51 protein-coding genes, 1 tRNA gene, 2 pseudogenes and 1 riboswitch are annotated in these 56,013 nt (G+C 73.2%); of the genes and pseudogenes, 15 read left to right on the top strand and 39 right to left on the bottom strand.

The genetic code is table 11. From position 1 onward, the window contains the following. Nucleotides 1-96: 96 nt before the first annotated feature. Genes A4V12_RS22510 through A4V12_RS37640 form a run of 4 tightly spaced genes read left to right on the top strand, consistent with a single transcriptional unit; the run spans nt 97 to nt 2,579 of the window. Nucleotides 97-882, top strand: coding sequence for an SDR family NAD(P)-dependent oxidoreductase (locus tag A4V12_RS22510; RefSeq protein ID WP_064071225.1), 786 nt, complete (start codon nt 97-99; stop codon nt 880-882). 51 nt (nt 883-933) lie between these two features. After that, the gene (locus A4V12_RS22505) at nt 934-1,467 is read left to right on the top strand and encodes a flavin reductase family protein (protein WP_079137258.1); all 534 of its coding nucleotides are present in this window, start codon (nt 934-936) and stop codon (nt 1,465-1,467) included. Continuing rightward, on the top strand, nt 1,464-2,393 hold the full coding sequence (locus A4V12_RS22500; protein WP_234372291.1) for an MBL fold metallo-hydrolase: 930 nt from the start codon (nt 1,464-1,466) through the stop codon (nt 2,391-2,393). The genes A4V12_RS22505 and A4V12_RS22500 overlap by 4 nt, the downstream gene beginning before the upstream one ends. Nucleotides 2,394-2,414: 21 nt before the next feature. Further along, nucleotides 2,415-2,579 carry a hypothetical protein gene (locus tag A4V12_RS37640; protein WP_159028910.1) on the top strand — a complete coding sequence of 55 codons (165 nt, stop codon included), beginning with the start codon at nt 2,415-2,417 and terminating at the stop codon, nt 2,577-2,579. Between the two features lie 58 nt (nt 2,580-2,637). Here A4V12_RS37640 and A4V12_RS22495 read toward each other — a convergent pair whose 3' ends face one another. The 3 genes and pseudogenes from A4V12_RS22495 to A4V12_RS40010 form a co-directional block, all read right to left on the bottom strand. Further along, nucleotides 2,638-3,096 carry a nuclear transport factor 2 family protein gene (locus A4V12_RS22495; protein WP_064071223.1) on the bottom strand — a complete coding sequence of 153 codons (459 nt, stop codon included), beginning with the start codon at nt 3,094-3,096 and terminating at the stop codon, nt 2,638-2,640. Between the two features lie 151 nt (nt 3,097-3,247). Beyond that, a complete protein-coding gene (locus A4V12_RS22490; RefSeq protein ID WP_064071269.1) occupies nt 3,248-4,132 on the bottom strand; it encodes a ketopantoate reductase family protein in 885 nt (294 codons plus the stop codon). A gap of 300 nt (nt 4,133-4,432) precedes the next feature. Beyond that, nucleotides 4,433-4,666, bottom strand: a pseudogene (locus A4V12_RS40010) (DUF6817 domain-containing protein); the annotation flags it as partial. Between the two features lie 220 nt (nt 4,667-4,886). On the opposite strand from A4V12_RS40010, the gene A4V12_RS22485 reads away from it, so the two are divergent. Then, on the top strand, nt 4,887-5,783 hold the full coding sequence (locus A4V12_RS22485; protein ID WP_064071222.1) for a LysR family transcriptional regulator: 897 nt from the start codon (nt 4,887-4,889) through the stop codon (nt 5,781-5,783). Nucleotides 5,784-5,840: 57 nt separating this feature from the next. Here the strand turns inward: A4V12_RS22485 and A4V12_RS22480 are convergent, their stop codons facing one another. The 10 genes from A4V12_RS22480 to A4V12_RS22435 all read right to left on the bottom strand — a co-directional run bounded on the left by A4V12_RS22480 (nt 5,841) and on the right by A4V12_RS22435 (nt 17,209). Beyond that, nucleotides 5,841-6,794 (bottom strand): aldo/keto reductase, encoded by a 954-nt coding sequence (locus A4V12_RS22480; RefSeq protein ID WP_064071221.1) that lies wholly within the window; start codon nt 6,792-6,794, stop codon nt 5,841-5,843. A gap of 134 nt (nt 6,795-6,928) precedes the next feature. Continuing rightward, nucleotides 6,929-8,071, bottom strand: a complete 1,143-nt coding sequence (locus A4V12_RS22475) for a DegT/DnrJ/EryC1/StrS family aminotransferase (RefSeq protein WP_064071220.1) — start codon at nt 8,069-8,071, stop codon at nt 6,929-6,931. Between the two features lie 150 nt (nt 8,072-8,221). Beyond that, nucleotides 8,222-9,598 carry an alkaline phosphatase gene (locus A4V12_RS22470; protein WP_064071219.1) on the bottom strand — a complete coding sequence of 459 codons (1,377 nt, stop codon included), beginning with the start codon at nt 9,596-9,598 and terminating at the stop codon, nt 8,222-8,224. Then, on the bottom strand, nt 9,595-10,686 hold the full coding sequence (locus A4V12_RS22465; RefSeq protein ID WP_064071218.1) for a Gfo/Idh/MocA family protein: 1,092 nt from the start codon (nt 10,684-10,686) through the stop codon (nt 9,595-9,597). Before A4V12_RS22465 ends, A4V12_RS22470 begins: the two co-directional genes overlap by 4 nt. A gap of 56 nt (nt 10,687-10,742) precedes the next feature. Beyond that, nucleotides 10,743-11,930 (bottom strand): dTDP-dihydrostreptose--streptidine-6-phosphate dihydrostreptosyltransferase, encoded by a 1,188-nt coding sequence (locus A4V12_RS22460; protein ID WP_234372290.1) that lies wholly within the window; start codon nt 11,928-11,930, stop codon nt 10,743-10,745. A 128-nt stretch (nt 11,931-12,058) separates the two neighbouring features. Further along, a complete protein-coding gene (locus A4V12_RS22455) occupies nt 12,059-12,658 on the bottom strand; it encodes a hypothetical protein (protein WP_064071217.1) in 600 nt (199 codons plus the stop codon). 9 nt (nt 12,659-12,667) lie between these two features. Further along, a complete protein-coding gene (locus A4V12_RS22450; RefSeq protein ID WP_064071216.1) occupies nt 12,668-13,513 on the bottom strand; it encodes a glycosyltransferase in 846 nt (281 codons plus the stop codon). Nucleotides 13,514-13,592: 79 nt separating this feature from the next. Beyond that, nucleotides 13,593-14,639, bottom strand: a complete 1,047-nt coding sequence (locus A4V12_RS22445; protein WP_064071215.1) for a hypothetical protein — start codon at nt 14,637-14,639, stop codon at nt 13,593-13,595. Between the two features lie 476 nt (nt 14,640-15,115). Continuing rightward, complete coding sequence (locus A4V12_RS22440; RefSeq protein WP_064071214.1) at nt 15,116-16,039, bottom strand: aminoglycoside phosphotransferase family protein; 924 nt, start codon at nt 16,037-16,039, stop codon at nt 15,116-15,118. 165 nt (nt 16,040-16,204) lie between these two features. Continuing rightward, a complete protein-coding gene (locus A4V12_RS22435; protein WP_234372297.1) occupies nt 16,205-17,209 on the bottom strand; it encodes a ParB N-terminal domain-containing protein in 1,005 nt (334 codons plus the stop codon). A 512-nt stretch (nt 17,210-17,721) separates the two neighbouring features. On the opposite strand from A4V12_RS22435, the gene A4V12_RS22430 reads away from it, so the two are divergent. The 3 genes from A4V12_RS22430 to rfbD are packed head-to-tail and all read left to right on the top strand — an operon-like array spanning nt 17,722 to nt 20,798. After that, on the top strand, nt 17,722-18,789 hold the full coding sequence (locus tag A4V12_RS22430) for a glucose-1-phosphate thymidylyltransferase (protein ID WP_064071212.1): 1,068 nt from the start codon (nt 17,722-17,724) through the stop codon (nt 18,787-18,789). Nucleotides 18,790-18,839: 50 nt separating this feature from the next. After that, nucleotides 18,840-19,829, top strand: coding sequence for a dTDP-glucose 4,6-dehydratase (gene rfbB / locus A4V12_RS22425; RefSeq protein WP_064071211.1), 990 nt, complete (start codon nt 18,840-18,842; stop codon nt 19,827-19,829). A 54-nt stretch (nt 19,830-19,883) separates the two neighbouring features. Then, nucleotides 19,884-20,798: a dTDP-4-dehydrorhamnose reductase gene (gene rfbD, locus A4V12_RS22420; protein ID WP_064071210.1), complete on the top strand. Its 915-nt coding sequence runs from the start codon at nt 19,884-19,886 to the stop codon at nt 20,796-20,798. Nucleotides 20,799-20,883: 85 nt separating this feature from the next. Here the strand turns inward: rfbD and A4V12_RS22415 are convergent, their stop codons facing one another. The 3 genes from A4V12_RS22415 to A4V12_RS22405 form a co-directional block, all read right to left on the bottom strand. Continuing rightward, nucleotides 20,884-21,486, bottom strand: a complete 603-nt coding sequence (locus A4V12_RS22415) for a dTDP-4-dehydrorhamnose 3,5-epimerase family protein (protein ID WP_064071209.1) — start codon at nt 21,484-21,486, stop codon at nt 20,884-20,886. Nucleotides 21,487-21,545: 59 nt separating this feature from the next. Next, entirely contained in the window at nt 21,546-22,652 is a 1,107-nt protein-coding gene (locus tag A4V12_RS22410; protein WP_064071208.1) for a hypothetical protein, read from the bottom strand. Nucleotides 22,653-22,718: 66 nt separating this feature from the next. Then, nucleotides 22,719-23,654 carry a phosphotransferase gene (locus A4V12_RS22405; RefSeq protein WP_064071207.1) on the bottom strand — a complete coding sequence of 312 codons (936 nt, stop codon included), beginning with the start codon at nt 23,652-23,654 and terminating at the stop codon, nt 22,719-22,721. A 130-nt stretch (nt 23,655-23,784) separates the two neighbouring features. On the opposite strand from A4V12_RS22405, the gene A4V12_RS22400 reads away from it, so the two are divergent. Continuing rightward, a complete protein-coding gene (locus tag A4V12_RS22400) occupies nt 23,785-24,558 on the top strand; it encodes an inositol monophosphatase family protein (RefSeq protein ID WP_234372289.1) in 774 nt (257 codons plus the stop codon). Nucleotides 24,559-24,615: 57 nt separating this feature from the next. On the opposite strand, the gene A4V12_RS22395 is transcribed toward A4V12_RS22400, so the two are convergent. Together A4V12_RS22395 and A4V12_RS22390 are read right to left on the bottom strand one after the other, a co-directional pair. After that, entirely contained in the window at nt 24,616-25,851 is a 1,236-nt protein-coding gene (locus A4V12_RS22395) for a DegT/DnrJ/EryC1/StrS family aminotransferase (RefSeq protein ID WP_064071206.1), read from the bottom strand. Between the two features lie 91 nt (nt 25,852-25,942). Further along, a complete protein-coding gene (locus A4V12_RS22390; RefSeq protein ID WP_079137256.1) occupies nt 25,943-27,484 on the bottom strand; it encodes a GMC family oxidoreductase in 1,542 nt (513 codons plus the stop codon). 234 nt (nt 27,485-27,718) lie between these two features. Between A4V12_RS22390 and A4V12_RS22385 the strand changes: the two genes are divergently transcribed. Beyond that, nucleotides 27,719-28,993: a DegT/DnrJ/EryC1/StrS family aminotransferase gene (locus A4V12_RS22385; RefSeq protein WP_064071205.1), complete on the top strand. Its 1,275-nt coding sequence runs from the start codon at nt 27,719-27,721 to the stop codon at nt 28,991-28,993. Nucleotides 28,994-28,999: 6 nt separating this feature from the next. On the opposite strand, the gene A4V12_RS22380 is transcribed toward A4V12_RS22385, so the two are convergent. From A4V12_RS22380 to A4V12_RS22355, 6 genes are all read right to left on the bottom strand, one after another. Beyond that, nucleotides 29,000-29,644, bottom strand: coding sequence for an HAD family hydrolase (locus A4V12_RS22380; RefSeq protein WP_064071204.1), 645 nt, complete (start codon nt 29,642-29,644; stop codon nt 29,000-29,002). Nucleotides 29,645-29,687: 43 nt separating this feature from the next. Then, nucleotides 29,688-30,680 carry a phosphotransferase family protein gene (locus A4V12_RS22375; protein ID WP_064071203.1) on the bottom strand — a complete coding sequence of 331 codons (993 nt, stop codon included), beginning with the start codon at nt 30,678-30,680 and terminating at the stop codon, nt 29,688-29,690. Beyond that, nucleotides 30,677-31,384, bottom strand: coding sequence for a hypothetical protein (locus tag A4V12_RS22370; RefSeq protein WP_064071202.1), 708 nt, complete (start codon nt 31,382-31,384; stop codon nt 30,677-30,679). Before A4V12_RS22370 ends, A4V12_RS22375 begins: the two co-directional genes overlap by 4 nt. Before the next feature lie 59 nt (nt 31,385-31,443). Next, nucleotides 31,444-32,205 carry an SAM-dependent methyltransferase gene (locus A4V12_RS22365; protein WP_064071201.1) on the bottom strand — a complete coding sequence of 254 codons (762 nt, stop codon included), beginning with the start codon at nt 32,203-32,205 and terminating at the stop codon, nt 31,444-31,446. 67 nt (nt 32,206-32,272) lie between these two features. Then, entirely contained in the window at nt 32,273-34,015 is a 1,743-nt protein-coding gene (locus tag A4V12_RS22360) for an ABC transporter ATP-binding protein (RefSeq protein ID WP_064071200.1), read from the bottom strand. Further along, complete coding sequence (locus tag A4V12_RS22355; protein WP_234372287.1) at nt 34,012-35,760, bottom strand: ABC transporter ATP-binding protein; 1,749 nt, start codon at nt 35,758-35,760, stop codon at nt 34,012-34,014. The genes A4V12_RS22360 and A4V12_RS22355 overlap by 4 nt, the downstream gene beginning before the upstream one ends. A 443-nt stretch (nt 35,761-36,203) precedes the next feature. On the opposite strand from A4V12_RS22355, the gene A4V12_RS22350 reads away from it, so the two are divergent. Further along, complete coding sequence (locus A4V12_RS22350; RefSeq protein WP_234372286.1) at nt 36,204-37,550, top strand: NAD(P)H-dependent oxidoreductase; 1,347 nt, start codon at nt 36,204-36,206, stop codon at nt 37,548-37,550. 246 nt (nt 37,551-37,796) lie between these two features. Here the strand turns inward: A4V12_RS22350 and A4V12_RS22345 are convergent. Next, nucleotides 37,797-37,870 (bottom strand) — tRNA-Pro (locus A4V12_RS22345). Nucleotides 37,871-37,998: 128 nt separating this feature from the next. Between A4V12_RS22345 and A4V12_RS22340 the strand changes: the two genes are divergently transcribed. Both A4V12_RS22340 and A4V12_RS22335 read left to right on the top strand, forming a co-directional pair. Beyond that, nucleotides 37,999-38,733 carry a transketolase gene (locus A4V12_RS22340; RefSeq protein WP_064071198.1) on the top strand — a complete coding sequence of 245 codons (735 nt, stop codon included), beginning with the start codon at nt 37,999-38,001 and terminating at the stop codon, nt 38,731-38,733. Nucleotides 38,734-38,746: 13 nt separating this feature from the next. Beyond that, complete coding sequence (locus A4V12_RS22335; RefSeq protein WP_064071197.1) at nt 38,747-39,646, top strand: transketolase family protein; 900 nt, start codon at nt 38,747-38,749, stop codon at nt 39,644-39,646. Between the two features lie 487 nt (nt 39,647-40,133). On the opposite strand, the gene A4V12_RS22330 is transcribed toward A4V12_RS22335, so the two are convergent. The 8 genes from A4V12_RS22330 to A4V12_RS22295 all read right to left on the bottom strand — a co-directional run bounded on the left by A4V12_RS22330 (nt 40,134) and on the right by A4V12_RS22295 (nt 47,230). Next, entirely contained in the window at nt 40,134-40,592 is a 459-nt protein-coding gene (locus A4V12_RS22330; RefSeq protein WP_064071196.1) for a carboxymuconolactone decarboxylase family protein, read from the bottom strand. A 156-nt stretch (nt 40,593-40,748) separates the two neighbouring features. Beyond that, nucleotides 40,749-41,615, bottom strand: coding sequence for an alpha/beta fold hydrolase (locus A4V12_RS22325; protein ID WP_064071195.1), 867 nt, complete (start codon nt 41,613-41,615; stop codon nt 40,749-40,751). A 42-nt stretch (nt 41,616-41,657) separates the two neighbouring features. Then, complete coding sequence (locus tag A4V12_RS22320) at nt 41,658-42,233, bottom strand: GAF domain-containing protein (protein ID WP_064071194.1); 576 nt, start codon at nt 42,231-42,233, stop codon at nt 41,658-41,660. Continuing rightward, nucleotides 42,230-42,850: a GTP-binding protein gene (locus A4V12_RS22315; RefSeq protein WP_064071265.1), complete on the bottom strand. Its 621-nt coding sequence runs from the start codon at nt 42,848-42,850 to the stop codon at nt 42,230-42,232. The genes A4V12_RS22320 and A4V12_RS22315 overlap by 4 nt, the downstream gene beginning before the upstream one ends. 145 nt (nt 42,851-42,995) lie before the next feature. Further along, nucleotides 42,996-43,367: a DUF742 domain-containing protein gene (locus A4V12_RS22310; RefSeq protein ID WP_064071193.1), complete on the bottom strand. Its 372-nt coding sequence runs from the start codon at nt 43,365-43,367 to the stop codon at nt 42,996-42,998. Between the two features lie 3 nt (nt 43,368-43,370). Then, on the bottom strand, nt 43,371-43,802 hold the full coding sequence (locus A4V12_RS22305) for a roadblock/LC7 domain-containing protein (RefSeq protein ID WP_064071192.1): 432 nt from the start codon (nt 43,800-43,802) through the stop codon (nt 43,371-43,373). 7 nt (nt 43,803-43,809) lie between these two features. Then, nucleotides 43,810-45,651: a sensor histidine kinase gene (locus A4V12_RS22300; protein WP_079137254.1), complete on the bottom strand. Its 1,842-nt coding sequence runs from the start codon at nt 45,649-45,651 to the stop codon at nt 43,810-43,812. 382 nt (nt 45,652-46,033) lie between these two features. Further along, nucleotides 46,034-47,230, bottom strand: a complete 1,197-nt coding sequence (locus A4V12_RS22295) for an MBL fold metallo-hydrolase (protein WP_064071190.1) — start codon at nt 47,228-47,230, stop codon at nt 46,034-46,036. A 144-nt stretch (nt 47,231-47,374) separates the two neighbouring features. Between A4V12_RS22295 and A4V12_RS22290 the strand changes: the two are divergent. Further along, nucleotides 47,375-47,959, top strand: a pseudogene (locus A4V12_RS22290) (TetR/AcrR family transcriptional regulator); the annotation flags it as partial. 235 nt (nt 47,960-48,194) lie between these two features. On the opposite strand, the gene A4V12_RS22285 reads toward A4V12_RS22290, so the two are convergent. Both A4V12_RS22285 and A4V12_RS22280 read right to left on the bottom strand, forming a co-directional pair. Beyond that, nucleotides 48,195-48,989: an SGNH/GDSL hydrolase family protein gene (locus A4V12_RS22285; RefSeq protein WP_064071189.1), complete on the bottom strand. Its 795-nt coding sequence runs from the start codon at nt 48,987-48,989 to the stop codon at nt 48,195-48,197. Between the two features lie 157 nt (nt 48,990-49,146). Continuing rightward, a complete protein-coding gene (locus A4V12_RS22280; RefSeq protein WP_064071188.1) occupies nt 49,147-50,055 on the bottom strand; it encodes a M23 family metallopeptidase in 909 nt (302 codons plus the stop codon). Nucleotides 50,056-50,057: 2 nt separating this feature from the next. After that, a riboswitch (cyclic di-AMP (ydaO/yuaA leader) is annotated at nt 50,058-50,214 on the bottom strand. A gap of 788 nt (nt 50,215-51,002) precedes the next feature. Here A4V12_RS22280 and A4V12_RS22275 point away from each other — a divergent pair. Next, the gene (locus tag A4V12_RS22275) at nt 51,003-51,815 is read left to right on the top strand and encodes a tyrosine-protein phosphatase (RefSeq protein WP_064071187.1); all 813 of its coding nucleotides are present in this window, start codon (nt 51,003-51,005) and stop codon (nt 51,813-51,815) included. 4 nt (nt 51,816-51,819) lie between these two features. Here the strand turns inward: A4V12_RS22275 and A4V12_RS22270 are convergent, their stop codons facing one another. Genes A4V12_RS22270 through dxs form a run of 4 tightly spaced genes read right to left on the bottom strand, consistent with a single transcriptional unit; the run spans nt 51,820 to nt 55,932 of the window. Then, complete coding sequence (locus tag A4V12_RS22270) at nt 51,820-51,936, bottom strand: DUF6126 family protein (protein ID WP_064071186.1); 117 nt, start codon at nt 51,934-51,936, stop codon at nt 51,820-51,822. 21 nt (nt 51,937-51,957) lie between these two features. Next, nucleotides 51,958-52,608, bottom strand: a complete 651-nt coding sequence (locus A4V12_RS22265; RefSeq protein ID WP_064071185.1) for an XRE family transcriptional regulator — start codon at nt 52,606-52,608, stop codon at nt 51,958-51,960. A 58-nt stretch (nt 52,609-52,666) separates the two neighbouring features. Further along, on the bottom strand, nt 52,667-54,052 hold the full coding sequence (locus A4V12_RS22260; protein ID WP_064071184.1) for an aspartate aminotransferase family protein: 1,386 nt from the start codon (nt 54,050-54,052) through the stop codon (nt 52,667-52,669). Continuing rightward, a complete protein-coding gene (gene dxs / locus A4V12_RS22255) occupies nt 54,049-55,932 on the bottom strand; it encodes a 1-deoxy-D-xylulose-5-phosphate synthase (protein WP_064071183.1) in 1,884 nt (627 codons plus the stop codon). Before dxs ends, A4V12_RS22260 begins: the two co-directional genes overlap by 4 nt. Nucleotides 55,933-56,013 lie beyond the last annotated feature (81 nt).

The following is a 56,013-nucleotide window of genomic DNA, read 5'->3' as shown; positions in this document are numbered from 1 at the left end:
GCCTCCACCCGTCGTCGAGAGGCGCGCGAGGCGGCACGGTCACGGTCGTCCCCACCCAGAGCAGCACCACACGACCTAGGGGAACGGGAGAGCACCATGACACAGGCGGGACGACGGGTGGCGTTCGTCACCGGCGCGACCAGTGGGATCGGCCTCGCCGTCACCGAGCTGCTGGCCCGGCAGGGCATGGCGGTGTTCGGGGTGGCCCGCGGCGAGGAGAGCGTCCGCACCATGGTCAAGCGGCTGCGGGAGGAGGGCCTGGAGGTCGACGGCACGGTGTGCGACGTGACCTCGCTCGACCAGATCCGCACCGCCGTCCGGTCCGCGGTGGAGGCGTACGGGCGCATCGACGTCCTCGTCAACAACGCCGGCCGGGGCGGCGGCGGTGTCACGGCGGAACTGGCGGACTCCGTGTGGGACGACGTCATCGAGACGAACCTCAACGGCACCTTCCGTGTCACCCGTGAGGTGCTGAGCACCGGCCGGATGCGGGACGGCGACTGGGGCCGGATCATCAACATCGCCTCCACCGGGGGGAAGCAGGGCGTGGAGCTCGCCGCGCCGTACTCGGCGTCGAAGCACGGTGTGGTCGGCTTCACCAAGGCGGTGGGCAAGGAGCTGGCCAAGAGCGGCATCACCGTGAACGCCGTCTGCCCGGGCTACGTCGAGACGCCGATGGCCCAGCGCGTACGCCAGGGGTACGCGGGCCACTACGGCGTGAGCGAGGAGGCGATCCAGGAGAAGTTCAACGCCAAGATCCCGCTCGGCCGCTACTCCACCCCCGAGGAGGTCGCGGGACTGGTCGGCTACCTCGCCTCCGACCTGGCCGCCTCGATCACCGCCCAGGCGCTGAACGTCTGCGGCGGACTCGGCAACTACTGATCTCCCCCGATCCCCCACCCATGCCGCGCCGACAGAGACGGAGCACCGAACATGACAGCTGCAGGCGCAATGCTCGCAGAGCCCGATCTGGCTGTATTCCGGTCCGTGATGGGCCGGTTTCCCACCGGTGTCACCCTGCTCACCCAGGGCAGCGCCGACGACACGGCGGTGATCACCCTCAATAGCCTGACCTCGGTGTCCCTCGACCCGCTGCTCATCCTGGTGTCGGTCAAGGCCGACGGCCGGATGCGCCCCCGGGTGCTGCGGTCGGGGAGCTTCGCGGTGAACGTGCTGACCGAGGAGCAGCGCGACCTCGCCCAGGAGTTCTGCCGCCCGGACCGGTCGGAGGGGCAGGCCGCGATGCTGCGGCTGGCCGCGGTCGAGGGGGTCACCGGCAACGCCGTGATCCCGTCCGCCGAGGCGTACTTCGAGTGCGTGCTCGACGCCCAGTACCAGGCCGGCGACCACACGCTGCTGATCGGCCGTGTGGTGGCACTGGCCGGCGGGCCGGGCGAGCCGGACCCGCTGGTGTTCCACCGGGGCCGCTTCACCCGGCTGCCGGCGGCCCGGGCGGAGGCCGCGTGAGCACCGCGGCCGGGGGCACGGTGGCCGGTCCGGGGGCGCTGCGGGAGGTGGCGGACGGGGTGTACGCGTTCGTCCAGCCGGACGGAGGGTGGTGCCTGAACAACGCGGGCCTCGTCGTCGGTGAGGGGCGGACCGTCCTGGTCGACACCGCCGCGACCGAGGCCCGCGCCCGGCGGCTGCGCGCGGAGGTCGAGCGCGTGGCCCCGGGCGGGGCGGACTTCGTCGTCAACACCCACTTCCACGGCGACCACACCTTCGGCAACGGGCAGTTCACGCCGCGCGCCGTGGTGGTCGCCCACGAGGGCACCCGGGCCGACTCCGCCGAGGCGGGGCTGGGCCTGCGGCAGCTGTGGCCCGGCGTGGAGTGGGGTGAGACGCCCCTGGTGCTGCCCACGCTCACGTTCCGCGGCTCGCTCACCCTGTACGCGGGCGACGTGCGCACCGAGCTGCTCCACGTGGGGCCCGCGCACACGGCCAACGACGTGGTGGCGTGGGTGCCGGAGCGGTCGGTGCTGTTCACCGGGGACGTCGTCTGGTCGGGCGTCACGCCGTTCGTGCTCTTCGGCTCCATCAGCGGGTCCCTGCGGGCGCTGGACCGCATGCGCGCCCTGGGCGCCCGTACGGTCGTACCGGGCCACGGTCCGGTGGGCGGCCCCGAGCTGCTGGACGAGACGGAGGACTACCTGCGGTGGCTCGGGCGGCTGGCCGAGGAGGGGGTGCGCGACGGACTGACGCCCCTCCAGGCGGCGCACCGCGCCGACCTCGGGCGGTTCAAGGAGCTGGTCGACTCCGAGCGACTGGTGGGGAACCTGCACCGGGCGTACGCCGAGCTGGACGGCCTGCCGCCGGGCGCGCGGATCGACGTGCTGACCTCGTTCCAGGAGATGGTCGCGTTCCACGGAGCGCTCCCCACGTGCCACGCCTGACACACCCGAGAGGAGACGGAGATGGTCACGACCCTGCTGGAACGCCGGGAGAGAACACCGTACGAGCAGGTCCCGGTCCCGGTCCCGGTCGCACTCGCCGATGACGCTTACCCGGTACCGCTGCCACTGCTGGCCGGCGAGGCGGACGACGACGTGGAGCCGCACATCTGCCGGGGGATCGACTGACCGCCCGGTTCCATGGGAATGGGGCCCCTCCCCGGGGGCCCCATTCCCATGGGCGCGTTCAGGCGGCGGGCGGCGCGGCCGGGCTGTCGCGGTGGATGACGCGGGACCGGGTCAGCAGCCGGCCGTCGCGCCGGACGAGTTCGTCCTCGACGGTGAAGGTCGGCTGGAAGTTCACCTTGCCCTCGCGGTCGGTCTGGGTGACGAGGGTGTAGTACGAGACGCGCAGGCGGTCGGGGTCGGCCGCGTCGGGCTCGATGATCAGGTGGCCGAACCAGTGGCGTACGGCGATGTCCTGGTAGCGGGGCAGGCTGGCCCGCATGCCCGCGATCATCTCGTCCCGGCCCCGCTGCCGGTGGCCCCCCGCGTGCACCACTTCGCCGTCCTCGGTGAAGGTGTCGGCGAACCCCTCGATGTCGAGGGCGTCCACCCGCCGCATCTGCTGGGCGTAGAAGGTCTGCACCTCGGCGTAGAGGTCCCCGGTGACCTGGCTGGGAAGGGTCCCGACCGGCTGAGACATGGATACTCCCTTCGAGACGGCCGGCCCGGTGGCCGCGCCGATCGCGTCCAGCCTGCCGCCCGGCCCTGCAGCGGCGCTGGAGACCGGCTCGGAACCCCGGCGGCCCACCGGGCGGGTCGCCCGGCGGTCACCGTTCGGGTCGCCCGGCGGGTCACCGGGCGGTCAGCTCGGCCACCAGACGGGCCGTCACCGGCACGGCCACCGCGTGGCGTCCGGCCGCCCGCAGCACGGCCCCGCCGATCGCGTCCAGCTCCAGGGGACGCCCCGCCTCGGCGTCGCGCTGCATGGACGACCTGGTCCCGGGCGGGAAGGCGTCGTACCGGGCCAGGACCGCCGCCGGGTCGGCGGGCGCCCCGCAGGCACGGCTCACCGCGGCGGCCTCCTCGACGAGCGCGACCAGTTCCGCGCGCCGAGCGGTGCGCACGTCCCCGACGGGGACCCCGTACCGCGTGGTGAGCAGCGCGAAGGGGGCGAGGAACGTGAGCTTGGCCCAGAGCGCCGCGGTCTCCTCCCGGTCGACGCGGGTCCGCACGCCCGCCGCCTCCAGCATCGCGGTGACGGTTCCCAGCCGCTCGGGCGCCCCGGCCAGGTCCACCTCCGTGAACGGGCTGCCGTGCTCGACGACGCCGGGCGCCACCCGGGTCGACTCCACCCGGATCACCCCGGGCACGACCCGCCGGTCGCCGTACCGCTCGCGCAGGGCGGGCGGGTGCTCGACGCCGTTGAGGAGCGGCACCACCGGCGCGTCGCCCAGCACGGCGGGCGGTACCCGGTCCAGGGCCGCGGCGAGGGACGTGTGCTTGACGGTGATCAGGCACAGGTCCACCGGCTCGCGCAGTGCCGTGTCCGCCTCCACCGCCGCGGTGAAGTCGCCGAACTGCGCGCTGCGCACGCGTATGCCGTCCCGGCGCAGCGTCCGGGCGGTGTCCTCGCCGGCCACGCAGATCACCCGGTGTCCGGCGCGGGCCAGCAGGGCGGCCAGCAGACCTCCGACCCCTCCGGGGCCGAGCACGGCGACGGTCGCGGGTGCGAGCACGGTACGGCAGTCCTTCCAGGCGGCCCGGCTCAGCAGTGGCCGGAAGCGGGTGAGGAGGGCGAGGAGCGCGGGCCCGTGCTCCCCGCGGAACGCGGGGTCGGTGCGGGCGAGGTCGAGTTCGTTGGCGGCGGTCAGCTCGGCGAAGTCCCGCCGCATCCCGTGATCCGGCGTGGACGTCCGGCCGGTGAACCGGTCGCGGAAGGGCGCGCCGTCCGTGGTGAGCGCCGGGTAGGAGGCGGCCCGGTCGCAACTGGCGTACAGGTACACGCGGGCCTCTGCCTCCGGGCCGATCGCCGCCACGAGTTCGGCGCGCCGCTCCGGTGGCAGGAGCGCCCGGCCGAACCCGTCGGTGCCGTACACCGCGTGGCACAGCCCCGCCAGGCGCAGGGCCGGTGAGGCGTCCCACGCCGCCAGGCGGTCGCGTACGCGCGTCAGGTGGGGCAGGAGGCTGCCGCCCGGGTGGGCGACGCGGTCGGCACCCAGCCGCCGCAGCAGCGCGAGCGCCCGGTCGGTGGCTCCGGGGGGAACGGTCACGGCGGGTCTCCTCCCGGTTCGGGGGGGGCACGGGGGGCCGGGCGGGGGGGGGGGGGGGGGTGGGTCGGGTGGGTCGGCACCCGTCCGCCCCTTCGCCAGGGCCCGCGGGGTGCGAAGGGTGGACGGGTTGCCGCCCGGGCCCTGGAATGATCCTCCGGCGCCCCAACCACCCAGTCAATCCTCGGATTTGCTGCGCAGACCCAAGCGATACCTTGGGTCGGTGACTCTCGACGATCTCCGTGTCTTCGTGACCGTCTGCCGGGCCGGCAGTCTCAGCGCCGTCGCCCGCGATCTCGGCCGTACGCAGTCCGCGGTCAGCCAGCACGTGAAGCGGCTGGAGCGGGAGACCGGCGTCGCCCTGCTGGAGCGCCACACGCGCGGTGTCGTCCCCACCCAGGCCGGACGGGTGCTGCGGGCGGCCGCGGCACACGGCATAGCCGGGCTCGACATGGCCGTACGCAGCATCCAGGAGTCCGCACGCGGTGACGTCGGCTCGGTACGGGTGACCACGGGCGCCACGACGCTGCGGCACTTCATGGCGGAGGCCGTCGTCGCCTTCCACCGGCGCCATCCGCGGGCGAGTCTGGAGTTCCAGACGGAGAGCTCCAGCCGCAGGTGCTTCGACGCGCTCCTCGCCGACGATCTGGACCTCGCGTGGGTCACCATCGGCGAGCGGGTGCGCGGCATCGAGCAGCACCCGGTCGTGGACCTGCCCTGGGTGCTGGCCGTACGCGCCGACGACCCGCTCGCGGCGCGCCCGCGGATCGGGGCGGACGACCTCGCGGGAATCCGGCACATCCGGCTCCCGGCGAGGTCCACGTCACGGGCGCACCTGGACGCCGCCCTCGCCGGCCTGGGCGTCCCCGACCGGCCGGGCACGAGCGTCGCCGACTGGGACACCGCGATCCTGCTGGCCGAACTGGGCCTGGGCCACGCCCTGGTGCCGGCCCTCCCCCGCCGGTCCACCGCGGCCGGTGACGCCCTCCGGTTCGTGCCCGTCCCGGTGCTGCCGCCGCTGTCGGTGGGCTGGGCCGTCCGCAGCTGGGACGCCCTCACCCCGCTGGCCCGCTCCTTCGCGGACACGGTGAGCCGGACGTGCCGGAACGACCGCGGGTGAACGGAGGGTCGCGGGCCGTACCGGCTCACCTCCGGTCCGGCGGGTCCACCCGTCGGCCTACCGGGCCGGCGGCTCCCCCTCCCCGTTCTCCAGCCAGTCGCGTTCGGCGTCGGTGAGCCGGTGCGCCGCGGCGGCCAGGGAGTCGCGGACCTCCTCGGGCACGCGGGGTCCGATGAGTGCGACGACGGGGAAGGGCTGCGAGAGGGTCCAGGCCAGGGCAACGCCCGTGGCGGACATCCCGGTGCGCTCCGCCAGCAGACGCGCACGACGGACGCGAGCGGCGTTGTTCTCGCTGTACCAGCTCTCCGCGAGCGGACCGGTGCGCAGTTCGTCGGGGTCGGCCAGGGCGTGTGCGCCGCGGCCCTGGCTCGCCCACGGGTAGAGCCGGACGCCGTTCTTTCCGAGCCAGTCGCGCCACGCGGGGTCGTTGGAGGTCTCGGTGCCCGGGTAGATGGGGTGCACCATGTTGATCAGGCTGTACTGGTTGCTGATCCCTGCGGGCACCGGCAGCCCGTGGGCGCGGGCGTAGTCGACGGCCTCGGCGACCCGGGGCAGCGTCCAGTTGGACATGCCGTACGCGCCGACGAGACCGCGGTCCACGAGGTCGGCGAGGACCGTGACGAACTCCCCGACCGGGACGTCCGGGTTGTCGCGGTGCAGCATGTACAGCGCGGCGTCGTCGCGGCCCATGCGCTCGAAGCTCTCGGTGAGCTGGCTCTCGACTCGGTCGGGCAGGCACTCGGGGGTGTGCGCGCCCTTCGCCAGGACCCAGACGTCCTTCTCGACACCGCGTGAGCGGGCCCAGGAGCCGAAGGTGCGTTCGCAGCAGCCGGGCCCGTAGGCGTGACCGTAGAGCCAGGCGGTGTCGAAGGCGCGACCGCCGCCTTCCCAGTAGGCGTCGTACACGGGGAAGCCGCGCTCGTCCTGGCCGAAGGCGGAAGTACCGAGGAGCAGCGGCGGACCGTCGGGGCCGGGCGGGGCCGCTGACGCGGGCTGCGGAACGGGGGGCATGGCGTCTCCTGGTGTTGTCGCGGTGGTCGGGAGGTGCGGGCGCCGCGCTCCGGCGGTGTCCGGCCGGCGCGCGGCGCCCGTGGATTTGGGCGGGCCCGTGGCCCATGACCCGTGCGAGGCACGAAGGGCCGGCGTCACGCGGTGACGGCGACGGCCTTGCGCACCTCGTCGGCGATGTGGTCCAGGTGGCCCTCGGTGAGCGCCGGGTGCGACGGCAGCGCCAGCAGCTCCTGCGACAGCCGCTCGGCGACCGGCAGGGACACCCCTTGGTGCTCGGCGAACGCGGGTTGCTTGTGCAGGGGGAACGGGTACCGCAGCAGCACCGGGACCCCGCGCGAGCGCAGGTCGGCAGCGATGTCCCCGGCAGACCGGCGGCCGTCGCCGGGCGCCACGCGCACAACGTACTTCCAGAACGCGTGGGTGGTGCCCTCCGGCTCCACCGGCAGTTCCAGCCCTTCGACGCCGGCCAGCCGCTCCGACAGGTACGCGGCGTTGCGCCGGCGCGCCCGCACCATGTCCCCGAGGCGCTTGTGCTGGGCCAGCCCCACGGCCGCCTGGACGGACGTGAGGCGGTAGTTGTAGCCGACCTCGTGGGCCCAGATCATCCCGGGGCGACCTTCGACGGGGCCCTCACCATGGCTGCGGGCGCGGCGCACCCGCTCCGCGTACACCGGGTTGTCGGTGAGGACGGCGCCGCCCTCGCCCGCCGATGTGATGACCTTCTGCTCGAAGAGGCTGACGCAGGCCAGGTCTCCGAAGCCGCCTATGGGACGGCCGCCGATCTCGGTGCCCAGCGCCTGGGCCGCGTCCTCGACGACGGGTACGCAGGCCTCGGCGGCGACCGCGGTCAGCGCTGCCATGTCGGCGGCGATGCCGTTGATGTGGACCACCACGATGGCCTTGGTCCGGTCGGTGATCAACGACTTCACCGAGACGGGGTCCAGGCAGTGGGTGTCCGGGGTGACATCGGCGAACACCGGGCGCGCACCCAGGTACACGACGGGGCTCGCCGAACCGATGAACGTGTGGGCGGGCACGATGACCTCGTCGCCGGGGCCGACGTCGAGGGCGTGCAGCGCCAGGTGCACCGCGGCAGTGCCGGTGGACACCGCGACTGCGTGCTCCACGCCCTGACCGGCGGCGAGAGCCGCCTCGAACTCTTCGACGGTGCGGTTGCCCAGCCCCACCAGGCGGTTGGAGCGCAGGGCCGCCACCGCCGCTTCGATGTCGTCGTCCGTCAGCTGGGGCCACCGCGGCAGATCCTGGAAGGAGCTCAACGTCTGACACCTTTCGATTGGGTCGTTGCTGGTTGATGGGACTGATCGCCGGTCGCCGTCACCCGGCCCGGAGCGGGGTACGGGGAACGATGGACCGGCACTCGGCGGGTCCGGGCCCGCGCACGGCAAGGCGCCGTGCGGGGCGGCCGTTCACCGCAGGCCGAGGGCCGCGACGATCGTGCCGAACAGCTCGGTGTTCTCCCGCAGGCCCAGCACGCGGTGGGCGAGCGGCCCCCGGGCGGCGACCGGTACGGGCCCGCCGGTGTGCTCCTGCATCTCGCCGGGACCCGCGGTGGCGTACCCGAGCTGCATCCGGCCGCCCTCCTCGGTGAGCAGCGTCGTGGACAGCCCGGCCGGGCGGGCGTCGTCGGGCAGTATCTGGGTGGCGTGCCCGTGGTCGGCGGTGACGATCACCAATGTGCGGGGGTGCCGTTCGGCATGGGCGAGGGCCACGGCCACGGCCCGGTCGAAGGCCAGGGTCTCGCCGATCTGGCCGCAGGGGTCGGCGTCGTGGGCCCGGTCGTCGATGGAAGCGCCCTCGATCTGCAGGAAGAATCCTTTGCCGGTGGTCTTCCCGGTCCGATCGCCACGGGCCGTCAGCAGGTGGAGTGCCGCCCGGGTCGACTCGGCGAGGGTGGGTGTGCCGGGGGGCCGGGCGGGGTTTTCGGGCTTACAGCGCTGCGGTGGGGTGCCGCCGGGCGCGGCCGGCGCGCCGGTCCACTCAACCGGCAGCCGGTCGGGGGCGAACAGCCCGAGCACGGGTCGGCCCGGTCGGGCCGCGGCCAGTTCCGCCCGGTCGCGGACCACCTGGTAACCGGCCGCTCGGGCCTGTTGCAGCACGGTACGGCCGCGGTGCGGGCCGTCCGTGACGGTCTGTGCGAAGTGGTCGTGTCCCCCGCCGAGGAGCACGTCGGGCCGGGTGGCGACCGTCTGTTCCACCACGGAGCCGGGGCCTCCCGCTGCTCGGGTGTCGGCCGGGCAGGCGGCCATGTCAGCGGGCCCCTTGCAGGAGCGGTCCGTGACGTGCGCCGTCAGTGCCGCAGGGGTCGCGTCGGCGACCGAGGCGGTGGTGACGCTGCCGGTGGTGAGGCCCTGCCGGCGGGCTTTCTCCAGGAGGGTGGGCAGCGGCCGGTCGGTGCCGGGCGTCTTGGACACCCGTCCATTGACCGTGCGGCGGCCGGTGGCCCAGGCGGTGGCGCCGGCCGCTGAGTCGGTGACGTAGACCGGGCGGCCCCGTTCGTCCACCGAGAAGGTGGTGCGCCGCCCGCTCGTGTCCAGGCCGTCCATGGCGAGCCGACCGCCGGCGCCGACGGAGTGGTTGCGCGCCGCGGTGATCTCCGCGTCGCCCATCCCGTCGCCGATCAGGAGGATGACGTTGTCGGCCGGTGGCCTGCCCCGCCCGGTCCCGTCCGTCCCGCCTGACGCGCCCGCCACGTCCGCCTCGTCCTGCCCGGTGGCGGCGGAGGGTGCGGCCGGTGCGGTGAGCAGCGCCAGCAGGGTGACCATGAGGAGGGCGCCGCGCCTCATCGTGACCCGCCCGCCGCGGAGGCGACGGCATCGGCAGCCGGGCCGGGCGCCGGTGCCCGGGCCGGCTCCCGGACGGCCCCGGGAGGGGCGGGGTCGAGAACGACGCGGGTGCCGGTGGCGGCGGCACGGCCCGCGGCGGCGGCCACCTCCTGGGCGCGCAGCGCTTCCTCGGCGGTGCAGGGGCTGGAGGCGCCGTGCGCCACCATGCGGACGAAGTCGTGGATCTCCTCCCGGTAGGCGGCGGCGAAGCGGTCGGTGAAGTCCCGGTACGGTGTGAGGCCGGAGGGGCCGGGCGGACAGCCCGTGCGGTCCCGACCGTGCATCCGCAGCGGGGTCCGCGCGTCCAGGCCCACCGACACCGCACCCCTGGTGCCGAGGACCTCCACTCGGTGGTCGTACCCGTGCGGGTCGAGCCGGGAGGCGGAGAGCACGGCTCGGGCGCCATCGGCGAGGGTCAGGACGGCGGTGGCCACATCGAAGCCCGGGCCGCCGAGCAGTCGTGCCCCCTCGGCCTGCACCGCGACCGTGCGCTGCCCGGTGAGCCAGTGCACGGCGTCGATGTCGTGGATGAGGCAGTCGGTGAAGATGTCGCCCGCCGTGCGCGCGTACACCCCGGTCGGTGGTTCGTGGTCGAAGGCGGTGCACCGCACCAGCAGGATTCGGCCCAGCGCCCCGGAGGCGATCCGTTCGCGCAGCGCCCGGTAGTCGGGGTCGCAGCGCCGCTGGAAGCCGATGTGCGCGGGGGTGCGGCCGAGTCCTTCGGCCAGTTCGCGCGCCTCCGCGGGGTCGGCGGTCAGTGGCTTCTCGCAGAACACCGGGAGTCCCACCCGGGCGGCGGCCAGCAGCGGGGCGCGCCGTGCGGTCGCCGGTGTGGTGACCACGAGCGCGTCCGCCTCGGCGACGACCTCGGCGAGCGTCGAGCGTACGGCCACCTCGGCACCGGTCTCCTCCGCGAGGGCGACGGCCAGGCGCCGGGCACCATCGGTGTCGACGTCGTGCACCACCAGGGCCGGCGGATCGGGCAGCTGCAGCAGTGTGCGCGCGTGGAGCCGGCCCATGCGGCCGGCGCCGACGATTCCCACTCTCATCGTGTGTCTCCGTTGTCCTGTGGCGCTCGGCGGTCGGTGCTCGGTGCGTCGTGCCGTCAGTCCAGGACGGCGGCCCACCGCGGGTCGGTCACGTCCGCACCCGAGGTGGCGAGTTTGGTGCGCAGCTCGACGCGCAGGCGGTCCACATCGGTCCGGGACTGGCGCAGGGCGGCGGCGAGCCGGGTGCTGCGCACGCGGTAGCCGGCGGGGGCGTCCGGCCGCTGGTTGAAGTCCTCCAGCAGCAGCGCGTCGATGTGGGCCGACCAGGGCAGTTCGTGGATGCCCGCGGCGATCTCGCTGGGCCGCAGCCGGTGCCAGTAGGAGATGCCGCCGGCGTGGACGAGCTGCGGGGCGAAGACCTTGGTGCCGGGGAACGTGTGGAAGTGGGCGATGCGCAGCCCCGCCGCGAGCGCCATCAGCTGGTAGAGCATCAGGCCGTCGAAGACGACGCGGATGACCTCGTTGCCGTTGTGCAGGTGGTGGTACCGCTCATGACTGCGGACCTCGCGCCCGTCGTCGAGGACGTCCACCACACCACCCTGGGGGAAGGGCAGGCGGGGGGCCTCCAGTGTCAGGACCCTGGTCAGTGCCCGCTCGTGGTGCGGTTCGATGAGCCGCACCGTGGCCCCGTCGATCTCCTTCTCCGGCCCGGGCGGCACGTAGGCGTACGCGGCGGGGGTGACGGGGCCGCCGATGGCGCGTTCGATCTCGGGACGCACCCGCGGGTCGAGGGCGAGGAACGGTGGTGCGGCGAGCGGTATGGGACCGTAGCTGAGCGGGCCGCTGACGGCCACGCCGGGTTCCAGGCCCTCGATGCACCGGTCGAACCAGTCGGTGTCGGTGACGAAGCAGTCGACGTCGACGATGCCGAACGGCCGGTCGGTGTTGCGGAGCAGGAACTCGAAGATCTCGTGGCTGCCGACCCGTTCGGCCAGGTCATAGGCGGGGATGCCGCCGCTCATGCGGTCCCGCAGCGCCGCCTCCTCCACGTCGAGCGCGGAGGAGATGAAGACGCAGTTGAGCTCCGGGGGAACGAAGCGCAGGAAGTGGTGGACGACGTGGAGCAGTCCGGTGGAGAAGAAGCAGAACCACGTGGGGCGGTCGGTGGGGAGGCCGGCGAGGAACCTTCGGAAGTCCGCGTCCAGGTGGAGCAGGGCTTCGTCGGGTCGTGCGTCGCGCGCGGCTCCCGTCGTTCGCGGATCTGAGGGGTCCGTCGAGTGATTCGTCGTCGGTTCGGGGGTCATCACCATGATCGAGGCCGTTTCCGTGCGTGCCGCCGTGTGCCGGGAGATGGGGTGTTCTGGGTGCGGGCGGGGCGGCGCGGCGGGGTCCCACCGGGCCGCCCGTCACCGTGCGGGGGTGACCGCCGGGTTCAGACGACGTCCCAGTACTCCCCGAGCAGGAAGGGCAGCCCGAAAGAGACCGACTTCCTGCTGTTGGGCCGGTAGGCGGCCCTCGGAATGGTGCGGAAGTCGATGCTCACCCGGCTGATGTCGGTGTCGTTGACGACGTTCCCGTGCCAGGAGTTGGCGCCGTCGAACACGATGACCTCGCCGTACTCGGCGTGCACCGGCTCGTTGTCGATCCACAGCGTGTTGTTGCCGAACGCCCGCGTGAGCGGCACCCAGTAGTTGACCTCGGCGGGGTCGTGTCCGAAGTCGCGGTCACGGTGCCAGGAACCCACGGCGACGGAGTTGCGCAGGTGCACCCGGAAGGTGGGTACCCGCTGGAGGTAGACGTGGTCGACGACGTCGCCGAGCAGGTGCCGCGCCAGGGTGCGGTATACGGGCGAGACGGCGTCGAAGCTGTCGTAGAACTGCTTGTGGTACGGCGTGCTCTGGTCGGTCTCCCTGGTCGCGAGCCACTCGCTGGCCGCCAGGCCCTCGAGATCGTCCACGTCCAGCACCTCGCGCACGAGGTCGGCGAGGGGGACCGTGGCCACGTCGTAGCGCAGCCGTGTGTACTTCGCCATCTGCTCTCCTCACACCAGCATGCGGCCGCGCAGGCGCTTGCACCGTCGGTACCAGCCGCCGACCAGCTCGTCGATCACCGGGTCGCCCGTCTCCCCGTCGCTGACCCGGTGGATGTCACCGGTCGCGCGCATCACCAGCCGCCGGGCGGCAAGCTGCAGGGGGATGGTGGGTACGGTGAGGCCTTCCAGGTGGTTGCCCAGTCGCTCCAGCGGGCTCAGGTCGAAGAACTCGCGCTGCCAACGCAGTTCGTTGTGGCGCCAGTCCTTCAGGCCGTTGAATCCGCGCCCGTCGTTGTGGTGCATGACGTCCTGCAGATCCTGCACCATGACCCGCTTGCCGGCGGCGCGCACCAGCGTGGCGAGGATGACGCCCAGCCCTTCGAAGCCGCGGTAGTGCCCCTCGGGGAAGCGGATGTTCTCGATGGTCCAGCGGTTCACGCACAGGATGACGTCGTCGACGGCGTGCACCTCGTAGCGGTCGGAGCCGTAGTCGTGGACCTTGTCGTAGTCGGTGACCCGGCCGCGCCGGGTGCTCCTCTCGTTCCACCACGCCAATGACACGGTGTCCGACCCGCCGACCGAGCCGAGCATGCCCACGGAGTCGTCCTCGAACACCGACTGTGCGACCTCGGCCGGGTCCTTCCGCAGCTCGACGTCGTCGTGGAGCATCACCAGTCCGTCGATGTCCGAGTTCGCCGCCGCCTGGTCGAACATGGCGTTGTAGGCGGCGAAGAGCGAACGCTGGCCGCGCATCGTGAACACCGGGCTGCCCGGTGCGCGGACACGCTCGATGCCCGGCAGGCAGATGCGCTGGAACAGGTTGCCCGGGCCGACGCAGACGCCGTAGCCGATCACGTTGGTACCTCCCGTAGCGGTCGTGGAGTGGGACGGGGCGCGCGGACGGGTGACCGTTCCCGCGCGCGAGTGGCGCCCGTCAGAACTGGTAGGTCTCCAGCGATCCGGTGCGCCGGACGTCGAGCGTGGCGCAGTGGAAGCCGCCGCCCAGGGTGCGTGAGTGGGTGAGCTGGAGCGGGAGCACGTCCGTACCGTGCTTCTCCAGCAGCTTGATCAGCCCGGTCTGCCTGCGGTCCACCACGGCGAGGTCGGGCCGTACGACCAGCAGGTTCATGCCGATCCACACCGAGCAGTGCGGCTTGTCCCCGGTGAAGCCGATGTCCACCAGCTCCGGGCAGGTGATGGTCTCCCACGAGCGCAGGAAGTCCGGCATGTTGTCGTCGTTGACGCGAGCGGGGTTGATCAGTACGAGTCCGGGTCGCAGCGGGACTATGGTGGAGTCCACGTGGGTGGACGCGTAGAGCTTGCGGCAGGGGTGCACCGTGTAGGTGTCGCCGACCGCCGACTGCAGCCACTTGGCGCCCAGTTCGTTGCCGCTGTCGGAGACCAGGTACAGCAGGTCGGTGCCGAAGCGCAGCACGTTCGCGGCGTCGAACACCGGCTCCACGTCGGTCAGCCGCTCACCGGCCGGCGCCTGCGGGTCGTAGGACGCGTCGGTCAGCCGGGGCTTCGGCGCCGACAGCCACCGGGCGCCGCTGGCGAAGTACTCGAGCAGGATGTCCTTGTAGGCCAGTGACTCCAGGAAGCGGGCGCGCAGCGCCATCGGCGTCTCGATGACGGTGTCACCGATGGTCAGCAGGCCGTCGCGCGGGCAGTAGTCGTGGAAGCCGTCGGTCTCCCAGTCGGGGGTCCTGATCAGGGCCGCGTTGTCACGAGCCTGCGGCCGGCGGACCGTGACGCCCAGTTTGGCCAACTCCTCCGCCAGGATCTGGAGTTCCTCCTCGGTCTCCTTCAGCACCCGGTCGGGGTAGGCGCCGGAGGGGATGCTGTCCTGGCTGTCGTAATCCCCCGCGTACTCCACGGCGAAGACGCTCCGGTCGGCGCGGGGGACCCGGGCGCCCACCGCCGTGCCGACGATGATCTCCTCCAGCGGGTCCCATTCGTTGTGCACGTCGACAAGGCTCATAGCACTCCTCAGGTGGGTGGGACGTGACGTCGGCGACCGGCGGCGCGGGCCGTGACCCGCCGCGGGCGCCCGCTCGGGGCACGCGGTGGATGCGATGGGCCCTGGGGGGGCGCGTCCCGCGGCTCGGCGGGCACGGCGGTGGCGGTACGGGAACCCGGCGGCCGTCTGGCACCCGGCCGGCACGGGAGGCGGGGAGGGAGAAGGGGGGCGGACGGGTCCGCGGGTGGCGCTGCCCTGCCCCGAAGCCGGTGCTCCGGACCCGGGCGGGTCCCGGGGTTCCGGACGACTGAAGGCTAACACCGCGGCCCCGATCGGCGAATGCGTCCATGGCGGGGCGCAGGCCCCTCGGACGCCGCCCGGGAGCGCGGTGGGCGGGGAGGTGCGGCGGGCCGGTACGGGGCGGGGCGGCGCGGTACACGACGCGGGCGCGGCACACGGCCCGGGTGGGGTGTGTGCCGCGCCCGGTGGTGGCGCGCTCAGTGACGGGGCAGTGCCTCGGCCACGGTCGTCTGGGAGGGGTCGATGGCGGTCCGCCCGTCCTCGATGTCCCACAGGGTGTTCTGCAGCAGCCGGGCGAGCGTCCAGCCGGCCGCGCGCTCGCGGTCCAGCCCGAGGGCCTCGGTCAGCAGGTCGAAGCGGCGCCGCACCACCCGGGGGGCATCCTCGGTGGCCTGCAGCTTCTCCCAGCCTGTGTCCAGCGCCGGCCACAGGTCGAATCCCGGGTCCCCGATGAGGGGTTCGGGGTCGATGGCGAGCCAAGGCTCGCGTTCGGCGGCGAGCACGTTGTCGTAGTGGAGGTCCCAGTGCAGCATCCGGTCACCGGGGTCGCCGGCCAGTTCGGTGACGACCGATGCCCAGCCCTTCAGCCGCCTTCGGTCCGCGGGGTCCCGCAGGGCGGCGGCGGCCTCCGGCACGGACGCCAGCATGTCGCGCGCCACGTCGCCGAGGCCCCGCAGGCCCTCGGGCGCCGGAACGGAGTGGAGCCGGGCCATCAGGCCCGCCAGGGTGCGCGTCGCCTCGTCGTCGTCCGGGACGGACGCGAGGGTGCGCGAGCCGTCCAGGCATTCCAGCAGCATGGCGCTGCTTTCGGGGTCGTGGTCGAGCAGTCGCACGATGCCGTTGCCGTTCCATGCCCGCAGCCCGATCAGGGCGGCGGTCGTCTCCTCGCGGGGCATCTGGAGTTTGAGCGCGGCACGGGTGCCGTCCGCGCGACGCACCGGCACCACCAGGGATGCCTCACCGGACCCGAGGGCGCCGTCACGCTCCAGTTCCCACCGGTCGAGCAGCTCCGCGACCAGCACTGGCAGACGGGTGATCCAGGTCCGTTCCTCTTCACCACCGCTCCTCGTGTACGACGCGACCAGCGCGTCGGGGAGGTCGATTGCTTGCGGCGAACTCATGGGGGGTTGTCCTTCGGGGAGTGGGTGTACCGCCGGTGACCGGCCGCCGGACCCGTGCGGGCCCGCCGGCGATGCCGGGGCGGTCTTGCCTTGGCCGCGCGAGGTCGCGCGGCCGCGCGGCGGGCCGGACGGCCACCGCGCACGGGGGTCGGGAGACGAAACGGCTCAGGCACCCGACCGCAGACCGGCCCGCAGGTGTCCGCGGGGGCCGGCTTCGGTGGCGTGCGGTGCAGGGCCGTTCGCGGCGTCGGCTTCGGCGCGCTCCAGTTGCTCGGCCACCTGTTGCCAGATCTCGGCGCAGCCGCGGGCGAGTTCGGCGATGACTTCGATCCGGTGCGGCGGCACGTTGCCGAGCAGCCGGGCCCAGTCCTGGCTGCGGACGGCCACCACGTTGAGCCAGCGCAGCAGCACCCGGCCGTCCTCGGTGAGCCGTATGGACGGGTCACGGCTGAGGTGGCGCAGCAGCAGTGCCCGCGACGGCCGGCTCTCCTCGGCCCGGTCGGCCCGCGCCGGCGGCTGTTCGCCGCCCGCCGGCCCGCCCCGCTCACGGTCGCGGCCGGGGAGCGGGCTTTCGCCGCGTCGCAGCCGCCTGCGCACGTCGGAGGCAGTGCCCAGCGACACCCCGGCCTGGGCCGCGATCTGCCGCAGGGGCGCCGTGGGGTTCTCCTGGATCAGCCGGCCGGCCAGCCTCCGTCCCTCGGTGGGGTCCAGCGGCCGGGAGCGGCCGTCCCTGCCGATCCGCACGTTCGACTGTGGAAGGCCCTCAGTCGAACAGGACCGCAGGGTTCCCACGGTTTTCGCGGAAAGGCCCGTCGCGCGCCCTATGGCCCGGTCGGACCAGAGCGGATGGGTGTGCAGGATGCGGACAGCCGCCGCCTTGCGGTCGTCGAGCGACAGCGGCAGGCCATGGGCGATATTGCATTTCACCGCGAGGACGAATGCCTCCTCCTCCTCGCCCTGGAAGTACCGGACGGCGATCTCGGTGGCGCCCCGCAGTTCGGTGGCCCGCAGGCGGTGCATACCGTCGATGACCTTCATCGTGGAGGACATCACGACGATGGGCGGCAGCACCGCTCCGGATTCCGCGAGAGTACGAATGTGTTCGGCATCCTCGCCGGCACTCCGGGGAGAGTCGGAGTCCTGGAGGGAATCGATCGGCACCATCACCACGTCGGACAATTGCGGGTTGTAGTCGTCCGATACTCCCGTGCCCCCCATCGGCTGGTCACGGGCTTGAACAGGGTTGTTACCTAAATTAGGCTCCATTACCTATCCTTCGGTCGCCAGTCATTCGCGGCAGCACGGAGCAGCGCCTTCGATCTTTCACGCGGCATATGCTTAGCATCGATGAACGTTTGAGTAAAGTTAGGCAAAGCGGCCGAGATCCGCCCCCCGCGCGGGCAGTTCACGAAGGGCCCGCGCCCCGTCATCGTGGGGTGGGCAGAGCCGACGAACGCGAGCCGGCCGGGCAACGAAGGCGACGGCGTACGCCCCCCGCCCTCCTTTTCGGCCACCCCCGACGATCCAACGTCCGTACAGGTCAACGCAGTCTTCACGCCGAAGGATGACCACGCGGCGAAAATGCGCCAGACCACCCGAATGATTTCCGCCGCCGTTCGGCGGCGTGCGCCCTCCACCGGCGGCCCGCAGCCGTGTTCCCACGACCTCGCAGGGAGAACGACATGAAAGCGCTCGTACTGGCCGGCGGATCGGGCACTCGCCTCAGGCCCATCACTCACACCTCCGCCAAACAATTGGTACCGGTCGCCAACAAACCGGTCCTCTTCTACGGGCTCGAGGCGATCGCCGCAGCCGGCATCACCGAAGTCGGTATTGTCGTCGGTGACACGTTCGGCGAAATCAGTGATGCAGTGGGGGACGGTTCGAAATTCGGCCTCGAAGTGAGTTATATTCCACAGCCCAAACCTCTGGGACTCGCACACGCCGTGCTGGTCGCCCGCGATTACCTCGGCGACGACGACTTCGTCATGTACCTCGGGGACAACTTCGTGGTGGGCGGGATAGACGGCCCGATCCGGGACTTCCGGGCCGTCCGCCCGGACGCCCACCTCCTGCTCACCCACGTCTCCGACCCGAGGTCGTTCGGGGTCGCCGAGCTGGACGCCTCGGGACGGGTGCGAGGGCTGGAGGAGAAGCCCGCGCAGCCCCGGAGCGACCTCGCGCTCGTCGGGGTGTACCTCTTCTCCTCCGCCATTCACGAGGCCGTCCGGGCGGTCAAGCCGTCCTGGCGCGGGGAGCTCGAGATCACCGACGCGGTGCAGTGGCTGATCGACGCCGGCCGGGACGTGCGTTCCACGCAGATCACCGGCTACTGGAAGGACACCGGAAACGTGGCAGACATGCTGGAGGTGAACCGGCTGGTCCTGGAGGAGACCGAGTCCCGCCGCGACGGGCTGGTGGACGAGCACAGCGACCTCATCGGCCGCGTCCGGGTCGAGGGGGGCGCCGAAGTGCGCAACTCCCGTGTGGTCGGCCCCGCGGTGATCGGTGCGGGAGCGGTCGTCTCCGGATCGTACGTGGGCCCGTTCACCTCCATCGCCGAGGACTGCCTGGTCGAGGACAGCGAGGTGGAGTTCTCCATCGTGCTGCGCGGGGCCTCGATCTCCGGGGTGCGGCGCATCGAGGCGTCACTCATCGGCCGGCACGTCCGGGTGACGTCAGCGCCGCCGGTGCCGCACGCCCACCGGCTCGTCCTGGGCGACCACAGCAGGGCACAGATCTCCTCGTGAGCCCCTCACCCGATGCGTGACCGTTCCGACCGGAAACCGGAGCCCTTGCGATGACCACACACCTGCTCGTCACCGGAGGAGCCGGCTTCATCGGCTCCCACTACGTCCGCACCCTGCTCGGTCCCGACGGACCGCCCGACATGGTGGTCACCGTCCTGGACGTGCTGACCTACGCCGGCAACCCGGCCAACCTGACCGCCGTACGCGGGCATCCCCGCTTCCGGTTCGTGCGCGGCGACATCTGCGACGCGCCCCTGGTCGACCGGGTGATGGCGGGCCAGGACCAGGTCGTGCACTTCGCCGCCGAGTCGCACGTCGACCGCTCACTGCTGGACGCCTCCGCATTCGTACGGACCAATGTTCACGGCACCCAGACGCTGCTCGACGCGGCGCGACGGCACGGGGTGGCGCCCTTCGTCCAGGTGTCCACGGACGAGGTCTACGGCTCCATCGAGCACGGCTCGTGGACGGAGGACGAGCCCCTGCGCCCCAACAGCCCCTACTCCGCCTCCAAGGCGTCGGCCGACCTGCTGGCCCTGGCCCACCACGTCAGCCACGGCCTGGACGTGCGGGTGACCCGCTGCTCCAACAACTACGGTCCCCACCAGTTCCCCGAGAAGCTCGTCCCCCGGTTCATCACCCTGCTCATGGACGGCCACCGGGTGCCGCTGTACGGGGACGGACTGCACGTGAGGGAGTGGCTGCACGTGGACGACCACGTACGGGGCATCGAGGCGGTGCGTACCCGCGGCCGGGCAGGCCGGGTCTACAACATCGGCGGGGGCACCACGCTGAGCAACCGGGAGCTGGTGGGGCTGCTGCTGGAGGCGTGCGGGGCCGACTGGAGCAGGGTGGAGCACGTCGAGGACCGCAAGGGCCACGACCGGCGCTACTCCGTCGACTCGACCCGGGTGCGGCAGGAGTTGGACTTCCGTCCGACCACCGACCTGCTCGGCGGACTGGCCGCCACGGTCGCCTGGTACCGGACGCACCGCTCCTGGTGGGAGCCACTGCTCCCGGCCGGTTCGCTGCCCGCCTAGCCGGCCCGCCCGCCTCGCCCCGGCGCCCGGCACGCATCCCCGGAGACCGACACCATGTCCCCGTACCCCCGCCCGCGGTGGCTCGTCACCGGTGCGTCCGGCATGCTGGGGCGCGACCTCACCGCGCTGCTGGTCCGCCGGGGTGCCGCGGTGACCGCGCTCGGCCGCGGTGCCCTGGACATCACCGACGAGCGGGCCGTGCGGTCCGTGCTGGCCCGGCACCGTCCCGCGGTGGTGGTCAACTGCGCGGCCTGGACCGCGGTGGACGCCGCGGAGGCCGAGCCGTCGCGGGCGATGGCGGTGAACGGCGACGGCCCGCGCCACCTGGCACGGGCCTGCGGCGCCCTGGGCGCCGTGCTGCTCCAGCTGTCCACCGATTACGTGTTCGCCGGTACGGCCGAGCGGCCGTACCGGGAGGACGACCCCACCGGTCCCACCACGGTGTACGGCGCCACCAAGCGGGCCGGGGAGCGCGCGGTGCTGGAAGCCCTCCCGGAAGCCGGTTACGTGGTCCGCACGGCGTGGCTCTACGGGGCGGGCGGCCCCAACTTCGTGGCCACCATGATGCGGCTGGAGGCCGAGCAGGACACCGTGGCGGTGGTGGACGACCAGCACGGCCAGCCGACGTGGACCGTGGACGTCGCGAGCCGGCTGGCGGCGCTGGGGTCGGCTGCACTGGCGGGTTCGGCACCGGCCGGCGTCTACCACGCGACCAACGCGGGCGGCACCACCTGGTACGCCCTGGCTCGGGAGACGTTCCGGCTGCTGGGCGCCGACCCTGGCCGGGTACGGCCCACCAGCACACGGATGCTGGCCCGCCCGGCCACCCGCCCGGGGTACAGCGTCCTGGACCACTCCCGCTGGCGGGAGGCGGGGATGGAGCCGCTGCGGGACTGGCGCCTCGCACTGGCGGAGGCGTTCCCCGCGCTGTGCGGGGCGGTGGGCCGCTCGGCCCTGCCCCGGCACTGAGACGCCCCCGTGCCGCTGCGCGGCCACGCACCGTGGCCCACCGGTGCGGGCGCACCGGTGGGTCTTCGGCCGCCGCCGGCCCGGTTCAGGCCGCGGTCTGCCCGCGCAGGGTGCGGTGGAAGGCGACACAGTCGTCGTACACCGGCAGCAGCCCGCGCCGTTCCGCCTCCGCGAGCGTCGGAGCCGTGCGGTCCTTCTCCGAGAGCACCGGCCGGACGTCGTCCGGCCACACGATGCCGAGGCCCGGGTCGAGCGGGTGGACCCCGTGCTCCCGCCCCGGGGTGTACGCCCGTGAGGTCAGGTAGACCACGACGGCGTCGTCCGTCAGGGCCATGAAGGCGTGGCCGAGCCCGGCCTCGATGTACAGGCTGTGGTGCGGGTCGTCGAGCCGGACGGCCTCCCACGCGCGGTAGGTGGGCGAGCCGACGCGGACGTCCACCACGACGTCCAGCACGGCGCCACTGAGGCAGGTGACGTACTTCGCCTGGCTCGGTGGCATCTGCGCGAAGTGCACTCCGCGCAGCACGCCTCGCCGGGACACCGAGCGGTTGACCTGTGCGACTCCCGGTTCATAGCCGAGCGCGCCGCTCAGCCCGGGGCCGCTGTAGAGCTCGTGGAACTCGCCCCGGTCGTCGGTGAACGCACGGGTCTCCGACAGCCAGGCGCCTTGCACACGGAGCGGACGCATCCGCGCCTCCTTGCGGTTCGATGGGGGTCGAGGGGCCGACGGATGTCGCGGCCGCCGTGTCAGAAGCGGTACGTCTCCAGGACGCCGGTCCTGCGGACGTCGAGGGTGACACCGTGGAAGCCGCCGCCCAGCATGCGGGCATGGGTCAGCCGCAGCGGCAGCACGTCCACCCCGTGCCGCTCCAGCACCCGCATCAGCTCCCGCTGCCGGCCGTCCGCGACGACCAGCCCCGGCCGGACCACCAGCAGGCTCATCCCGGTCCAGGGCGAGCTGTGGAGCGCCTCCCCGGGGTGGCCGAGTCCCACCGGCTCGGGGCACTCGATCCGCTCCCAGGAACGCAGCACGGCGGGCAGAGTGTCGTCGGAGACCCGGGACGGGTCCACCAGGACCAGGCCCGGCCGCAACGGGACCAGCGTGGAGTCGAGGTGGGGCGAGGCGGACAGGCCGTGGCACGGATGCACGGTGTACGCCCCGCCGAGGGCCGACTGGAGCCAGCGGGCGCCCAGTGCGTTGCCGCTGTCCGATACCAGGTAGAGCAGGTCGGTGCCCAGCCGCAGCACGTTGGCCGCGTCGAACACCGGCTCCAGCTCGCGCAGCCGCTCGCCGGGGGGCGCGCCGGGATCGTACATCGCGTCGGCCAGCCGGGGCTTGGGCGCGGAGATCCACCTGCTGCCGCTGGTGAGGTACTCCGTCAGCAGCTCGCGGTACGCGAACGGTTCCAGGAAGCGGGCCCGCAGGGCCATCGGGGTCTCGATGACCGTGTCGCCGACAGTGAGCAGACCGTCCCGGGGGCAGAGATCGTGGTAGCCGTCGCTTGCGCAGTCGGAGGTGCGCCCGGGTGCCGCCCGGTCCCGGGCCCGCGGGCGGCGGACCGTGACGCCGAGGCCGCGCAACTCCTCGCACAGTTCCTCGAGTTCCGCCTCCGTTTCCTTGAGCACCCGGTCCGGGTACGGCCCCGGGAGGACGCCCGGCCGACCGCGGGCGACGGCGGGCCCCGGCCGCCCGGAGCACCGCGGTTCGCCCGCGTGCCCGGGCGACGCGGTGTGCGCGGTGTACTCGACGGTGAGCAGGCTGCGGTCGGCGACCGGCACGCGCGCGCCGAGGGCGGTGCCGATGACGACCTCTTCCAGCGGGTCCCATTCGTTGTGGACACTGACCAGGCTCACGGCGGTCCTTCGGTACGAGGCGGGTCACGGTGGCGGGTGGCAGCGGCCGGGGGAATAGCCGCGCGGTCAGGCCGGAGGAAGGTAGCGGGTCAGCCGGCCCCACATGGCGTCGTCGTCGGCGTCCCCTGCGTGCGGTCCGGTGAAGCGGCTCGCGTACTCGGCTATCTCGGCGAGCGTCCAGCGCAGTTCGTAGAACCGCAGGAACAGGGCGCGACCTTCGGGAGCGGTACCGAACACCCGGGTCAGGGCAGCCCAGTCGCGCTCCGGCGGCGCCCACATCGCCCCGCCCCAGTCGATGATGTCCACGCCGTCCCCGTCGAACAGGACATTGGCGAGGCTGGGGTCGCCGTGGGTGAGCGCGGGGCGCTCGCCGCGCCACCGGGACGTGCACCGCTCGGCGACGGAGGCGGCCTCCTCGCGCAGCGCGGTGACATGATCCCAGCGCCGGACCACCAGGCGGGTCAGCCGGCCGCCGTAGGGCCCGTACTCGGCGGCCCCACCGTTCCGGGCGGCCTGCAGCGCCTTGTCCAGGTCGTTCTCGAAGGGGAACCGGAAGTCCTCGGTGGGCACCTCGACCGCCCGGGAAGCGGGCGGGTCGAAGGCGTGCACGTCCCGCAGCCGGCGCACCAGGAGGTCGAGCTGCGCCGGGGTGGGGAGCCGGGAGGTGGCGGTGGCACGCTCCAGGTAGGGGAACACCACGACGGGAAGGTCCGCGATCCGGTGGACGACCCGGCCGTCCCGTCCGGGCAGCGGGGCCAGAACGTAGTCCTTGCCGCTCTCCCGCAGCAGGAGTGACATTTCGTACGCTCCCGGGAAATGACCGTCCAGATCCCGGCGGACGCTGATCCACAGGGGGCCGCAGCGGTACGACCAACTGTCCTCGCCCAGCGGGAAGAACTCCGGATCAGGCAATATCTGATTCCCGGGGAAGTATTCTCGGAAGTTGTCCTCGACAAGCCGGATGATGCTCCGGCGTTCCACGAGCGTGTTCTCCAAGAGCATGCCACAAACTAACACCGCGGACCGTCGATCCGCCTTTGTCCGCCGGGCGTTCAACTGTCCACGTCCAGGCTGCCGTCAACGGTCTCGCGCGGCAGGGCGCGGTATTCGACGGGGTGGTTATGGTGGGCTGATGGAGATGGAAAGCGACCTGCTGCTGGCGCACCGGCTCGCCGATCTGGCGGACGAATTGGCCCTCGGATTCTTCGGACGGCGCCCGGCCGCGCGGCGCAAGGACGACGGGAGCCCGGTGAGCGAGGCCGACCTCGCCGTGGAGCGGGCGGTGCTCGCGGTGCTGGTGGCGGAGCGGCCCGGGGACGCGGTGCTGAGCGAGGAGAGCGGCTCGACGGGGGCGGGGGCGCGGCGCCGCTGGATCCTGGACCCCATCGACGGCACGATCCCCTTCCTGGCCGGACGGCGGGACTGGGGCACCCATGTGGCCCTCGAGGTCGACGGGGAGTTACGGGTGGCCGTGCTCAGCCGACCCACCGAGGGCACCACGTGGTGGGCGGTGAAGGGGCGGGGGGCTCACGCCCGCACTCGTGGCGAGGCCCTCTCCGCGTCGCGTCCGCTGCGCGTGCCGGCGGTCGCCGTGCCGCTCGCGGCGGCGCGGGTGGGCGGGTTCCTCATGCCGGGCTCCCCCGTCGAGCCCCTCCGCGATCGGATGCGGTGGATCGACTCCTCGGTGTGCCTGGTCGCGGATCTGCTGGAGGGCCGGGCCGATGGAGTGGTGGACGAGGGCGGTCATGTCTGGGACCGCGCGCCGGCCGCCCTGCTGGTGCGGGAGGCCGGTGGTCACGTCGACGACCTGCGGGGCGGCAGCCGGCTGGACGCGCGCTGGCTGGTGTACGCGGCGGACGGCATCGCCGGTGCGCTGACCGCGCTGGTGCGCGACGCGGCCGCCTGACCCGGCCTCCCGGCCGCCGGGCCCGGGAAGGGGGGCGGCCCGGTCGCCGGGGGCGGGTCAGGCCGCGCTCTCGCCCTTTACGGCCCGGCGGAACGCGTCGGCGGCGCGCTCGATCTCGGCCTGCGAGGAACCGGGATGGACCCCGAACCCCGGCCCGAGGTAGCTGTCGGAGACCCCTGCGGCAAGGGCCACCGACCGGGCCAGCACGCCGTCGGTACGGGGCAGCGCGCCGGGCGCGAAGGAGTACGCGGCCGGCCTGCCGCCCGGCGCACGCGACGGCACGACCGAATGGTCGCCGCGGCTGAACGCGGTGAGCGCGGGCAGCCCGCCGTAGTAGTGCGTCGGCGAGTCCAGCAGGGTGCGGGAGCCGAGCCGGCGGGCGGCGTCCCGGGCGTGTGCGGGGTCGTCGAAGACGTACACGGCGGTCGTACCGCACTCGCCCGCGGGGTCGTGCACGGTCCTCGGGCGCACTCCGGGCAGGTCCCCGATCGCCTCCACCAGACGGTGCTTGACGTCCCGGACCCGGCCGAGAATCCGGTCGAGCTTGCCCAACTGGGCGAGCGCCACCGCGGCGTGCAGTTCGCCGAGGCCCAGGTTCATGCCCAGCAGCGGGTCGCCGTCGCCCCGGTCCCGGCGGTAAGGGAACCAGCCCTGGTCGTGGAAGGAGTACGCGCGCTGGAATACCAGCGGGTCGTCGGTGAGCACGAAGCCGCCCTGGAGGGAGGTGATCACCTTGTAGTGGTTGAGGGAGAACGTGCCGGCGCTGCCCAGGGTGCCGAGCGGCCGGCCGTGGTAACTGCCGCCAGCGCTCTGCGCACAGTCCTCCAACAGGTGCAGGCCGTGTTCGTCCGCGAGCGCGCCCAGCGCGGCCATGTCCGAGGGTGCGCCCAGCATGTGCACCGCCATGATCGCCCGGGTACGGGGGGTGATCCTGGCCCGTACGTCGGCCGGGTCCAGGGTCAGGGACTCGTCGACCTCGGCGAGTACCACGTCCGCCCCGCAGTGCAGGACGGCGGCGATCGAGGCGACGAACATGTAGCCGGGCACGACGACTTCGTCACCCGGGCCGATACCGAGGCCGACGAGGGCTGCGACCAGGGCGGAGGTCCCGCTGTTGACGCCGAGGCAGTGAGCGGCTCCGAAGCGTTCGGCCGCGGCCCGTTCGAAGCGACGCACCCACTCGCCCTCGCCGGGGTCGTCGAACGCTTCACGGTTCGCGTACCAGCGGTCGAGGACGGCCATGACATTGGCGCGCTCCTCGTCGCCGAAGAATCGGTATCCGGGTCCCGGCACGGTGTTCCTCCTGGGGTCGCGCGGTGGTCTCGGTGAGGTGCCGCGGCGCACGGCCGTGGCACGGGTCCGCTGGGGGTCGCGGGCCCGGATGTCAGGCGCCGGCGAGGAATCCGGCGAGGCGGCGGGAGAGCGCGATGGTGGTCAGCGACGGATTCGCCGCGCCGAGGCGCGGGAAGACGGCCGGTCCGGCGGCGTACAGACCGGGCAGCGCCCTGAAGGCGTGCCGGGTGTCCAGGAGCCGGCCGAGCGGCAGGCTGCCACCCTCGTGGTCCTCGGTGCCGAGCAGGCTCGTCCAGGTCTCCGGGAGGCCCGCCGACTGACCGCGGGTACGGTCGGGCAGCACCCGGGTGTTGTCGCGGTCGGCGTCGCCGAAGCCGGTGAACTCCAGTGGAACGGCGGGCACGCCCACGTCGGCGGCGGCCCTCGCCCAGAAGTCGCCCAGCAGGTCGCGCTGGGCGCCGATCATCTTGTGGTCCTCGGGCAGCAGACCGGTGCGCACCCGCGCCCGCCAGGGTGGTTCGTCACGGGGCGGGCACTCCACGACGCTGTGGTCATTGGGCAGCTGCTCCCCCGTGACGCGGACGTCCAGCAAAGCTCGGCCGGGCCCGTCGGGATGGACGTCCATGCGCAGGTAGGATCGGAGCACCGGGTCGGTGGGCAGATGGTAGGAGCCGGGACCGGGCAGCCGGTCGGCGGGGAGCCGGACCACGAAGCCCTGCACGATGTGGTCGGCCAGCCCGCCGAGCCGAGGGAAGCGCAGGGCCCCGGCAACGGTCAGTGCGTGCGCGGCCAGCCGGGTGCTCTCCACGGTTCCCGCGCACAGCACCACGGTGTCGGCGCCGACCGTGGTGACGGCCCCGTCGGCCGTGCGCAGCAGGACGCCGCGTGCCCGCCCGGCGCGCACGTCCACGGCGAGCACCTCGGTGCCGCAGCGGACGGTGACCCCGGGCGGCGGGACGGGGCGCCCTTCGACCGTGCGCCAGGCGTCGAGCGCCGTGTACGCCTCCCAGCGGCCGGTTCCGGGCCTGCGGCGGCAGGCCCGGGGCAGGGGGCGGAACTCCTCGCCGCCGAACGTGGTCCGGGCCGGTTGCGCGGGGTCCCACAGGACGCCACCGCTCCAGGCGGTCAGGTCCGCGCCGACCTGGTCGTACCAGGAGGGGGCGGTGGCGGTGCCGGTGGTCAGGGCGGCGGTGACGTCGGCGGGCCACTGCGGTGCGCGCAGGGCCCAGTCCTCCAGCGGCAGCACCACTCCGTGCCAGTACAGCGACCGGCCGCCCAGCCGGCGGCGGAGCCCGGAGATGCCGGTGTAGTGCGGGGGCGCCGAGGATCGCCACGGCCGGTGGAAGTGCGGGTCGCGCTCCGGGGCGAAGACCAGCTCAGTGGCGGCTTCCCGGGTGTGCGTCAGGTGGATGTGGGCCAGGTCCTCGCCGGGGCCCGCCTCCAGCAGGAGGATGTCGCCGACGCCGTGGCCGGCCAGCGCGTTGGCGAGTTCGGTGCCCGCGAGTCCGCCGCCGACGATGACGGTCCCGGCGTGCCGGGGAAGGGAGCCGGAAGACGGGAGATGCCCGTCGGTGTGGTGACTGCGGCGGGCGCTGCCGGCCGTGTCGTGGTGTGTGTGGGGATTGCCGGACATCTCTGACTCCCTCGCCTGATGCTTTCCCCGCCTTCGGCCGCGCTGGGTGACCGTTCATTCGGCGCGGGCCGGTTCGCCGCAGCGTACCGATACGTTCGACTGCGTGTGTTCCTCACTCGAACGCCGCGGGTGTTCGCAGCCGTTGGGGCACATCGTCGGCGCTGTGGCGTACGGCTGGCTCGGGTGCGTAAATTCCTCACCCCATCCGTCGCATTCTCGAAAGCGAGGGCAATCATGGGAAATGCACTGGCAATCGCCGGTGGACCGCGCCTCACGAACCGGGAGTGGCCACGATGGCCACAGCCGGGCGAACGTGCGCTGAAAAGCCTCGAAGACGTTTTGACGAGCGGGCGCTGGACGATCAGCTGTGCTTATCAGGGGCGCGAGTCCTACGAGCGGCAATTCGCGGCCGCATTCGCCGACTACTGCCGTTCGGCGCTCTGCGTCCCGATGGCCACCGGTACCGCCTCGCTGGCCGTCGCGCTGGAGGCGTGCGGGGTCGGCGCCGGCGACGAGGTGATCGTGCCCGGGCTCACGTGGGTGGCGTCCGCATCGGCGGTCCTGGGCATCAACGCCGTTCCGGTGCTGGTGGACGTCGATCCGCGCTCGTACTGCCTGGACCCGGCGGCCGTTGAGGCCGCGATCACCGAACGGACCCGTGCCATCACCGTGGTGCACGCCTACTCGGCCGTGGCAGACCTGGATTCGCTGCTGGACATCGCACAGCGGCACGGCCTGCCGCTGATCGAGGACTGCGCCCACGCCCACGGTGCGAGTTACGGCAACTGGCCGGTGGGGGCGTTCGGCACCGCGGGGGTGTTCAGCATGCAGGGCAGCAAGCTGCTGACCTGCGGCGAGGGCGGCGCACTGGTGACCGACGACGCGGATGTGGCGAACCGGGCCGAGCATCTGCGGGCCGACGGGCGGGTGCTGCGGCGCGGGTCGGTGGACGTGGGTGAGATGGAACTGGAGGAGACCGGCCGCCTGATGGGCAGCAACGCCTGTCTGTCGGAGTTCCACGCGGCGGTGCTGCTCGACCAGCTGGCGCTTCTCGACGGGCAGAACGCCCGCCGGACCCGGGCGGCCGAACACCTCGCGGGCCGGCTGGGCGAGCTGGGCCTGGCGGTCCAGGAGACGTCCCCGGGGACCACGGACCGCAGCTACTACCGGTTCCTGGTCCGCGTGCCCGACGAGGTGCTGGCCGTGGCGCCGGTCGACCGGCTGGCCCGGGCGCTCACCGCCGAACTGGGTTTCGCCGTGACGCAGACCCACCGGCCGCTGAACGACAACCCGCTCAACCGGCCGGCCACCCGGCGCCGCTTCGCCACCGACGCGCGCTACCTGGAGCGGGTGGACCCGGCCCGCTTCGACCTCCCGGTCGCGACGCGCGTCCACAACAGTGTGGTGAGCTTCGGCCACGAGGTGCTCCTGGCGCCACTGGACGCCATCGACGACATATCCCGGGCCTTCCGCAAGGTGCTGGACAACGTCAGGGAGATCGGCGGCTGAGGTGTCTCACCGGGCGGACGGCTGCACACCGCCCCGCACCGCGGCCCCGAGCCGGTCGGCGAGGACCTCCGGTGCGGAGACGTGCAGGGTGCGCATCCCCAGCCCGGCCCCCACCCGCAGCACCGTGGCGCGGTCGTCGACGAGCAGGGTCTCGGCGGCCGTCGCACGGCACCCGCGCAGCGCCTCGGCGAAGAAGGCCGGCGCGGGTTTCACCAAGCCCGTGCGCCAGGACGAACACAGGACGTCGAAAAGCGCGAAGTGCCCGTGCACCTCGTCCTTCAACCGGTCCCAGTGCTCGGCCTCGTTGTTGGTGAGGACCAGGGTCAGCTCCGGCCGTGTGGCCCGCAGCTCGCTCAGCGCCCGGAAGCTGTTCCCGTACGCCCGGACGGAGTCGAGGTACGCGCGGTCCAGCCAGTGCGCCTCGGCGGGCGTTCCGACCGGCGGTCTGCGCTCCTCCGCAACGAGCCGGGCGATCACCTCGTACACGGTGTGCGCGCCGCTCTCGTACTGCGGCGCGGACGCCTGGACGCGCCGGGCGAGCCGTCGGCGGTCCACGCCGTAGCGATCGGCGACCCGGTCCAGGAAGTCCGTCTCCTCGTTGATGTTGTTGTAGAGCACACCGCCGGCGTCCACGAACAGCGTTCGGATCATCAATCCACCTCTCCCCCCGCACGGCCGGTCACGGCCCGCGGGCTCAGCGCCCCAGCACGGGGGCGTAGTAACCGCTGTCGGCGTGCGCCCAGGCGACGAGCATCCGGTACGGCTCCCACTCCTGGTACGCCTTCCTGCCGGGCTTGGCGAGCTCACGCTCCAGGCCCCACGCCTCCAGCTGGACCGAATGGCCGACCAGCAGGTCCACCTCGGCGTCGGTGCGCAGGAAGGGGCGGGCCAGTTCGGCCACCGCCTCCTGCAGCAGTGCCCGGTCGGCGCGTTCCCGGGCGGTGGACCCGGCGTCCGGCCCGGGGGGTGCGCAGGCCATCTTGACCAGTTCGTTGAGGTCCAGCTGCACGGGGGCGAGGACCGCGAACTCGAAGTCCAGGAGGGACACCACGTCGGTGCCGTCCCACAGGGCGTTCACCGGCGAGAGATCCCCGTGGTTGAGCACCCGGAGGGCCGCGGGCAGGGCGGCCCAGTGTCGCTCGAGCGCGGCGCCCAGCCGCCGGCGTTCGCCGGTGGTCAGCACGCCTGTGGCGCGGAGTCTTCCCAGCGCGGCGTCGGCCTCGTCGAACGTCGTCGCGTAGAAGGGGTTGCGGGGGCGGGCGACGGGCGCGGCGGCGGCCGGGTCGACCCGGTGCACCGCACGCGCCCGCTCCCACAGCCGCCGCGTCGCGGTCACCCGCCGTTCGCCGTCCAGGGAGGCCCAGGCGTCGTCCAGACTGGTCGCCGCGATCTCGCGGGTGACCACCCACTCGAAGCCGCGGATCGCACCGGAGTCGAGCACCGTCGGGTAGCCCACGTCGAGGGGCAGCAGGGCGGCCAGCCGGCACTCGCGCACCAGATCCCGGGCGGCGGCGGAGCCCGCGACGCGCACCGCGATCCCGCCGCCGATCCAGGTGGCGTTGGTCCAGCCTGCCGCGCGACGGGCGGTCGCGAAGTCCGCCCCGTGGCGCCGGAACACCTCCGCGGCCACGGTGGCCGCCTCGGTGGTGCGCGCCCCTCGTCCGGTGCCGGTCGTGGGGCCGGTCACGCCTGCGCCATCAGCCGCAAGGAGACGACCAGACGCAGGGGGTCGCCCCCCTGGGGCAGCCGCAGCAGCGGCGGTACCTCGTGCCACATGCGTGGCCCGAGGAGCCGGGCGTCGCCCTCCCGGTCGTACATCGGTTCCAGGTAGCCGCGGCGGAGGATGCGCATGACACCGACGGTGTCGTAGCAGAGCGGGAACTGCAGGTTGAACCGGTCCAGGTCGGTGTCCTCCTCGGCGCCGTGCGGGCCGATGTAGTCACCCTCCCGGTAGGCCAGGAGGAACACCCGCTCGTAACGCAGCCGGCGGCCGGTGATGGTGTCGACCACGGGCAACAGCTGCCGCGCCGCGTGTTCGGCCCAGTCGAGCAGGCCGTGGTCGCGCAGGACGGTGGTGACCCGTGCGGAGTGGGCGGGCGAGTCGGACTTGGCGTCGATGCGCTGGAACCGGAAGCCGTATCCCAGCCCGCCGCCGTCGGTGGTGTGCTCCTGGCAGTCGACCAGGGGCTCGTCGCCCAGCTGCCGGTACGCCGACAGGGCTGCCGCCTTGAGCGCGGTGACGTCGGCGACCTGCGGTATCTGGGCGCAGCGGTGGGCGCCGTAATGGGCGCGCAGGGCGTCGAGGTCGATGCCGGGGCCGGAGGTGCGCAGCCGGTCGGCCGGCACGACGGGATGTGCGGTGCGGTCGGTGCGGTCGGTGTGGGCGTCCACGGGAACCCTCTTTCGCGATCGGTCGGTCACGGTGGGCCGGGGCGCGCGGTGGTGGTCGCTCAGGCGGTGCCGAGGACCATCAGGCGGCGGCTGCTGACGGTGAACGTGCCACCCGTCTCGTTCATGACCCGCGCGTGGGAGAAACCGGCGGTGCGGAACCACTCCAGGATCTCGGGCGCGGTGAACATACGGACGCTGTAGCGGGCCCTCTCCACCTTGTCGTCCCGGATGGTGATCTTCTCCGCGTAGTAGCGGCTCGCCTCGGCGTCCAGCTCCTGGATGTCGACGGCCATGTCCGGTCCGCGGCGCAGGACGTCGACGTGCATCTCGTGGTTGGCCAGCACGCTCGGGATGTGTCGGTACGGGGAGTGCATGTCGAGCAGGAATCGGCCGCCCGGGCGCAGTGCGCGGCGGTAGCGCCGGAGTATGTCCCGGTCCGTGTCGTCGTCGAAGTAGCCGAAGGAGCTGTACCAGGACACGGCCGCGTCGAATTCCGCTTCGAAGGACATCTCACGGAGGTCGACGTGCCGGTAATCGACTTCGACCGCCAATTTTCTGGCCTCCTGCCGGGCCATTTCGAGAAAGCGCTCGTCCCGGTCGACGCCGACCACGTGATAGCCGCGTGATGCGAGCACGTTGGCGTGCCGGCCGTGTCCGCACGGCGCGTCCAGGAGGCGCATCCCCGGTTCGAACCCACCGAGTTCCACCATGCTCGTCGCTTCCTCCCCGCTCAGCTCGGGAGTGAGGTCGGGCAGGTCGAAGTAGTCGTAATCGTCGCCGAAAAGGCTGTCCCAATCCACGTGCGGCTTTCTCGGATTCATGAGGCTCAGGCTAGGCCGGAGCCGTATGTGCCGCAATGATTTCAATCGCCGCGGAGGGGGCGGGAATTCACTCGCCCTGCCAGGTGCGCCACAGAGCGGCATAGGCGCCGCCGGCGGCCAGCAGCTCGTGGTGACTGCCCAGTTCGGTGATGCGGCCCTTGTCGACGACGGCGATGCGGTCGGCGTCCTCGGCGGTGTGCAGCCGGTGCGCGATGGCGACGACCGTCCGGTCGCCGAGCACAGCGGCCATGGCACGCTCGGCGTGCCGTGCGGTGGCCGGGTCGAGCAGGGCCGTGGCTTCGTCGAGCACCAGTGTGTGCGGGTCGGCGAGCACCAGACGGGCCAGCGCCACCTGCTGGGCCTGAGCGGCGGTGAGGTCGTGCCCGGTGGAGCCGACCAAAGTGTCAAGACCGTCCGGGAGCGCGGCCGCCCAGTCGCCCGCGCCGACGACGTCCAGGGCGCGCTGTGCGAGGCTGTCGTCCGCGCCGGGCCGGGCCAGGGCGAGGTTCTCCCGCAGCGTGCCGCGGAAGATGTGGTGCTCCTGCGTGACCAGGGCGATGCGACCGCGCAGTTCCTCGGTGGCCAGCTCGACCAGAGGCACGCCCCCGACGCTCACGGTCCCGGAATCGGGGTGGTAGACACCGGCGAGCAGCTTGCCGAGGGTGGACTTCCCGGAGCCCGACGGGCCGACGACGGCGAGCCGTTCACCCGGCGCCAGGTCCAGGTCGACGCCGTGCAGGACGGCGCGTCCCGGCACGTACGCGAAGGTGACGGCCCGGGCGCTGAGGTCCTGTCCGTCGGGCCGGGCGCCGGTCGGCTCGCGGTCGGCGGGCAGCTTCCCGACGCCGAGCACCCGGGCCAGCGACGCGGAACCGATCTGCAACTCGTCCATCCAGCTCAGCACGTCGTCCAGTGGGAAGATGAGCTGCCGTACGTACAGGGTGGCGGCGACCACCTGGCCCAGGGGGGCCAGCCCGCCCGTGTACAGCAGCCCGCCGACGGCGACGGTGGCGACCAGCGGGACGGCATAGCTGAGCTCGACCGACAGGTACCAGGCGCTGCGGAGCCACATGGTGTGGCGCTCGGCCTCGTACGCCTCCCCCAGGTCGCGGTCGAGCTCCCGGCGCCGCCGCGGGCGCAGGCCGAACGCCTCGGCGGTGCGCGCACCGGGCACCGTTTCGGCGAGGTTGTCCCCGAGGGCCACGTACCCGGCCGCCCGCCTGCGGTAGGCGACGCCTGAGCGCCGCAGGTACCAACGGGTCCCGGCCCACAGCAGCGGGACGACGAGGAGGCTGGGCAGGGCGGTGAGGGGTCCGGTGAGCAGCAGGGCGACGAAAGTGAACAGGCAGGTGAGCGTGGCGATCAGGGTTTCCGGCGCGGCATAGCGGACGGTGTTGGTGAGAGCGTCGGTGTCGCGTGAGGCGCGGGTGATCAGGTCACCGGGCTCGGCGTCCTCCACGGTGGACAGCGGCAGCGACACGACCCGGTCGACGAAGTCCTCGCGCACCTCTGCGGTGATCTTCTCGCCGAACCGGCAGGAGCGCTGGACCGCGCCGTAGGTGAGCGCCGCGTGGCTGACCAGTGAGGCCAGCAGGCCGAGGGCGAGAAGGTCGACGGTGTTGGCCGTGGTGCCGTCGGCCACTTCGTCGACGAGCCGCCCGACGAGCCAGGGGGCGATCAGTCCGCACACGGCCGCGAGTCCGTGCAGTGCCAGCAGGAACCCGAGGTCCCGACGGTGGCGCCGGGCCAGGGCGCGGGCGTGCCGGCGGACCTCGGCGGTGTCGGCGACCGGCAGCATGGCCCTGCTCATTCGGTGTTCCCCCGGGTGACGAGACCGGTGGCGGGCGCTCCTTCGGCGGCGTCGCCGGCGGTTCCTCCGGGAGGGTCGACGGCGTGGAGCTCGGTGAGGGCGCCGCCGGTTTCGCGCTGGATGACACGGCGGTACTCCGCGCTGGTGGCCAGCAGGTCCCGATGGCGTCCGGTGGCGGAGACGGACCCTCCGTGCAGCAGGGCGACCCGCTCGGCGCGGTCGAGCAGCAGCGGGCTGGAGCTCACGAGGACGGTGGTGCGGCCCTCGCGGGCGGCGCGCAGCCGGCGTCCCACCCTGTCCTCGGTGTGGGCGTCCACGGCGGAGGTGGGGTCGACCACGACGAGGACGTCGGGGTCGGCGAGCACCGCGCGGGCAAGGACCAGCCGCTGGCGCTGGCCGCCGGAGAACCGGTTCCCGCCGGCGGTGATCACGGTGTCCAGGCCTTCGGGCAGCGCTTCGACGACGTCCTCCGCCGCGGCGACCCGCAGGGCGGCGAACACCTCGTCGTCCGTTGCGGTGCCGTGCGGGTCGAGGCTGTCCCGCAGGGGCCCGCGCAGGAGCCGGGAGCGGTTGTCGACCACCAGGATGTGCCGGCGGACCTCGGTGGTGCGCAGATCGCCGAGCGGCAGCCCGGCGTACCTGACGGGACCCTCGGCGTAACCGCCGAGCCGGTCGGCCAGCCGCACGCCTTCCGTCGGCGGGGCCACGACCACCAGGAAGGACCCGCCCGTCACGACCAGTCCGGTGACCTCGTCGACCAGGTCGTGCCGGCCCGCCGGCACCGGGGCGCGCCCGCGCTCGACGTCGGGGCACGGGGCGGGCAGTGCCAGTACGGCCACCACTCGGCGGGCGGCCACGTGGGCGCGGGTGAACCGGTCGGCGGTGTCGGTGAAGATGGCCAGCGGTTCGACGAGGAAGGCGGCGTACGCGTAGAAGGCGACGAGCTCGCCCGGCGTGACGGAGCCGGTGAGCGCGGCCCGGGCGCCGATCCAGGTGACCGTGCCGACCAGGAGGCCGGGGAGCAGTACCTGGGCGGCGCGGATGAGGGCCTCCGCCCCGGCGACGCCGGAGCCGGCGTCGCGTACGCGCTGGGAGCGTTCGCGGTAGGACCGGGCGAAGGACGACTCACCGCCGACGCCCCGCAGGACCCGCAGTCCGCTCACCACGTCGGTGAGCCGGGAGGTCAGCTCGCCCTGGAGTTCCCGGTAGGCGCTCTGCCTGTGGTGCAGCGGGCGCAGGGTGTAGCCCAGGGTGAGGATGATGGCGGGCAGGGCGACGATCAGGAGGAGACCGAGCGAGGGCGACTGGTCGAGAAGTATGAAGGCGACCAGGAGCGTGGAGACGACGGCGCCGAAGGCCCGGCCGACGACGTCGAACGCGCTGCCGATGGTGGTCATGTCGGATGTGCCCACGCTGACCAGCTCACCGTCGTCGACGCGCCGCTCCAGGCCGGCCCCGAGCCGGTCCGCGTGGCCGACCACCAGCTGCACCGTGCGGAAGCCGGCCGACAGTGCGTTGTGCATGCTCAGCCGACGGCGGATCATTCCGGACACCGCCTGCACCACTCCGAGGCCCAGGAGCACCGCGGACCACAACAGCACGGCGTTCATGTCGCCGGGGATCAGACCCTCGTCGACGGCCTCGCGGACGACGACCGGCACGAGTGCCTGCGAGCCGAGCCACAGCAGGCCGAGGAACGCGGCGACGCCCAGCGGCCCGGCCATGCGGCCCGCGAGCCACAGCAAGTACCGGGAAGCCGACCGGATATCGGGGACGCCTGGGTCTGCGACGGGGAGCGGGCGCATTGCGCGAACATACCGAGTGCTCCGGACGGCTCGTCAACTTCCGTTCATTGCAGCCGGTTCCTTGTTCGACTGCGTACGGTAAGCAGTCGAAAACCCTCGCGGTCACGGTACGCGCGCCAAGGGCTCTTCGGTGTCTTTCCCAGGCGAAAGCCATTCCGGCTCCGTTCACTGGTTCCCGTACAGGGTCGGCCGACCGGCGGCTGTTGCCCGGTTTCCTGGCCCCGACCTAGCCTCGCAATTCCCTGACGCAACAACAGGCATCGGAGATTCGCCATGCTGGTTCACGCCACTGGGCCGAAGGGTGCGGCGCTCATGGAACGGAAACAACCGGCGGAGGACCGCCGAACACCCGCCGGAATCCGTCGCCCGTTCCGGTTCCCGGTGTGCCCGCTTCCCGCGCGGCGCCCGGGGCACGCGGCGGCCGCAGGGCCGGCGGCCCGCCGATGATCATCGTCGATACGGCGCTGCGCCGCCGCGCGGAAGAGGGTCGGCCGATCCGGGTCGGCATGGTGGGTGCCGGTTACATGGGGCGCGGACTGGTCCGGCACATCACCGCCGCGGTGCCCGGCATGCGGGTGGCGGCCATATCCAACCGGAACCCGGACAACGCGGAACGCGCCTACAAGGAGGCAGGACTGGCTCCGTGCCGGGCCGACACGGCCGACGCGATCTCTGCGGCTGTGGCCACCGGCCGGCCAGTGGTGACCGAGGACGCGTTCGCACTGGTCGCTGCGGAGGGCATCGACTGCCTGGTGGACGTCACGGGGGCGGTCGAGTTCGGCGCCCGGGTCACCGTCGCCGCCATCGAGCGGGGCCTGCCGGTGGTGACCATGAACGCCGAACTCGATTGTACGGTCGGCCCGTTGCTGGCGCACCGTGCCCGCTCGGCCGGGGTGGTGCTCACCGGGGCGGACGGTGACCAGCCGGCGGTGCAGGCCAATCTGCTCCGCTTCGTGCACAGCCTGGGCGTCACCCCGCTGGTGGCCGGAAACATCAAGGGCTTCCAGGACGAGTACCGCACCCCGACCACCCAGCAGCCGTTCGCCGACCGGTGGGGCCAGAACGTTCACATGATCACCAGTTTCACGGACGGGACGAAGGTCTCCTTCGAGCAGGCGATCGTGGCCAACGCCTTCGGCTTCACCGTGCCGCGGCGCGGCATGTACGGGCGCGACCACCGCGGCCACGTCGATGAGCTGACACTGATGTACGACGTGGACGAACTGCGCGAGTTCGGCGGCATCGTGGACTACGTGGTGGGCACCAAGCCCGCGCCGGGCGTGTACGTGCTGGGCACCCACGACGACCCGGCGCAGCGTTCGTACCTGGAGCTGTACAAGCTCGGCCGGGGCCCGCTCTACTGCTTCTACACGCCCTACCACCTGTGCCACTTCGAGGTGCCGCACACCGTGGTGCGCGCGGTGGACTTCGGCGATGCCGCACTGACCCCGCCCGCGGGCCCCCGGGTCGACGTGGTGGCGACTGCCAAGCGCGACCTGCCCGCCGGTACGGTGCTGGACGGCATAGGCGGCTACGACACCTTCGGGGTGGCCGAGTCGCACACGGCGACCCGCGCCGGCGAGCTGCTGCCGATGGGGATCTCCGAGGGCTGCGTGCTGCGCCGGGCCGTCGCCAAGGACACCGTGATCTCCTACCGTGACGTGACGCTGCCCCCGGGCCGCCTGGTCGACGCCCTCCGCACCGAGCAGGACGAGCTGTTCACCCCGTGAGGTCTCCCCGACCGTCCCGCTGCCCGGGCGCCCCAGGGTCCCGCTGCCCGACCGGGTCGGGCCCGGGCCGCGCCGGGCGCCTCCTGCCGGCGAGCCGGTCGAACCGGCCGCCGTTCGGGTCCGGCCGGTGCGGGACGTACCTCAGGGCGCTGCGTGCGCGGTGCGCAGGTCCAGCGGCACCCGGAACGATCAAAGGGCCGTTTCAGATCACTCTGAAACGGCCCTTTGACCTGCGACTCCTTCGAGTCGGGACGACAGGATTTGAACCTGCGACCCCTTGACCCCCAGTCAAGTGCGCTACCAAGCTGCGCCACGTCCCGATGCCCGTCTGACCTGGGGTTTCCCCTCGGCCCTGCGTGCACGAGAACAATACCGCACTCCTGCCGGTGATCACGAACCACTTCCGCGGGTTGACCTCAAGCGGGGTTGAGGTTGCACTGTCGGTGGCATGACGAACACGGCTGAGATCTCCGTGGCGGGCGGCGGCGCCCGCGACGACAAGCGGGGCGCACCGCGCGAGCTGGAGCGGCTGATGGCCCTGATGACCGGTGACGAGAAGCACGGCCCGGCCGCCACGTCCACGCTGGACGCGCTGTGGGTGCTCTACGACCGGGTGCTGCGGGTGTCGCCCGCGACCGTGGACGCGCCGGGACGGGACCGGTTCCTGCTGTCGAAGGGGCACGGCCCGATGGCGTACTACGCCGTCCTCGCCGCCAAGGGGTTCCTCTCCGAGGAGCTGCTGCCGGGCTTCGGGTCGTACGACTCGCCGCTCGGCCACCACCCGGACCGGCTGCTGGTGCCGGGGGCCGAGATCGGCAGCGGGTCGCTGGGGCACGGGCTGCCGCTGGCGGTGGGCACGGTGCTCGGGCTGCGGGCGCACGGGCTCACCGACCCGAGGGTGTGGGTCCTGGTCGGCGACGCGGAGCTGGACGAGGGGAGCAACCACGAGGCCATCGCTTACGCGGGCCCGGCAGGACTGGAGCAGCTGCACACGCTGGTGATCGACAACGCGTCGGCGAGCTTCGCGCGGCCCGGCGGGATCGTCGCCCGGTTCGAGGCGGCCGGCTGGTCGGCACAGGCCGTCGACGGGCGGGACCACGAGGCGCTGTACGCGGCGTTCACCCGCCCCCATCCGGGGCGTCCACGGGCCGTGGTGGCCCGCGTCGAGCCCAAGAACGCGTAGGGGGAGAACACTCATGGACACGATGCGTGACCGTTTCATCTCGACCACGACCCGGCTGCTGGACGAGGACCCGCGTCTGGCGCTCGTCCTCGCCGAGATCAGCCGCGACGGCTTCCGGCAGGCGGAGGAGAGGCATCCGGACCGGGTGGTCAACGTCGGGATCAGGGAGCAGCTGCTGATCGGCGTGGGCGGCGGCCTCGCGCTCACGGGCCTGCGGCCGGTGCTGCACACCTTCGCGAGCTTCCTGGTCGAGCGGCCCTTCGAGCAGGTGAAGCTGGACCTCGGCCACCAGGGCGTGGGCGCGGTGCTGGTGAGCGCGGGGGCTTCGTACGACTGGCCGGCCGGCGGCTTCACCCACATGTCGCCGGGTGATGTGGCCCTGCTGGACACGCTGGACGGCTGGACGGTGCACGTGCCGGGACATCCGGACGAGGCGGAGGCCTTGCTGCGGCACGCCGTCGCGGGCGACGACAGGGTGTACGTACGGCTGTCGCTCCAGACCAACCGGGAGGCGCGGGCCCTCACGGGCGGCGGGTTCCTCACGGTCCGCGAGGGCCGGGCGGGCGTGGTCGTGGCGGTCGGCCCGATGCTCGACACCGTCCTGGCGGCGACGGAGGGGCTGGACGTGACGGTCCTGTACGCCACGACCGTGCGCCCCTTCGACGGCGCGGCCGTGCGGCGTGCGGTCGCCGGCGGTGGCCCGGCCGACGTCGTGATCGTCGAGCCGTACCTCGCGGGCACCTCGACGGCCGCCGCCAACGACGCCCTGGCGGACGTCCCGCACCGGGTCCTCGGCCTGGGCGTGGCCCGGCGGGAGTTGCGCCGCTACGGCCGGATGGACGAGCACCTGGCCGCACACGGCCTCGACCCGCGGGGGGTGCGCGACCGCGTCACCGCGTTCCTGGGCGGCTAGGGAGTGTCCGCAAAGTATCGGCGTCCGCCCGGAGGGCGGGGGTCGCGGTGTCCGGTGCGTGCGATCGCAAGGCGGAGGAGGGAGCCATGGTGACCGACAACAACGCCGCTGGGGGTCCCCCCTCTGGGGGAGCGCGTGCCGGGCGCCGCGGGCCAGGCGAGACTTTGCGGACACGACCTAGGGCGCTGCGCCGCCGGCCCGGCCCGTGTCGGCGGCCCATGACACGGGCCGGGGCCCCGGCCTGCGGGCCCGCCCGGCGGTGAGCCGCCGAGGCGGGGATGGGCGCCGAAGCGGGGATGGGTGGCGAGGCCGGCATGGGCGCCGAGCAGGCGACGCGGGCCGGCCTGGCGCCCGGCGTCGGCGAGGACCCAGAGCGCCGCCGCGCCCACCCGCGGCCGGGCTGTACGGTCCGCCACCGGCAACGGCGCCGAACGGAGGCCGGGCGCGCCGCGACCGGTGGTCGCGGCGCCCCACGGCCGCCCGGAGGTCACCAGCCGGGCACGCCCGCCGGCTGCTTGACGGTGACGTTGATCCGGTTGAAGAAGTTGGTTGTCGCCACCCACAGGATGATCGAGGCGAGCTGGCGCTCGTCGAAGTGGTGAGCGGCCTCCTCCCACACGTGGTCCGGCACCGCGTCCGGCGTGTCGGCGAGCCGGGTGGCCGCCTCGGCAAGCGCCAGCGCCGCCCGCTCCGCGTCGCTGAAGTAGGGCGCCTCGCGCCAGGCGGCGACCGCGTGCAGCTGCTCGTCGCTGACGCCGCTCTTCTTCGCCTGGCGCGCGCCGAGATCGACGCAGAAGCCGCAGCCGTTGATCTGGCTGGCGCGCAGGTGCACCAGCTCCAGGACGGTCTCCGGTACACCGCCCTTCTTCGCCGCCTTGATCAGATCCTGGATGGCGGGCATGACCTCGGGGATGACGGTGGCCGGGTTGTCCATCCGAGCCTTCATGGGGCTGCTCCCTCGTTCCGTGTGACGGGCCTTCACCCTTCCGACGGACCGGAGCACGGGAATGTGACACGAGGCCCCGCCCGTGGGGAAGTTGTGACGCGCCTCACCCACCACGGGCCGGTTCCTGCCGTCCCACCCCCGCGGTGCGTCCTCGTGTCATGCGTCGGCCGTGAAGAAGGCCGCCAGGTCGGCGACGAGGGCCTCGGGGGCCTCCTCGGCGATGTGGTGCCCGGAGTCGATGCCGTGGCCGCGTACGTCGTCGGCCCAGTCGCGCCAGATCGCGACGGGGTCGCCGTACAGCTCCTCCAGATCGTCCCGCAGCGACCAGAGGATCAGGGCGGGGCAGCGGACCCGCCGTCCGGCGGCCCTGTCCGCCTCCTCGTGGCGGGCGTCGACGGTGAGTCCGGCGCGGTAGTCCTCCAGCATGGCGCGGACGACGTCCGGGTTCCTGGTGGCCGCGCGCCACTCGTCGTGGTTCTCCCGCCCCATGGTGCTCGGGTCGCCCCGGTACCACCGGTCGGGGTCGGCGTTGATGACGCGTTCGGGGATGTCCGGCTGGGCGAAGAAGAACCAGTGCCACCATTGGGTCGCGAACGTCGCGTCCACCCGGGCGAGATGCTCGGTGAGCGGAAGGCCGTCCAGGAACACCGCGCGCCGCACCGCCTCCGGACGGTCGAGCGTGAGGCGGAGGGCGACGGCGGCACCGCGGTCGTGCCCGGCGAGGTGGAAACGCGCGTGGCCCAGCGCCTCCATCACCCGCACCAGGTCCCCGGCGACCGCCCGTTTGGAGTGGGCGGTGTGGTCGGCGGTGGGTGCCGGGCCGCGGGAGCGGCCGTAGCCGCGCAGGTCGGGGCAGACGACGGTGAAGCCGCGCTCGGCCAGGAGCGGGGCGACGCGGTGCCAGGTGGCGGAGGTCCGGGGGTGACCGTGCAGCAGGAGGACCGGTGGCCCGTCGCCCCCGTACCGGACGAAGATGTCCGCTTCCCCGGTCCCGACGGTCGTTGCTTCGAAGTGTTCGAACATCACCTCAGCATCGCCCGGTGCGCCGGTGCGCGGAAGAAGGCGTCAGGGCCGGCCGTCGGGCTCCCGCCGGTGGATCCGCTCCACCAGCTCGGCCGCCAGCGATTTGATGGTCTCCAGGCCCGGCCGGCCCCACGGCCGCGGCGCGGTGTCGACCACGCAGACCGTGCCGAGGACCGTGCCCGTACGGTCGATGAGGGGCGCGCCGAGGTAGGAGCGGACGCCCAGTTCGTCGACGACCGGGTTTCCGGCGAACCGCGGGTAGTCGCAGACGTCCTCCAGGACCAGTGCCTTGCGCCGTACGACCACATGGGGGCAGTAGCCGTGGTCGCGGGCCATGTACCGGCCGACGGCGCCGCGGGCGGGTACCGCGGCGACGGTGTCCCCGGCCGGCCGGGTGCCGTCCGGGGTGCGCAGGCCGGCGAAGAACTGCCGGTTCTCGTCGATGAAGTTGACCATGGCGTACGGTGCGCCGGTCACCTCGGCGAGCTTGCCGGCGAACTCGTCGAACTCGGGGTCCGGACGCTCCCCGATGCCGAGCTGCCGCAACCGCCGTACCCGGAGCGGGGCCTCCCGGTCGACGGGGGTGAGGAGCAGGTGGCCGGTCGGGTCATAGGTCATGTCGGTGCTCCGTGGCTCGGCGCCGGAGCCTGGGCCGGGGCCGGGTAGGTGTCCAGCAGGTGCTGGACGAGGGTGACGAGGGTCTGGATCCCGGAGCTGGCGAGCCGGGCGTCGCAGAGCACGACCGGCACCTCCGGCCCGAGGCCGATCGCCGCCCGCACCTCCTCCGGTTCGTAGTGGTGGGCGCCGTCGAACTCGTTGACGGCGACCAGGAAGCGGATGCCGCGCCGTTCGAAGAAGTCCACCGCCGGGAAGGCGGCCTGGAGTCGCCGGGTGTCGGCGAGGACCACCGCTCCGAGGGCGCCCTCGGACAGTTCGTCCCAGAGGAACCAGAAGCGTTCCTGTCCGGGTGTGCCGAAGAGGTAGAGCACGTGCCCGTCGTCGAGGCCGATGCGGCCGAAGTCCATCGCGACGGTGGTGGTCGTCTTGCGTTCGACGCCCTCCAGGCTGTCGGTGGCGGCGCTCACGGTGGTCAGCAGTTCCTCGGTGCTCAGCGGCTCGATCTCGCTGACCGCCCCGACGAAGGTCGTCTTGCCGACCCCGAAGCCGCCGGCGACGAGGATCTTGAGGGCGGTGGGGAACGCGTCCCGGTCCGCCGGCGGGGCAGGAGCCTCCACCGGGACCGGGGCCGGGGTCCCCGCCGGGGCCGGGACCTCCGCCGGGACCTGGGCCGGGATCCGGACCTCCGCCAAGTCGGCGGCCCAGGTCCGGAGCTCCGCCGGGTCCGGAACAAGGGCCGCGGCCCGGTCCTCGGCCCCGTTCTCAGAGCCGTCGTCGTAGGCCATCGAGCACTGCCTCCAGCAGGGAACGATCGGTCGGGGTGTCGTAGGAGCGGGGCGCCCGCGCCGTCAGCGCCCCGCAGTCCAGGAGGTCGGAGAGCAGCACCTTGGTGACCACGGCGGGCAACCGCATGTGCGCCGCGACCTCGGCCACCGAGGTGGGCCCGTCGCACAGCCCCAGGGCCAGGGTGTGCTCGGGGCCCAGGTGCGCGCGCGGCACCGTCCCGGTGGCCCGCACCAGGGAGAGCAGGTCCAGTGCGGCCGTCGGCCGGGTGCGCCCGCCGCTCACCGTGTACGGGCGGACCAGCCGGCCGGCGGCGTCGTCGAGCCACGGCCCGTCGTATCGGCGTGGCACGGGTCAGCGCCCCCGGCCGCCCGGCGCCGCCGTGTGTCTGGCCGGGGTGATCAGATAGGGCCGCACGCTCTTGACCAGCATGGTCATCTCGTAGCCGAGGACGGCGGCGTCCGCCTCCCGGCCGGCCAGTACCGCCAGGCAGGTGCCGGATCCGGCGGTGGAGACGAACAGGAGGGTGGAGTCGAGTTCGACGACCACCTGCCGGACCTCGCCGCCGTCGCCGAAACGGCTGCCGGCGCTGCGGCCCAGGGAGTACAGCCCGGACGCCAGGGCGGCCATGTGGTCGGCGCTGTCGGGGTCGAGCCCGTGCACCGATTTCACGAGGCCGTCCGAGGAGAGCAGGACCGCGCTGCGGGTGTGGGGCACCCGCTGGACCAGGCCGCCGAGCAGCCAGTCGAGGTCGGGGGAATGGCCGGTCGGCACAGCGCTCGCCATGGTGCATCTACTCCTTGTGCGCTTCGTCGTGTCGGTGCGGTTCGGGGCGCCCCGCCGGTGCGGGCCGCTCCGGTAGCGGGGGACGCGCCGGGGGTGCGGGGGGCTCGGGGGCCTCGGGCGGGACGGGACCGTGTTCCCGGGACACCGCCGGCATGGACTCGGCCAGGCCGATGCCGCGCCGGAAGGCAGCCATGAGGCCCGGGTCGTGCACGGCGTCGTCGCCCCTGCGCGGGGTCGGCGGGTCGCGCAGCTGCGCGACCAGGTGCTCCTGCGCCCGCCGCTTGGGCAGCCGGGGGCGGCCCGGGGCACCGGGCGGCGCCGTCGCGGTGTGCGGCGGCCGCTCGGACCGTTCACCGCGTACGGGCAGGTGCGGGCCGGCCGGTTCGTCGGGCGCGGCCTCGCCGGGTCCGTGCGGCACGCCCGGCACGGCGCCCGCGGGGCACGCCTCGGGTGCCGGCCCGGGCGGCTGTCCGGTCGGCTGTCCGGGGGCGTGCCCGGTGGTGGGCTCAGGCGCGCATTCCACCGGGACCGGTGCCCGCCCCGCCTGCAGTTCGTGGTGCCGGGGGGCCGGGACGAGCCCCTCCGGCTCGGCGCCGAGCAGGCCCGGGGGAAGGACCAGGACCGCCTGGACACCACCGAAGATGTTGGACTGGAGGCGTACGGCGATGCCGTGCCGGCGGGCGAGTGCCGACACGACGAACAGCCCGATCCGGCCGTCCTGGAGCAGGTGCGCCACGTTGACCTGGTCGGGGTCGACGAGCAGGGCGTTCATCCTGTCCAGTTCGGCGGCGGACATGCCCAGGCCGCGGTCCTCCACCTCGACGGCGAGCCCGGCCGTCACGTACTGCGCCCGCAGCAGCACCGGGGTGTGCGGCGCGGAGAAGAGGGTGGCGTTCTCGACGAGTTCGGCGAGCAGGTGGATGACGTCGGCGACGGCGTGGCCGCGCAGGGTGCCGTCGACCGGCGGCACCAGCTTGACCCTCGGGTAGTGCTCGACCTCCGCGACGGCGGAGCGCAGGACCTCGGTCAGGGTGACGGGGTGGGACCACTGGCGGCGCGAGACGGCCCCGCCGAGGACGGCCAGGTTCTCCGCGTGCCGGCGGATGCGGGTGGCGAGGTGGTCGATGTGGAACAGGCCCTTGAGCAGTTCCGGGTCCTCCACCTCGTTCTCCAGCTCGTCGAGGAGCTGGATCTCGCGGTGCACCAGCGACTGCAGGCGCCGGGCGAGGTTGACGAACACCTCGACCTTCTGTTCGTCGCCGACGCTGCTGGACAGCCGGGACGCCTGCACGACGGTCGTCATGGCCACCTCGTGGGCCCGGCTCAGCTCCTCCGTCAGCCGGTCGAACGGGTCACCGCCGGGGGACGGCAGCGCCGCGCCCTGGCGGGCGGGCGGCCGTTCCCCGCGGCGGAGCTGCTCGACCAGGGCGCGCAGCTCGTTCTGGCCACGGGCGCTGCGCCGGTTCAGGGCGTCGCACCGGTCCCGTACGGCCGTGGCCGCACGGTTGGCGGCGAGCAGGGCCGCAGCGACGACGGCCACGGCGAGCGCCGCCGAGGCGCTGAGCGCGCCCCACAGGGCGGGCGACGGAGTGGCGCCGGTGGAGCGGATCGTGACGAGCACGGCGGCCGCCCCGCCCAGGGCCACCACGACGGGCGGCAGCACCGCGACGCGCTGGAGCCGGGGACGTAAACGGACGTCCGGTGAGAGCGACGGGGAGGGGGAGGCTGCGGAGGGGGAGGCTGCGGCGCGCGTCCTGCCGGGGTACGGCAGGAGACGGGCGCCCGGCCGGCCGTGCCGCCCGCCTTCACGGCGGTCCGGTCGCGCGGCGGGTGCGCGTAGTCGAGACATCGGCGTCCTTGGTACGTGGGCCCCAGGAACAGAACTGCTTCGGAGGAGGCGGATGTTCGGGATCGATGGCGCGGGAGAGGCGTCTGGCGTCACATGTGCCTACTGTTGCCCATCGACCACACACAGTAGTCGCCGAATCGTCACGAAGTCTGTCCGGTGGGCGACTTGCGCGCCTGACGTCCCGCTCCGGAATGAGGCGTCGCACGGCCGCCCGATAACACGACGGCAACTCCCCTTGACCGTCTTACCGTTGCCCCGGCGGCCCGGCGACCGACCCCGGTACCGCGGTGTCAGCAGCCGTGGACCGGCCGCACCGGTTCTCCCTCGGGGCGGGTGGTAACGGACCGGCCCGGTCCCGAGCCGGTCGTACGTCCCGGCCGGGTCACCGCTCCCCGGCGAGGTCGAGGCCGCCCCGGACGCCGGGATCCGGCTCCGTCGCCGCCGGGCGGCGCCACGGGCGGGCGAGCGGCTTCGAGACCGCCCGCCACCAGGGATCGTCCGGAACCGTCCCGCCGGGCTCGAAGGGCCGGCCCGGCACCGGGAGGGCCACCCGCTGCCCGGCCTCACCGGCCGCGTCCCTGGTCCACTCCCCCGGCTCCGCCCACGCGTGCGGGGCGAGGTTGAACGTGCCCCAGTGGATGGGCAGCAGCACACCGTGCGCCCGGCCGCCCTGGAGGTCGAGGTGGGCCCGCAGGCCTTCGGCCGGTGTCATGTGGATGTCGGGCCAGAACTCGCTGTACGCACCGATCTGGATCATGGTGGCGTCGAACGGGCCGTGTTCGGCGCCGATCTCCCGGAAGCCGTCGAAATAGCCGGTGTCGCCGCTGTGGTAGACGCGGTGCTCCGGGCCCGCGACGACCCAGGAGGCCCACAGGGTGTGCTGCTGGTTGCGCAGGCCGCGGCCGCAGAAGTGGCGGGCCGGGGTGGCCGTCAGCCGCAGGCCGCCGATCTCCGTCGACTCGTTCCAGTCCAGCTCCCTCAGCCGGGACGCGGGCACGCCCCAGCGCTCCAGGTGCGCGCCGACGCCGAGCGGCACGGCGAAGAGGGTCTTTGTGGCGGCGAGGGCGCGGATGGTGGGCAGGTCGAGGTGGTCGTAGTGGTCGTGCGAGATGACGACCACGTCGACCGGCCCGAGCGCGGCGAGCGACAGCGGGACGGGGTGCAGCCGCTTGGGTCCCGCGAAGGTGAAGGGTGAGCAGCGCTCCCCCCACACCGGGTCGAAGAGGACCCGGTGGCCGTCCACCTCGGCGAGCACGCTGGAGTGGCCCATCCAGGTCACCCGCAGGCCGGTGGCCGGGGGGCGGGCGAGATCGGCGACGGTGGTCGGGTGGACGGGGACGGGGCCGGACGGCGCCCGCAGCGCCCGCGACTCCTTCTCGAAGTAGGTCTTCGCGAAATCCCTGGTCGAGCCGGTCGGTCTGTGCGAGGTCCCCACCGGGTTGCGGAACACGCCGTCCGCGAAGTTCGGGGAGCGGCGGATCCGCTCCATCCGCTCTCCCGCGGCGTCCGCGCCGAAGCCGGCGGGCCGCAGGGAACGCAGGTGGGACCGGAGCTGGTGCGGTACGCCGGTGCGGGTCACTGGTCCTCCAGTGGTGAGGGTCCCTCCATTATGGGCGGCGGGTGTGACAGCGCCGGGCCGGGGCCGTCGCGGTGGGCGGGCGGCCGGTCACCCGGTGCCCCGGAGCCCGCCCCCGGGCTCCGCGACACCCCCTAGGGTGGCGGCGTGGGCAGAGTGCGGTTGAGCGTGGCCGAGCGGCGGGAGGAACTGCTGCGGGCCGCGGTCGAGCAGATCGAGGCGCGGGGCGTGGCGGCGGTGCGGATCGCCGACGTGGCGTCCGCCCTGGGCGTGAGCAACGCGCTGGTCCTGTACCACTTCTCGACGAAGGAGAAGCTCCTCGCGGCCGCCTTCGCGTACGCCGCCGAGGGGGACCTGGCACATCTGCGGCGGCTGCTGGGCCGCCGTACGACCGCGGCCCGGCGGCTGCGGGCCGCGGTGCGCTGGTACGCCCCGACGGGCCGGGCCAAGGGGTGGCGGCTGTGGATCGAGGGCTGGGCGGCGGCGTTGCGCGAGCCGGCGCTGCGGGAGGTCGCCCAGGACCTCGACCGGCAGTGGAAGGCGGCGCTGACCGAGGTGATCGCGCAGGGTGCGGCGGCGGGCGAGTTCCGCTGCGCGGATCCCGCGGCGGCGGCCTGGCGGCTGACGGCGTTCTTGGACGGCCTGGCGGTGCAGATGACGGCGTACGCGGCGCCCTTCACCCGCGCCGCGATGCTGGCCTGGGCGGACGAGGCCCTCGCCCGGGAGATCGGCGCCCCGGACACCCCGCACGCCCCCGACACCCCGCACTGCCCCGCAGCCCCGCACTCCCCCGCAGCCCCGCCCGGCCGCTCCGCCTCCGCCCCGGAGGGGTCCCCGCCCGGCCCCCAGGCCACGCCCGGGCCCCCGCCCGCGCCCGGCGCCTGACCCTCCGGCGGTCCTGTCCCACGAGGGCGTGTCCCACCAGGGCCGTGCCCCACCAGGGCCGTGCCCCCGCGGCGGCCGTGCCCTACAGCGGCAGCAGGTCCGGCCGCTTGGCCGAGATGTGGTCGCCGGACGACTCGCCGCGCAGCCGGCGGCCGATCCACGGCACCAGGTACTCCCGGGCCCAGTGGATGTCGTCCCGGCGCACCTCGAGGGTGCCGCGCGGCGGCAGCGGCGGCCAGGGCTGGTCGGGGTCGGCCGGGACGTCGACGCCCAGGACCTGCCCGGCCCGCAGGGCCACCCGGGTGTGGCCCTCGGGTGACAGGTGCAGCCGGTCGCCGTCCCACGCGCGCATGTCCTGCACGGTCCTGAGCGACCACAGGTCCAGCACCGGGCAGCCGTAGCGGTCGGCGACGGCGCGCACGTGCCCGTTGTACGTGGCGATCTTGCCGCGCAGCCGGCGCAGCACGGGCATGGCCCGCGTGTCGAAGCCGGTCGTCACCAGGACCGTGCCGACCACGGACGTCAGGTCGGCGACGGCGCGCTCGAAGCGCTCGGCCACGTCGTCGGGGTCGCTGCCGGGCCGGATGATGTCGTTGCCGCCCGCGCAGAAGGTCACCAGGTCGGGGGCGAGTTCCTTGGCCCGCGGGACCTGCTCCTCCACGATCTGGTCGAGGAGGCGCCCGCGTACGGCGAGGTTGGCGTACCGGAACTCGTCGGGCTCCGGCAGCCGGTCGGCGAGCAGCACCGCGAGGCGGTCCGCCCAGCCGACGAACGTTCCGTCGGGGCCAGGGTCTCCGACGCCCTCGGTGAAGCTGTCACCGATCGCCGCGTACGACCCGAATACGTCACTGTCTCTGAATGTCGAATCGTCTGCCACGGGAGCACATCCTTCACCCGGAGATGTGACTTACGCGACCGTAAGGAGGGGTTGACGGGGCGTGATGTTTGCCACCGGTCAAGATTCCCCCAAGCCGGAATACGGCTGCGCCCGGCACCGGGGGGCGGTGCCGGGCGAACGCGCGTGCGCGGAGGCGTCAGATGGAGACGCCGTGCTGGCGCAGGTACGCCAGCGGGTCGATGTCCGAGCCGTAGTTGGGGCTGGTCCGGATCTCGAAGTGCAGGTGCGGGCCGGTGGAGTTGCCGGTGGAGCCGGACAGGCCGATCTGCTGGCCACCGCTCACGGACTGCCCGGAGGAGACGGACAGCGAGGAGAGGTGGGCGTACTGCGAGTAGGTGCCGTCGGTGTGCTGGATGACGACCTCGTTGCCGTAGGCGCCGCTCCAGCCGGCCGAGACGACGGTGCCGGGGCCGACGGCCTTGACGGTCGTGCCGGAGGAGGCGGAGAAGTCGACGCCCGTGTGGTAGCCGGAGGACCAGCTGGAGCCGGAGGCGCGGTAGGGGGTGGTGACGCCGGCGTCGACCGGGGCGGTGAAGCCGGAGCCGCTGGTCTTCGGGGCGGACTGGGCGGGGGCCTCGGCCTTGGCGGCGGAGCGCGAGGCGCGGCTCTCGCTGCGGCTGTCGTCGGCCTTCCGCTCGGCGGGCGCGGCCTTCGCCGGGGCGGCCGAGGACTTGGCACCGAGGGTGAGCTTCATGCCCGGGAGGATCAGCGACGGGTCCTCGCCGATGACCTGGCGGTTGTCCTTGTAGAGCTTCTGCCAGCCGCCCTTGACGTTCTTGTTCTTGGCGATCTTGGAGAGGTAGTCGCCCGCGACGACCGTGTAGGTGCGCGGCGCGGTCTTCTGCGGGGCGGCGGCGGCCGGGGCCGCCTCGACGGCGGTGACCGCGGCGGTCACGGCCTGCTGCGGGGCGGCCGGGGCGGCGGCGTGCGCGCCGGTGGCACCGAGCAGCGGGAGGGCGATGGCCGCGCCACCCGTGCCGGCGGCGACGAAACCACGCGTGATGGAGTTGGACTTGGGACGGCGGTGCTTACCCTTCGCGGGCATGGCGTTTTCCTCTCCGGCGCCTGCGAGGTGAGCTGTCGGGTTCGGACTGGAGTTGCCCGGCCGCGCCTTGACGCGACTTCACCCCGAGCCGTCCCGGAATTCCGGTCCGGCGACTTACCTGGGTCCCCCGCTCCTGCCACGCGTGGGTGGGTACGAATTCCGACCGGTGGCAGGATTCGGCGGTCCGGCCGGATTGCCGTGACCGTAAGCGAGCCGGGTCGGCGGGAACAAGCCGCCACTTTGGCACCGGCATTCCCGGCAGTGTGACGGCCGGGGAATTCCGGTCACCCTCCGTGGATTACGGATCATGAATTCCCGTTCCGTGCACGGAATTCGGCGGCCGCGGGCCGCCACGGACGGTCACGGCTATGACGCTGCTCACGTGACCCGGCGCCAGCTCCCGTACGGCCGGGGCAGGTTATACCTAATGCGCCAATACGGACAGAACCGTCATTCCTTGACGAGACCTTACGACTCTCATGAATCACCCACCCCTTTTGTCCGGAACGCCGTCCGCGCCACCTCGCAAGCGAGGGAATGCAAAACATCTCCAATCCGGACAGAAGCACCACCCCGGACCGCACCGGAGCACCCTCCACCCCCACCCCTTCCCGCCCCGGCACACGCGCCCCCGTGCACGGGGGACCCGCGGCGCCCCTTCTCCGCCTCGGCCCCCCCTGCCGGGCCCGCGCCCGCCGCCTGCCCCGCGCACGGCCCCCCGAGCCCCCGCCACCGGCCCGTCCGGGCACCCCGCCCGCCTCTCCCCCACCATCCGGATCAGGCGTACGACCTCCACACATAGACGATCACCGAAACGGCCCCGACCATGGGAAGGGCAACGCATGTGCGAGGCGCACAGAGATTGATTGCCCGACGAACCAATGTCGTATCGTCGGACCGCGACATCGTCGGCGGCCGACGCCGACCGCACACACGGAGGAGCCCCCGTGACGCAGCAGCTGCCGCAGGTCCCGTCGATCGAGCCCGAGCTGACCGGAGTGCGCAACTTCCGTGACGTCGGTGGGCTTCCGACCGTGGACGGCCGGCGGGTGCGCCACGGCAGGCTCTACCGCAGCGGCCACCTCGCGCACGCGACGGGCGAGGACGCGGCGTTCCTGGCGGGCCTCGGCCTCCACACGATCTTCGACTTCCGCAACGCCGCCGACCAGAAGCTGGAGGGCCCGGACGTCGAGCTGCCCGGCGTGCGGAACGTGAACATCCCGCTCTCCGACCCGGCCGACGGCGCCGAGTTCTGGACCATGGTCCGCGACGGCGACCTCGACCAGCTGCGGGCGATACTCGACGACGGCAAGGCGGCGGCCCGCATGACGGCCTCGTACCGCATGATCATCAAGGAGCGCACCGCCGAGCACAGCCGGGTGCTGCACGCCCTGGCCGAGGAGAGCGTCCCGGCCCTGATGCACTGCGCGGCCGGCAAGGACCGCGCGGGCCTGTCCATCGCGGTGTCCCTGCTGGCGGTCGGCGTCGAGCGGGACGCGATCGAGGAGGACTACCTCAAGTCCAACGACCCGCGCCGCCGGTACAAGGTGCGCCGCAGCGACAGCTCCCCGGCCGGTATGTCTCCGGAGGTCATGGAGCTGCTCAGCCCGCTCTTCGAGGCCCGCATCGACTACCTCGCGGCCGCCTTCGAGACCATCGAGGAGACCTGGGGCTCGACCGAGCGCTACCTGACCGAGGGGCTGAAGCTGAGCGGGGCCACCAGGGAGCGGCTGCGCGAGCGCCTGCTCGACGAGGGCTGAGCCCCTACTTCGCCCCGAGCGCGAACAGCAGGTAGAGGAAGGCCGCGAAGAGGTGGCCCGCCACCAGGTAGGCGAAGAGCCGGACGACGAGCCCCCTGGGGAACTTCCCTTCGTAGGACATGAGCGATCTCTCCGATCGGGGTCAGCGCCGGTGGGCGCCCGCACCGAGGCACAGGTCGGCCGCGGCGCTCTGCATGAGGGTGTGGACGAACAACAGTTCCGCCCCGCCACGGGTGGCGGCGGCGATACGGTGCGGGGTCAGCGAGTCGAAGTGCGCGCTGTCCCCGGGGTCCAGCACGTGGACGGCCTCCCCGAGGGCCAGGCGCACCCGTCCGTCGAGGACGTACAGCCACTCCTCCCCCGGGTGGACGCGGACGAGGTCGGCGCGGGTGGCGTACGGCACCTGGACGCGCAGTGCCTGCATGGCCCGCCCGGGGCCGCCGGCCTGGTGGTAGACCCAGCCGTCCGCCTCGGCGGGCTCGGCCCGGCCGCCCCGCACGACGGGGTCGCGTTCCGCGGGGACCTCGCCCAGCAGCTCGGAGACGGTCGTACCGTAGACACGGGCGAGACCGAGCAGCATCGGCAGCGAGGGCTGGCGGCGGCCGGTCTCCAGCCGTGACAGGTGGGCCGGCGAGAGCCCGGCGCGCTGCGCGGCGGCCTCCAGGGTGAGACCGCGGCGCCGCCGCAGGGCGCGCAGCTGCGGCGCGACGTCCGGCAGACTCGGGGAGGACGCGTCCGACGGCCCCGGGCCGGAGGGCCCCGGGCCGTCGGAGGCCGCGGCGGGAGTGCTCATGCACCCATTGCGCCACCATCTTTCCCCCGGGGCAAATTTCTTGCCCGGGAGGCAAAAGTCAGCGGGTGGCGACCGCCTGCTTCACCAGGGTCCGGCCGAAGTCCCAGATCAGGCCGCCACCGCTGTGCGCCTCGTCCATGACGTCGGTGAACGCCGTCACGAAGCGGTCCACCTCCCGCTCGCCGATGATCAGCGGCGGGATCAGCTTGATGACCTCCAGCCGGTCGCCGGAGACCTGGGTGAGGATGCGGTGCCGTTGCAGCAGCGGGACCACGACCATCTGCGCGAACAGGCCCTTCCGGGCCGCCTGGAGCATCGTCCACCGGCTGCGCAGGCCCAGGGAGGACGGGCGGCCGAACTCGATGCCGATCATCAGGCCGCGGCCGCGCACCTCGTGCAGCATCTCGTAGCGGTCGACGAGCGCGGCGAGCCGGGACTTCAGCAGCGCGCCCGTCGCCCGGGCGTTCGCCACGACCTCCTCGTCCTCCAGCGCCGACAGGACGGCGAGGCCGGCCGCCATGGCCTGCGCGTTCGCCCCGAAGCTGGCGGAGTGGACCAGCACCCGGTCCATCGCCGAGTACACCTTCTTGAAGATCCAGTCCTTGCCGAGGGTGGCCCCGACCGGCACGTAGCCGCCCGACAGCGCCTTCGCGACGCACACCAGGTCCGGCTCGACGCCCTCCTCGTGCTGGTAGCCGTAGAAGGTGCCGGTCCGGCCGAGCCCGGTCTGCACCTCGTCGGCGATCAGCAGCGCCTTGTGCCGGTGCAGCAGGTCCTGAGCGGCGCGCAGGAAGCCCGGCGGGGCCTCGTGGACGCCCTTGCCCTGGATCGGCTCGACGATGAGGGCGGCCACGTCGCCGCGCCGCAGCTCCCGCTCCAGCGCGCCGAGGTCGCCCAGCGCGATCGCCGTGTCGGGCAGCAGCGGGGCGAAGCCGTCGCGGAAGCAGCTCTCCCCGTTGACGGAGAGGGAGCCGGTGGTCAGCCCGTGGAAGGCGTGCGAGCAGTACAGGACGCGCGGCCTGCCGGTGGCGCACCGGGCGAACTTCAGCGCGGTCTCCACCGCCTCCGTACCGCTGTTGGAGAAGAAGACCCTGTCCAGGTGCGGCGAGTACGTCAGCAGCTTCTCGGCGAGCAGGCCGGGCAGGGGCGGGCAGTCGAAGCGGGTGAGGTCGGGCAGCTCCGCGTCGAGGACGTCGTGGAGGGCCTTGCGCACGACGGGGTGGTGCCGGCCCAGGCCCATCACGCCGAAGCCGGCGAGCATGTCGAGGTAGTCGTTGCCGTCGGCGTCCCGGAAGTAGGCGCCCTCGGCGCTCTCGTAGCGCTTGTCGAAGCCGATCGTGCGGAGCATGCGGGGCAGCTGGGGGTTGAGGTGGCGGGCGTGCAGCTCGTAGCCCTCGCCGCCCCGGTCGGCGAGGAGTGCCGCCAGGTCGAACTTCTTGCTCATACGTCGTTCTCCTTGCCTGCCAGCGTGGCGCCGATCCGTCCCGCGATCTCCACGGGGGTGAGGCCGAGGTCGGCCAGCACCTCGCCGCGCTTGGCGTGCGCCAGGAACTGTTCCGGGATCCCGAAGGTCCGCAGCGGTACGTCGGTCCCGGCGTCCCGCAGCGCCTGCCCGACCGCCCAGCCCACCCCGCCGCTGCGGCTGTTGTCCTCGACGACGGCGACGAGCCGGTGGCCGCCCGCGAGGCCGGCCAGCCGCTCGTCGACGGGCTTGACCCAGCGCGGGTCGACGACCGTGCACCCGATGCCGCGCGCCGCCAGCAGCTCGGCCGCCCCGAGGCAGACGGGCGCCATGACACCGACGGCCACCAGCAGCACGTCGGAGGCGCCGTCCGCCCGGCGCAGGACGTCCATGCCGCCGATCCGCCCGACGGCGGGCACGGAGGGGCCCACCGACTCCTTGGGGAAGCGCAGCACGGTCGGCGCGTCCCGCACGTCGACCGCCTCGCGCAGCTGGGCCCGGAGCTGGTCGGCGTCGCGCGGGGCGGCGATGCGCAGTCCGGGGACGGCCTGGAGGACGGACAGGTCCCAGACGCCGTTGTGCGAGGGGCCGTCCGCACCGGTGACGCCTGCCCGGTCCAGGACGAAGGTGACGCCGCACCGGTGCAGGGCCACGTCCATGAGCACCTGGTCGAAGGCGCGGTTGAGGAACGTGGCGTAGACGGCGACGACCGGGTGCAGGCCGCCGGTCGCGAGCCCGGCCGCGCAGACGGCGGCGTGCTGCTCGGCGATGCCGACGTCCCACACCCGGTCGGGGAACCGCTCGGCGAACGCGGTGAGCCCGACCGGGTGCAGCATCGCGGCGGTGAGGGCGACGACGTCCGGCCGTTCGGCGCCGATCTCGGCGAGCGCGTCGCCGAACACGGACGTCCAGGAGGGGCCGGCGGCGGGGGCGAGCGGGGCGCAGGTCAGCGGGTCCATGGCGCCGACGGCGTGGAACCGGTCGGCCTCGTCCTCCAGCGCGGGCGCGTAACCGTGGCCCTTCTGGGTCAGGCAGTGGACGAGGACGGGGCCGTGGAAACGTTTCGCGCGGCGCAGCGCCGCCTCCACGGCCGCGATGTCGTGCCCGTCGATCGGGCCCACGTACTTCAGGCCCAGGTCCTCGAACAGGCCCTGGGGTGCGATGAAGTCCTTGAAGCCCTTCTTGGCGCCGTGGAGCGACCCGTACAGCGGCGGCCCGATGACGGGCGTGTGCTGGAGGACGTCCTTGCCCCAGGCGAGGAACCGTTCGTAGCCGTCGGTGGTGCGCAGGGTGGAGAGGTGGCCGGCGAGGCCGCCGATCGTGGGCGCGTAGGAGCGCTCGTTGTCGTTGACGACGATGATGAGGGGGCGGTCCTTGGCGGCCGCGATGTTGTTGAGGGCCTCCCACGCCATGCCGCCGGTGAGCGCGCCGTCGCCGGTGACGGCGACGACGTGCTCGTCCCCGCCGCGCAGGTCGCGTGCCTTGGCCAGGCCGTCGGCCCAGCCGAGCCCGGTGGAGGCGTGGGAGTTCTCGATGACGTCGTGCTCGGACTCCTCGCGGGAGGGGTAGCCGGAGAGGCCGCCCTTGCCGCGGAGCTTGGAGAAGTCCTGCCGGCCGGTGAGCAGTTTGTGGACGTAGCTCTGGTGGCCGGTGTCCCACAGGATGCGGTCGGCGGGTGAGTCGAAGACCCGGTGGAGGGCGATGGTGAGTTCCACGACGCCCAGGTTGGGGCCGAGGTGGCCGCCGGTCCTGGCGACGGCGTGGACGAGGAACTGCCGGATCTCGCCGGCCAGTTCGCCGAGCTGTGTGTCGTCGAGCGCCTTGAGGTCGCGCGGCCCCCGGATGGTCTCGAGAATCGTCACGTTCGGGCCCCTCTCTGCTGCGGTCAGCCGACGGTCACGGCGGGGTCTCCCGACGGGACGCCGTCCTTCTCCATCTGCTCG

The sequence above is a fragment of the Streptomyces noursei genome, assembly GCF_001646665.1.
GTDB lineage: Bacteria > Actinomycetota > Actinomycetes > Streptomycetales > Streptomycetaceae > Streptomyces > Streptomyces lavendulocolor.
Note: the sequence above shows the minus strand (reverse complement) of the source record. Positions and strands in the feature narration are given on the sequence as shown.

What these genes read in the sequence shown, in the direction of transcription:
- A4V12_RS22480 (WP_064071221.1), bottom strand. Translation starts at nt 6,794, where the DNA reads ATGCCCCCCGTTCCGCAGCCCGCGTCAGCGGCCCCGCCCGGCCCCGAC.
- A4V12_RS22300 (WP_079137254.1), bottom strand. Translation starts at nt 45,651, where the DNA reads ATGTCTCGACTACGCGCACCCGCCGCGCGACCGGACCGCCGTGAAGGC.
- A4V12_RS22340 (WP_064071198.1), top strand. Translation starts at nt 37,999, where the DNA reads ATGACGAACACGGCTGAGATCTCCGTGGCGGGCGGCGGCGCCCGCGAC.
- A4V12_RS22460 (WP_234372290.1), bottom strand. Translation starts at nt 11,930, where the DNA reads ATGACCCCCGAACCGACGACGAATCACTCGACGGACCCCTCAGATCCG.
- A4V12_RS22320 (WP_064071194.1), bottom strand. Translation starts at nt 42,233, where the DNA reads ATGACCTATGACCCGACCGGCCACCTGCTCCTCACCCCCGTCGACCGG.
- A4V12_RS22505 (WP_079137258.1), top strand. Translation starts at nt 934, where the DNA reads ATGACAGCTGCAGGCGCAATGCTCGCAGAGCCCGATCTGGCTGTATTC.
- A4V12_RS22260 (WP_064071184.1), bottom strand. Translation starts at nt 54,052, where the DNA reads ATGAGCAAGAAGTTCGACCTGGCGGCACTCCTCGCCGACCGGGGCGGC.
- A4V12_RS22265 (WP_064071185.1), bottom strand. Translation starts at nt 52,608, where the DNA reads ATGAGCACTCCCGCCGCGGCCTCCGACGGCCCGGGGCCCTCCGGCCCG.
- A4V12_RS22360 (WP_064071200.1), bottom strand. Translation starts at nt 34,015, where the DNA reads ATGAGCAGGGCCATGCTGCCGGTCGCCGACACCGCCGAGGTCCGCCGG.
- A4V12_RS22400 (WP_234372289.1), top strand. Translation starts at nt 23,785, where the DNA reads ATGGAGATGGAAAGCGACCTGCTGCTGGCGCACCGGCTCGCCGATCTG.
- A4V12_RS22270 (WP_064071186.1), bottom strand. Translation starts at nt 51,936, where the DNA reads ATGTCCTACGAAGGGAAGTTCCCCAGGGGGCTCGTCGTCCGGCTCTTC.
- A4V12_RS22430 (WP_064071212.1), top strand. Translation starts at nt 17,722, where the DNA reads ATGAAAGCGCTCGTACTGGCCGGCGGATCGGGCACTCGCCTCAGGCCC.
- A4V12_RS22510 (WP_064071225.1), top strand. Translation starts at nt 97, where the DNA reads ATGACACAGGCGGGACGACGGGTGGCGTTCGTCACCGGCGCGACCAGT.
- A4V12_RS22495 (WP_064071223.1), bottom strand. Translation starts at nt 3,096, where the DNA reads ATGTCTCAGCCGGTCGGGACCCTTCCCAGCCAGGTCACCGGGGACCTC.
- A4V12_RS22445 (WP_064071215.1), bottom strand. Translation starts at nt 14,639, where the DNA reads ATGAGCCTTGTCGACGTGCACAACGAATGGGACCCGCTGGAGGAGATC.
- A4V12_RS22365 (WP_064071201.1), bottom strand. Translation starts at nt 32,205, where the DNA reads ATGAATCCGAGAAAGCCGCACGTGGATTGGGACAGCCTTTTCGGCGAC.
- A4V12_RS22325 (WP_064071195.1), bottom strand. Translation starts at nt 41,615, where the DNA reads ATGTTCGAACACTTCGAAGCAACGACCGTCGGGACCGGGGAAGCGGAC.
- A4V12_RS22385 (WP_064071205.1), top strand. Translation starts at nt 27,719, where the DNA reads ATGGGAAATGCACTGGCAATCGCCGGTGGACCGCGCCTCACGAACCGG.
- A4V12_RS22415 (WP_064071209.1), bottom strand. Translation starts at nt 21,486, where the DNA reads ATGCGTCCGCTCCGTGTGCAAGGCGCCTGGCTGTCGGAGACCCGTGCG.
- A4V12_RS22380 (WP_064071204.1), bottom strand. Translation starts at nt 29,644, where the DNA reads ATGATCCGAACGCTGTTCGTGGACGCCGGCGGTGTGCTCTACAACAAC.
- A4V12_RS22330 (WP_064071196.1), bottom strand. Translation starts at nt 40,592, where the DNA reads ATGAAGGCTCGGATGGACAACCCGGCCACCGTCATCCCCGAGGTCATG.
- A4V12_RS22280 (WP_064071188.1), bottom strand. Translation starts at nt 50,055, where the DNA reads ATGCCCGCGAAGGGTAAGCACCGCCGTCCCAAGTCCAACTCCATCACG.
- A4V12_RS22335 (WP_064071197.1), top strand. Translation starts at nt 38,747, where the DNA reads ATGGACACGATGCGTGACCGTTTCATCTCGACCACGACCCGGCTGCTG.
- A4V12_RS22470 (WP_064071219.1), bottom strand. Translation starts at nt 9,598, where the DNA reads ATGAGGCGCGGCGCCCTCCTCATGGTCACCCTGCTGGCGCTGCTCACC.
- A4V12_RS37640 (WP_159028910.1), top strand. Translation starts at nt 2,415, where the DNA reads ATGGTCACGACCCTGCTGGAACGCCGGGAGAGAACACCGTACGAGCAG.
- A4V12_RS22305 (WP_064071192.1), bottom strand. Translation starts at nt 43,802, where the DNA reads ATGGCGAGCGCTGTGCCGACCGGCCATTCCCCCGACCTCGACTGGCTG.
- rfbB (WP_064071211.1), top strand. Translation starts at nt 18,840, where the DNA reads ATGACCACACACCTGCTCGTCACCGGAGGAGCCGGCTTCATCGGCTCC.
- A4V12_RS22390 (WP_079137256.1), bottom strand. Translation starts at nt 27,484, where the DNA reads ATGTCCGGCAATCCCCACACACACCACGACACGGCCGGCAGCGCCCGC.
- A4V12_RS22465 (WP_064071218.1), bottom strand. Translation starts at nt 10,686, where the DNA reads ATGAGAGTGGGAATCGTCGGCGCCGGCCGCATGGGCCGGCTCCACGCG.
- A4V12_RS22455 (WP_064071217.1), bottom strand. Translation starts at nt 12,658, where the DNA reads ATGGCGAAGTACACACGGCTGCGCTACGACGTGGCCACGGTCCCCCTC.
- rfbD (WP_064071210.1), top strand. Translation starts at nt 19,884, where the DNA reads ATGTCCCCGTACCCCCGCCCGCGGTGGCTCGTCACCGGTGCGTCCGGC.
- A4V12_RS22440 (WP_064071214.1), bottom strand. Translation starts at nt 16,039, where the DNA reads ATGAGTTCGCCGCAAGCAATCGACCTCCCCGACGCGCTGGTCGCGTCG.
- A4V12_RS22405 (WP_064071207.1), bottom strand. Translation starts at nt 23,654, where the DNA reads ATGCTCTTGGAGAACACGCTCGTGGAACGCCGGAGCATCATCCGGCTT.